Origin of the sequence: Veillonella sp. 3913 (assembly GCF_003992235.1) — a bacterium.
Classification (GTDB): domain Bacteria; phylum Bacillota; class Negativicutes; order Veillonellales; family Veillonellaceae; genus F0422.
In genome coordinates, this window is sequence record NZ_RQVF01000003.1 from 115344 (window position 1) to 173014 (window position 57671).

Below are 57671 nucleotides of genomic sequence, written 5' to 3' on the forward strand. Positions count from 1 at the left end.
TATCCATTAGCCGTAGTATCTGACCATGGATCATAATAGGCACGAACCCGCTCCAGTCGATAGGACACAAAAGCAATTAAGGGATACGCAATAGCTAGTACAACGCCAAATGCTATACCTAAATATTTCCTATGCCCTCTGTAATAACCTACGCAAAAGGTCATGATCACGGGAAAACTGAAAATTAATACAGCTGTGCCCATATCTGGTTGAAACATAGTAATGAAAGCATACACAAAAGGAACTGTAAATACAGCTGGCACTAATAAGTTAGGGTGAAATATCCCCGGTGTGCCTCGCAGGGCCTTCCACAGGGCATTTAGTTTTCCTATGACACGATTCCACCAACTCCAAAGTCCATGTAACCGTGTATTCCCACCCCAATCATAATATTCATACAAGTACATTCTCCCATGCTTTTTCACATGTCTATCAATACTATAGGCCGCCCAAATAATAGCTGCTAGTTTAGCAAATTCAGATGGCTGTAATGTCATTCCATAAGGCAATCCAATCCAACGTCGCGCACCATTAGCGCCATGCCCTAAGAAGGGTAAAAATACAATGAGCAACAAAAAGAGTAAAAACAAAAACATCTTTAGTTGTACCTTTGAGTCTGCCCATTTACGGTAATCAAACAAATAGAATCTCCAGGCTACAAGAATACCAGCCCCTAGAAAGACTAGTTGTTTACCTAATAAGAACCAAAATGGTTTCCAATTATCTCCCCCTTGTAGGGTCGTAGTATAGGTAGCACTGTAACCATTAAAAAATCCTATTAAAATAATCCCAAAAAGAGGCACTAATATACCTTGTCCATCATGCTTAATAATACTACGATAAAAAGATCGAATATTTTGCCATACACTAGATGATGGCTTAGATGAAGTATGACTATTTTCCTGCATCTGTCGTATCACTTCCTTTAGCTGGCTTAATAGCCTCTAAGCGGAAAATTGGCTGCCCTTTGGCACTAAATTTTTCCTCATATTCTGTGCGCACATTAGGCATATCCGTACTATGTAAATCATAACTTACATTTTTTAATGTCCAACCAGAGTTTGTAAACTCCTCCAAAGAGAACATAAACAAGCCTTCATTATCTGTTTTAAAGTGGATTTCTCCATTTTCCTTCAATAATCGTGCATATCGATCTAGGAAGGTGTGATAGGTCAATCGACGTTTCGCATGCTTAGCTTTTGGCCATGGGTCGCAGAAGTTAATATAGAACCGGTCTACCTCTCCTGGTGCTACTACTTCTTCAATCCCCGCAATATCAAATAAGCTCACTTTACCATTCTCAGCTTGTTGTTCAAATAACTTTTGAGCGGCATAGTATAGCACTCCAATTTGCACTTCAAAGCCCACAAAGTTTGCTTCTGGATGGGCTTCACACATACCAGCAATGAACTTGCCTTTTCCCGTCCCTAATTCCATATATAAAGGTTTAGATGGATCTGCAAAACTTTCACGCCATTTTCCCTTGAAAACTTCGTGATTCTCTAGTACAGTATATGTATTATATTCTAGGATTGCTTCATCAATCCATGGTTTTCTACGTAAACGCATACTATCTCCTTTTATAACAATCTTATCCTTACTATTATAGTACATCATCTGTTCTATGTCAGTACTCACTTATAATTTTTTTATTTCCATGAAAGGTTTCCTATGAAAGCATTAGTATTATCCAGTGGCGGGGTAGATTCCACCACCTTACCTGGTCTTGTTATGAAGGCGGCTCTACCCCATGCCATACATGTGGCACATGCCGTGATAGAGAACAAGCTTTCACTGATAATGGTATGGTAGATCCATTATTACAATAGAAATAACACAAAAAAGCTATTCAACCTTTTTGGATTGAATAGCTTTTATCCTTCTTTAGTCACTTCGATTACCTGACTGGAATTAGCATCAATAACAACATGCATAATGTCACCGTTCACATCTAATACCATATGGTATCTAGCCACATATTCTTTTGTTTCAAGTTCCCATCGTATTAGACGAGCACTACTACCTAAAATAGTAATAGCCACTTGCTTTGCCTCATCAGGATTAATTACATTTCCTAAGTCGATAGCTGTAGATTCTTTTAAATTTTCTGGTGCTGTATCTACTTCTGCACTTAGAACTTGGCCAGTGGTTGCATCAATCATCACACTATGACCAGCCTCCGAAGAAACACCTGCTACTTCGTAGCTTTTGCGTCCATCTTGTTCTGCAAAGGTTATCCCTTTAATTTGCGCCGTTGGATATTGTTTTTTATACAGATTAACTGCCCCTTTGGCATCTACCATAATAGGGTCAGGTCCATCATTAGCTTCTACCTTATCTGTTGTGGGCACAACTTTTGTTTCTGGTAAAGCCACCTTTTTTAGCTTAACAGTGTCCGCATCCATCGATGTGGACTCCATAGATATACTATTTTGCTTGGCATTATACCAATACCATGTGCCTACTGCAGCAGATATAATAGCACAAATACTCAGGATACCTATGATTATTTTTCGTCTCATATTACATCCTTTATATACACTAATTAGTCTCTGAATCAGTATACACTATAATTATGAACATAATATGAACCAAATGCTCATACTTTTACAATATATCGTAATACACCATAACTAATTTCATAGAGTAAAATCATAGGTCCCGCAATCATAGTTTGTGATAACATATCTGGGGTCGGAGAAATAGCTGCACCGATAATAAAAGCCAAGAGAATAAACATTTTCCTATATTCCCGTAATCGATCAGATGAAAGAATACCCAGTATACCCAAAGCAATCAAAATAAGCGGCAGTTCAAACGTAATTCCGAAGGGTAAAATAAAGGCAATCACAAAATCGATATATTGCCCTATAGAAAATAATGGTTGTAATTCATCTGTACCAAAGCCAATAAAAAACTGAATAGCCATAGGCAATACTAAGTAATATGAAAATAGTACACCTACCACAAATAAGACCACCGCTGTAGGCACCACCATAAAAGTGACCTTCTTCTCGCCTTTCGACAAGGCCGGTACAATGAAAGCCCAAATCTGATAAAACCATACAGGACTAGATACAATACAACCTGCTACTAAGGAAATCTTCATATATGTAAAAAAGGCTTCTGTTGGTTTTGTATAATATAATTTTCCTGCTGGTGCCACTAAAATTTGCAGAATATCTTCCACATAATAGTACGCCCCCAAGGTACCTATAATAATTGCCACTATAGCGATTACTAAACGTGTGCGAAGTTCACTTAAGTGGTCCACCACAGACATGGAGGACGCCTCTTGCATAAGTTTCGCTTCTGTTTCCGTATAGGTATCCTGTTGCAACAAGGCGTCTTGCTCTACCTGTTGTTGAGCAAGACGCTTTCTTTGTTCTATGACACTATTCAAGGATGGACGTTTGGCACTCATTTCAAAGTTTTTTACTTGAAATTCTTTCATACTACACCTTACGGTTCGACAATTTCTCAAGAACAGTTTCCAAAATATCTTTCCCTTTGAAAGATGGTAGTTGTTGTAAAGCTGTCTCCGCTTGTTTACGATATGTTGCCTCAAGAGCTAAGGCTTGATCGATACCACCTTTAGCCATCACATACTCCATCAATTCCTTTGTATCTTTTCCATTGCGAATGTCTTCAATCATATTCGTTACATGCGTTGTGTTGTCAGGAGTTACGACAGATAATAAAGGATAGGTCAAAATACCTTCTTTCACATCTTTGCCGACGGGCTTACCTGTAGTGACTGTTTGCTCACGATAGTCCATCACATCATCAGTAATTTGGAAAGCCATGCCTAAACCATGACCATAGGTGCGCAATAATGAAATATGCTCCTCTGACCATCCACCAAGAATGCCACCTAATGCTAAGCAACCTTCAATGAAATCTGCTGTTTTCTTTTGTGTTTTTAGTAGGTATCGTTCTGTACCTTGATCTAATCGGTACACATCTTCCATTTGCATAAATTCGCCTTCTACCAAGGCAGAAATAATTTCAGAAAAAATGGTTAAACATGGAATGGACCCGATTTCAGCTACAATACCAAATGCTTTAGCAAACAAATAGTCTCCACTAAGAATCGCCACTTTATTGCCTTTTGTGCAATGAATGGACGTGACTCCTCGGCGTACTTCTGCTTGGTCTAACACATCATCATGAATGAGTGTAGCCAAGTGCAGCATCTCAATAGCCGCCGCCATACGCACTCTATCTTCTTGATTAGAATCTCCACTCAAAGCAATCAACAAACACAATTGCGCCCGTAATCGCTTGCCGCCCCCTGCGGAAAGAGGACGAATGAGTGCATTAAAATCTTCTGCACCAGTTTGTAGAGATTGTTGCAAATATGTTTCTACACGCTCTAAATCTTTAGATACGCGCAGTTTCATTTGTGCATCTGTAAGAATACTCATTCCTCTTCCCCCAATAAGACTGCATTAATACGTGCTAATAAACGATCACGACCTGTATGCTTTAAAGAGCTGTACAAAATTGGTGGATACCCTGTTGGGTATCGCTCTTCAATAGTTTTTAACTGTTTTTGTCGCTCATTCATTTTTAACTTATCCGCTTTTGTTACCACAATTTGCAAAGGTACTCCGTGTGATTGCAACCAATCAAAGGCCTCCTGATCAATGGGCAACTCTGGATGACGCCCATCAATGAGTAAACAAAGTAGCATCATCCGTTCGCTTTGTAAAATGTAATTAGCAATGAAAGAAGACCAAATATTGGTATTGGAGCCTCCTGTTTTAGCATATCCATACCCTGGTAAATCCACTAAGAACCAATCAAAACGACGTTCCATATCATCTGGTAAATCTTCTTTTGATTCTATACTAAAGAAGTTGATCGTTTTCGTTTTACCCGGCGTACCACTGACCAGTGCTAATCCTCTATAATTACATAAAGAGTTAATCAAAGAAGATTTTCCCACATTGGATCGTCCCAAAAAGGCGATTTCAATGGTATCACCTTCTGGGTATTGATCCGCCTTCACCGCAGATGCTATATATTTTGCTGCGATGATACGTGGACCTGTTATCTCTTTTCTTGTATACACTGGTTTTGGATGGCGTTTTACTGCTGGTTTTTTCTTCATAGTAATGCCTTTTCTAATACTTGTTCCATCGTTTTTACAGGAGTAATAAGCAATCCTTCTTTTACGATATCTGGTAAGTCTTGGATATCCTTTTTATTGCCTTCAGGAATAAGCACTTCTTTCACTCCATAGCGAAGTGCAGCTAATAATTTTTCTTTCAAACCACCGATTGGCAACACTCTACCACGTAAAGTAATTTCACCTGTCATGGCAATATCAGATCGTACTTTTTTACCGGTTAACGCAGATACAATAGCCAAGGTCATCGTAATCCCTGCAGATGGGCCATCTTTAGGCGTAGCTCCCTCTGGTAAGTGCACATGAATATCCAGTTCCTTATGGAATTTTTCTGGCAATTTCAATTCTATTTGACGATGACGAATGTAGGACATAGCCGCTTGACCAGATTCTTGCATCACTTTGCCTAAACTACCGGTTAAGTTTAATTTCCCTGTGCCTTGCATAGTTGTCGCTTCACATGGCAATACCACGCCACCTACAGAGGTCCAAGCAAGACCATACACAAGACCTGCTTGAGCTTGTTTTTCACGAGACTCTTCTACAAATTTAGGGGTACCTAAATAATCTTCCAAATTCTTTACCGTTACTTTTGGTGCTTTTTCATCTTCTGTAACCACAGCAAATGCCAATTTACGGCAAATTTTAGCAATTGTTTTTTCTAGGGTACGTACACCAGCTTCACGAGTGTATTCTGAAATCACACGTTTTAACACGGCATCGGATAGTTTCACTCCTTGCTCTTGTAAACCATGTTTTTCAATTTGTTTTGGCACTAAGTAGCGTTTAGCAATTTCTAGTTTTTCTTCCTCTGTATAGCTGCTGAGCTCGATGATTTCCATACGATCCAATAATGGTCTAGGAATATTCCCTGCTACATTAGCAGTAGTAATCCAAAATACATCAGAGAAGTCAAATGGAATTTCAATGTAATGGTCACTGAATGTACTGTTTTGTTCAGGGTCCAACACCTCTAATAAGGCAGAGGATGGATCCCCTTTATAATCAGACGCTAACTTATCAATTTCATCAAGCAAGAATACAGGGTTTCGAGTACCAGCGTTCTTTAGTCCTTGAATCATACGACCAGGCAAGGCGCCTACATAGGTACGACGATGGCCACGAATTTCAGCTTCATCTCGAACACCACCTAAGGAAGCACGGATAAACTTACGATTCATTGCTTTTGCAATGGAACTAGCCAAGGATGTTTTACCCACCCCTGGAGGCCCTACTAAACATAAAATAGAACCGCCTTGTTTACCAGATAACTTGCGCACTGCCAAAAATTCTAGAATCCGTTTCTTGATTTTTTCTAAACCATAATGGTCACCATCAAGCACCTCGCTGGCTTCTTTCAATTCTAAGCGATCATCAGACAGTGTATTCCAAGGGAGCTGCAATAACCAATCAATATAATTACGCAAAATATTGGATTCTGGCATCATTTGTGGCATACGACTATATCGCGTAATCTCTTTGTCGATACGATTATGGATATCCTCTGGCAACTCTAGTTTCGCTAGCTCTTCTCGTAACTCTTCTGCCTCTTGATCAGGATCCATTTTGTCACCTAATTCATCATGGATAATACGAATCTTTTCACGCAAGAAATATTCTTTTTGTGCTTTTTCCATAGATTGACGAACTTGGTTATTGATAGAGTTTTCCATATCATTGATTTGCAGTTCTGTATTTAATACACCAACTACCATATTCAATCTACGGCTAACAGATAACTCTTCTAAAATGCTTTGACGCACCTTTGTTTGGATAGGTACAAGAAATGCTACCTGATCTGCCCATTCACTAGCATCAGCACTGCCTAATACTTGGTCCAATCCTTCATCTGTTGTTGGTTTAATAACCTCTACCCATTGAGCAAACTTAGATTGCAAAATGCGACGATATGCTTCTTCTTCCATAGGGTCTTCATGAATAACCTCTAATGGCGTTACAACGGCTTCGTAAAAAGGTTCAGTACTTAGAATAGTATCAATGTTAACACGTGTCACACCTTCTACTAAAATACGAACTACACCACCTGGCAAACGAAGCATTTGATTTATTTTAACAATTGTCCCTACACGACCTAACTCTTCTAATGTAGGACTTTCGATACTTTCATCTTTTTGAGTAGATACCACTAAATATTGATCTTTATCCATAGCTGCCTTAACAGCTTGTACAGATGTAGTACGACCAATATCTAATTGTGTTACTACTTTGGGAAATACGACCATTCCACGTAAGGGAACCATCGGTAATGTCATAGGTTTAGTTTCCATTGAACCCCCAGTACTATATGATAAAAAGAAACCCATTCCGCCTATGAAATGAGTTTCTTTGCCTTTACTATCTGATTTCTTCAGCGTGGACTCATTTATTGAGTATTGGCTCTTCTTCGCCACGAACCGCTTTATCTGTTACGATGCATTCTTTTACATCTTTCATAGATGGTACTTCATACATCACACGTTTCATAACTTTTTCGATAATGGCCCGTAATCCGCGTGCTCCCGTATTGCGTTCTAAGGCTTCTTTCGCAATCTCACGGAGTGCATCTGATTCAAAGACTAATTTTACATCATCTAAAGACAGCATTTTTTCGTATTGCTTAGTCAATGCATTTTTAGGCTCTGTCAAAATTTTAATTAATGCCTCTTCATCAAGTGGGCTGAGCGTAACCATCACTGGCAATCGTCCGATAAATTCAGGGATTAATCCGAATTTTTGTAAATCTTCTGGTACGACTTCTTTTAAAATAGAGGCTACATCTTGTTCCTCTTTCTTTTGAATGTCTGCACCAAAACCTAATGTTTTTTTCGCAGTTCGTTTCGTGATCACTTTTTCCATGCCATCGAAAGCACCACCGCAAATAAACAAGATATTTGTTGTATCTAAGTGTAACATCTCTTGATTTGGATGTTTCCGTCCCCCTTGTGGTGGCACAGAGGCTACTGTTCCTTCTAGGATTTTCAGTAATGCTTGTTGTACCCCTTCACCAGATACATCACGAGTAATAGACGGATTTTCTGATTTGCGAGCAATTTTATCGATTTCATCAATGTAGATGATACCGCGTTCAGCTAGCTCTATATCATGGTCGGCAGCTTGGATCAATTTGAGTAGAATATTTTCTACATCTTCCCCTACATAGCCTGCCTCTGTCAAACTAGTAGCATCTGCCATGGCAAATGGTACTTGTAACATTTTTGCTAATGTTTGAGCCAATAATGTTTTACCACTACCAGTAGGTCCAATAAATAGTACATTGGACTTTTGTAGTTCCACATCATCGATGACATTATCATGTTGCAAACGTTTGTAATGATTATATACGGCTACAGCCAAGGAAACTTTAGCGTCATCTTGACCAATTACGTATTGATCAAGATGAGCTTTAATCTCTTTTGGAGTCGGGATATCGTTTAAATCAAACGTCTCCGGTAGTTCTTCAATTTTGTCTTCCTCAATAATATGTTGGCATACATCAATGCATTCATTACAAATGAATACATTAGGGCCCGCTATTAATCGTTCGACTTCTGTTTCTGCTCTACCACAAAAATTACAACGTCTTTCTTTATCGTCTTTATTCAAACCCCTGTCTCCTTATTTTTCTGTTGAAGATGGACGAGTTAACACTTCATCAATTAAGCCATATCGTTTTGCATCTTCTGCAGACATGAAATTATCACGATCTGTATCTTGTGCAATCACCTCAATAGGCTGACCTGTATGATGTGCTAACACGCCATTCAATTCTTCTCGCAAACGCAATATCTCACGAGCATGAATTTCAATTTCAGAAGCTTGCCCTTGGACACCGCCCAATGGTTGGTGAATCATAATACGAGAGTGAGGCAATGCATAGCGTTTACCAGGTGCTCCCGCTGTGAGCAACAATGAACCCATACTAGCCGCTGAGCCTACACAGATTGTAGACACATCAGGTTTAATGTACTGCATAGTATCGTAAATCGCCATACCTGCTGTTACCACACCACCTGGGCTATTGATATATAAGTGAATATCTTTATCTGGATCTTCAGATTCTAAGAATAGCAATTGCGCTACGATACTATTTGCTACCGTATCGTCAATGGGGCCACTTAATAGAATAATTCGATCTTTCAATAGACGAGAATAAATATCGTAGGATCGCTCACCACGACCAGTTTGCTCTACTACGATTGGCACATACATAGACATCTAACACCTCTTATACATGTACCTGCATTAGCAATTATTCAGCTTTTTCAGCACCTTTAGCATTCTCTATGATGAAACGAGCTGCTTTTTTACGTGCTACAGAACTTGCTAACATAGATACACGACCTTCTTTTACAATGATATCGTATACTTCTTTAGGGTCAGCACCAAATTGTTGGGACATAGCAAAGATTTCATAGTTCATATCTTCTGGAGTAACTTGAACGTTTTCTGCTTTTGCAATTTCATCTAATACTAAATCAGCGCGAACGTTTTCAGCTGCTGCAGCTTTATTTTCTTCACGTAATGCTTCTATAGTTTTGTTAGAGAATTTTAAGTAGTCTTCCAATTTCAAACCACGGCCTTCAAGATTCATTGCTAATTCTTGAACCATTTGCTCAGCACGGTCTTCAATCATGATTTCAGGAATATCTACTGTTGCATTTTTAACAGCTAGTTCCACTAAACTTGCATTGTATGCGTCAATAGCGCGACGTGCAGCATCATCTTCCATACGTTTGCGAAGATCTGCTTTGAATTCTTCTGCTGTATTGTATGCTGGTTCAGTTTTACCTTGACCTACAGATACGGAACGTACGAATTCATCAGTGATTTCAGGCAATTCTTTACGTTTAATATCATGGATATGACATTCAAATTTTGCTTCTTTACCAGCTAATTCTGCTACGAAATAGTCTTCTGGGAAAGAAACAGTGACAGTCACATCTTCACCAGCTTTGTGACCGATTAATTGATCTTCAAAGCCTGGGATGAAGCTGCCAGATCCGATTTGTAATGGGTAGGATTTACCTTCACCACCATCAAATGCTTCGCCATCGATGAAACCTTTAAAATCAATTGTCGCAAAATCATCCTTTTGTACAGTTGCATCTGCTGGAGCTGCTACCATTTTAGCTTGTTGGCTACGGATATTGTTTAATTGTTCTTCTACTTGCTCGTCAGTAACAGTAGCATCTTGTTTTTCTACTTCTAAGCCTTTGTAGTCGCCTAATGTAACTTCTGGTTGTTTAACTACTGTAGCTTTGAAAATCAAATCTTTACCTTCTTCGAATTGTTCACGATCGATTTCTGGCCCACTAACAGGAATAATTTCATTTTCACGAAGTGCTTCTGTATAAGCACGACCTGCTAATAATTCAAACGCTTCTTCAGCGATAGCTTCTTTACCATAGTTCATTTCCAAAATTTTACGAGGTGCTTTACCTTTACGGAAGCCTGGAATATTAACTTGACCAGCGATGCGTTTTACAGCTTGTGCAAAACCTTTTTTCACATCTTCCGCTGGAATTTCGATTGTAATAGATACCTTGTGCTGATCAACAGCAGTTACAGTTGCTTTCATGAAACTATTTCCTCCTTAGGGTATAGTACACCCAAATTATAAGTTTTAATATTGCATTCTTAATATTATCATAAAGTTGTCAATAGTGCAATTATTTCCCTATTTACCTTGTTCTTCAGCAATAAGTTTCATAATATCATGACGGCTTACCATACCAACTAGATGATATGCATCATCAACAACTGGTAAGTTTTTTAAATGCTTTTCTACCATAGCTCCTACAGTCACTTCTACTTCTGCATCTGCATAAGCAGTAATCACTTCTGTAGTCATGATTTCTTCAACATGAGTAGCCATTAATTTTTTAAATTGTCCATCGTATTCACCGATGCCACCATAATAAATATTAGCACCTAAGATATTGATATAATGTGGCGCATGAGGACGAACTTTTTTATACAACAAATCCCCTTCCGACACAATACCGATTAATTTATTCTCTTCATCTACGACAGCAATGGCTGTTAAATTGTGTTTTACCATCAATTTAGCTACATTTGTAATTTGTTCATCTTTACCAACAGTAATTGGATATTTGTTCATAATCTCTTGTAATGTCATGGTTACATCCTCCTATTTCATATATACATATGCAGCAAAGATAGCAATCACTATCGCTGTTACAACCAAAATGGCAGTCAAACTTTTACGGTTACCACCATCGCCCCCTTCTTGAGTTCCGATGTGGTTTCCTTCCTCATCATAAGCATGACGATATTGCCCTTCTAAATCCGCGTAATCTGTTACATCTTCTATTTTCGCTTGTTGACGTAATTCTTGCAATCGCTTTCTACGTTCTTCTACATCATTTGTTACAGAATGCACCTGTACTTTCATCACATCTTCTCGTAACCCTTCGAGACGAGGTACCATTAATTGTAATCGTTCCACTAACAATTTATTGATATCTACACAAGTACTCAATGCTGTCTGATGTAGGAATAAAATGTGCACTGTCTCCTCTTCAGATACAGTGTGCTTGCTCTCTAGCATGGCTTTTACCACATCTGTTTCCTTTGCAAGCATATCCACCACTGTAGAAATATAATAATCTACACGGTCAAAAATTTTATTCAATTCTACATTCTGCTCTAATAATTCTTGTTTACGATGCAATAAATAGGCAGGATTACCACCAGAAGTTTCCATTTGATGAATCATATTAGCCATATCTATATAGGTATCTAAAACGGTACAAATCGTAGCTGTTACATTTTTATACTCACGTATATTATCGCTAACCATACCATGATGTTCGTCTAATGTCTCAGATTGCCCTATTTCTTTTAATTCGACAAAGAACGCCTCATATCCTTGTACCAAATTTTGGATTTCACCTTCAATGGCAAGAATATCTTCCTTCCCTTCGGTTAATTCTGTTTTATAATGCCCAATAAATTCAGGATCCTCCAAGGGTAATTCCTGTATATCCGCTGACACATAAGTAATTCCTTTTTCAATTGCACTTGCCATGCATATCTCCTTTCCTACCAATGATATGGTTCATTTCGATTAATCTTACAAGCTCTATATAATTGTTCTACTAGCACAAGTCGCACCATTTGATGGGTGAAAGTCATGGGACTAATGGATAATTTCCACTGTGCCCGCTGTCGTAATTCTTCCGATACACCAAAGGCTCCTCCAATGAAAAAGATCATCTCACTATGCCCTTGTACTTCTAGTTCACTAATCCGCTTTGCCAACTCCTCTGAGCTCATTTGTTTACCGTACACATCTAGCAACACAACAAAGGCTTGGGGATTGCAATATTTCAATAACCGTTGCCCTTCATCATAGAGTGCTTTTTGCTTATCTGATGGGCTAGGTTTATCTCCTAATTTACTTTCCGGCAGTTCTGTAATCGTTACACCCCCATAGGGTTGCAATCGTTTAACAAATTCCGCTACTCCTTCTCGCAAATAAGGCTCTTTTAACTTTCCTATACAATAGATAGAAAATTTCATACTATCATATCTCCTAAGACGTTTACTATATTTCAAACTAAGGCGTTTTATGTATGATTAGATATACCAATCGAAGTATACTCTTTGGGATCCCCATGATATGCAGTAAATCCCATTTGCCCTTGTGTTTTGCACCACTTTAACAAACGCTCTGATAATTGTTCTACTAAGTGGAGAGAATTATTCTGCTCTGAACGATGGGCAAAAATAACTTCCATATTCTTAGGTCGTCTCAAGGCTGATAATACTTTCATAGCCGTCATATTACATAGATGACCTGCCTGACTCTTCACTCGTCGTTTTAAATCTGGTGAGTATGGTCCATATAACAACATATGCTCATCATAGTTGGCTTCCAATACCAACAAATCTGTATCATGTAGATGCTCTAGCATCTCCTTTGATACCATGCCTGTATCCGTTAATAAAGCTGCTTTTGTCTGCCCTTTATAACAAGTGATACCAATGGGATCTACCGCATCATGACTCGTAGAAAATGGTTGCAACACCATATCTCCTATGGTTACTTCTTTCGTTCCTAACGTTTGAAAGCACTCCGCAGATACGCCAAATTTATCCATAAGACGCCGTGCTGTATTAGGTCTTGTGATAATAGGTAAACCCATTTGCTTAATCATTTGTGGTACCCCTGCAATATGGTCAGAATGTTCATGGGTAATAACAATCCCTTCTACCATATGTTTGGGTATCTCTAAATCCTGCAAAGCATTAGTAATCCTTCGGCAACTAATACCTGCATCAACAATCACTGCACTGTGAGAACTGCGAATAATGGTGCAATTCCCTTTACTACCGCTAGCCACGACATGAACTTCTAACTCTTTCTCTTTTGTTGTCATTGTTCCTAGCTTCTTTCTAATACATCTATGAAAGCTTTCATATTCTCTGTTAAATCTGGTCCTCGTCGGAACATATCGCCCCCTACAAGGAACATCGTATCTGTACCGTAAATGCTCACCAACTCTGGCAAACGTGCCTCGGTCACGCCACCACCTGGAGATGGACAAGACGATTTAATCGACGCCAATGGTCCACGATTACTATCACAAATTTGACGACACAAGTCTGGTTTAAATGTAAATCGTCCACCATAAGACACGAAAATATTCATATCCCCGCCGAAAATACGTGGCAATAAGCCCATCCAAATCGTAGCGGCAATTCCTGATGTACCGGGTAATGTGAATCCACCCATCATAGCAGGATGCACGATGAGCGGCAAGTTCAAAGAATCATCGGTAGCCAATCGATGTAGCCAGCCAAATCCGATTAAGGAAGGGGCTACCATCAGAGCTGTAGCACCCGCTTCTTTCGCATAATGGGCCCGCTCTAGCACATCTGTACCATCCCCAGATACATTGGCTGCATAGAGGGTGTGATGACCACTTTTAGCATTCGCCTCCTGTACTGCATGGGCACATCGTGACACACGATCTTTGAAGGGAGAAAACGATTGATTCGTCAATCCATGGTCATCCTTAATCACATCGGCACCGCCCATAGTATAGGCATGACACATGCGAGCCAACTCTTCATTGGGTGTCCCCATAGGTTTAATTACGGCTTGAATCATGGGGCGAGTTGGGGTCTGGCATAATTCTCGAATGCCAGCTAAGCCGAACTTAGGCCCTGTAAACACATCTAGCAAACTAGGACTAAACTCAATATCCACTACCCAAATGTGTGGTTGTAGGGAAGAGTTGCCAAAGACTACATTTAAAAACTGTGTCACTTCCAATCCTGATGTCTCCACCGGGTAGGCAATCTTTGCCAAAAAACAATCTTCTTTTTCTTCCAAGGAAAGCAATTGTCCCACCATTTGACGACGTGGGTCGCTTTCCCCTAATAATTCATAAGGAAATTCAATGGTTTGCTCCACCTGTATGGACCAAGCCACTTGCTTCGCCTCTTCATAGGTTGGAACATGCAATGCATAGGTAACGGAAAATGTTTCCATCGGTAACTCCTTTCCCATCATTACAATATACTCTATTTTTATCTTTTTATAATCAATCTAAAAGTCTGTTACTATACTACCACGGCAACAGTGTTTGAGAATCCGTTATCTGATTTCTCTATCTTTATAGTATGACATAAGTTCTTATGAAATGCTATGTCATACCTACAATTATACACTATATGCAATAAAAAAGAACCTCTAATCCACTAGGTTCTTTTCTAAGAATGTGGTACACTGTTACTATTATTTATTCTATCATTCTACTAGGTGTTGTGATCGCCTGTATACACTCTTAAGAGCAACTATCCATATCAGTCGGCACAACATCCTGACATTTGACATAGAGATACATGCATCATGTATCAGAAAGGACAATCTATGAACTGGAACAATTATCTTTCAACTATGACACAAACATTGCCCCCTTCTGGGATTCGTAAATTTTGGGAAAAAGCCATGGCTATGGACGATGTGATTTCTCTTTGCGTTGGGGAACCCGATTACATACCTCCTCAACCTGTGCTAGATGCACTGGTAGCCAGTGTGGAACGCGGGGAAACAAACTACTCTCCCAATGCAGGTATCTTGCCACTACGCGAGGCTATCAGCAATTGGTATGACCGCCGTTACCACGTACACTACGGTACAGATGAAATGATGCTCACCATCGGTGCTAGTGAAGCCATCGACTTATCTTTGCGGGCGTTACTAAACGAAGGGGATGAAGTACTTATCCCAAATCCATCCTACGTAGCTCACCAAGCAGAAGTTCACATATGTGGTGGTAAAGCTGTACCTGTACCGACGCATTTAGAAGATGGCTTCAAACTTCGTGTAGAAGAATTAGAAAAGCTTGTGACAGAAAAAACAAAAGCTATTTTGATGTGTTATCCAAGCAATCCTACAGGAGCCATCATGGACTACGAAGATCTATTGCCTATTGCGGAGTTCGCTAAAGCCCATGACCTGATCGTCATCTCTGACGAAATTTACTCGGAACTCACCTACCACAAGGACCATATATCTATGGCATCCTTACCGGGCATGAAAGAGCGCACTATCATCTTAAACGGTTTCTCCAAGTCCTATGCCATGACAGGTCTTCGCATCGGCTTCCTTTGTGCACCTTCTGAGTTCATTACAGCTTGCATTAAATTGCACCAGTACAGCATCGTTGCACCTGCTACACCAGTGCAACACGCTGCCATCGTAGCTCTAAACGAATGCGATGACTCCGTTATCGCTATGCGTCAAGATTACCTAGAACGCCGTGACATGATCGTAAAAGGATTCCAAGATATGGGCTTACCGATTGCCGTTCCAGAAGGAGCTTTCTATGTGTTCCCTGACATCTCTCAAACTGGTCTGTCCGACGAAGATTTCTGTGAACAATTGCTAGAGCAACAGCATGTAGCCGTTGTACCAGGATCTGCCTTCGGTACCTGCGGTACTAACCGCATCCGTTGTTCCTATGCATCTTCCAAAGAAACCATCCAAGAGGCGTTACGAAGAATACAAATTTTCTTAACAACATTACAGAAGTAACCACAAAAGGGTTGTACCAAAACTACTACAGTAGTTCGGTACAACCCTTTTTCTATCTCTTCGATATGTAATTAAGCACGTTCACAAGAGGCCGTCGTGATATACACAGAATTATTTTCCACTTCTAGGAATCCCCCTGGAAGGATAAACTCTTCACGCTTGCCCTCATGGTCAATGCGAATCGCCCCTGGCGCCAAAGCGCTCACTAAAGGCATATGATGCGGTTGAATACCAAACTCTCCATCGAGAGCTTTTCCTACCACCATCGTTGCGTCTCCAGAAAACACTGTTTCATCAGGAGTAATAATTGTTACATGCATGGTACTCATAGATTATTCTCCTTTCCCTAACATGTCCCTTCCTTTGGCAACAGCTTCATCGATAGTTCCCACCATGTAGAAAGCACTTTCCGGTAAGTCATCATGTTTACCTTCTAGGATTTCACGGAAACCACGCAATGTTTCTTTCAATGGCACATATTTACCAGGACTGCCTGTAAATACTTCAGCTACGAAGAATGGTTGACTCAAGAAACGTTGAATTTTACGAGCACGAGCTACGGTCAATTTATCCGCTTCAGACAATTCTTCCATACCTAAGATAGCAATGATATCTTGTAAATCTTTGTATTTTTGAAGTACTTCTTGTACGCCACGAGCTACGGAGTAATGTTCTTCCCCTAATACTAATGGATCCAAGATACGGCTAGTGGAATCCAATGGATCCACAGCTGGGTAAATACCAAGTTCTGCAATGGAACGAGACAATACTGTAGTAGCATCCAAGTGAGCAAATGTCGCTGCTGGCGCTGGGTCAGTCAAGTCATCGGCAGGTACATAGACGGCTTGTACAGACGTAATGGAACCTTCTTTTGTCGATGTAATACGTTCTTGTAAGGCCCCTACGTCATTGGCCAATGTTGGTTGGTAACCAACGGCAGATGGCATACGACCTAGCAAGGCAGATACTTCGGAACCAGCTTGGATGAAACGGAAAATGTTATCTACGAATAACAACACGTCTTGTTGTTGCACATCACGGAAATATTCCGCCATCGTCAAACCTGTTAAAGCTACACGCATACGAGCTCCAGGAGGCTCATTCATCTGTCCATAAACAAGCGCTGTTTTAGACAATACGCCAGACTCTTTCATTTCATTCCAAAGGTCATTCCCTTCACGGGTACGTTCACCAACGCCTGCGAATACGGAGTAACCACCATGTTCTGTAGCGATGTTATGAATCAATTCCATGATTAGAACTGTTTTACCTACACCGGCACCGCCAAATAGACCGATTTTACCACCTTTAACATATGGCGCAATTAAGTCTACGACTTTAATACCAGTTTCTAAAATATTAGTTTCTGGTGCTAATTCATCAAATTTTGGAGCGGCCCGGTGAATCGGCCAATGTTCATTCACTTTCACTTCTGCTGGATCGTGGTCTACTGTTTCGCCTAATACGTTGAAAATACGACCTAGTACACCATCACCAACAGGAACGGAAATAGCGGCACCTGTGTCCACTGCTTCCATGCCACGAGTCAATCCATCGGTGGAGCTCATGGCTACACAACGAACTGTGTCATCACCTAAATGTTGCATAACTTCTACAACAATCTTAGATGTTTCTTGTTCGCCGCCTTTTGTAATAGTAATTGCATTGTAAATAGCAGGCAATTCACCTTTTGGGAAGACTACGTCTACCACAGGTCCGATAACCTGAACTACTTTACCTATATTTGTACTCATATACGAGATACTCCTTTATCTATTATTGCAATGCGTTTGCACCGCCTACGATTTCAGAAATTTCGTTAGTAATACCTGCTTGGCGCAACTTATTGTATTCTAAGTGCAAGGTACCAATCAATTCGCCTGCATTATCTGTAGCGGATGTCATGGCCGTCATACGGGCACCTAATTCACTAGCCGCCCCATGTAGCAATGCATTATATACAGTGCTTTCCACATAGGCTGGCAACAATTGTTCCAATACAGAGCCTTGATCTGGATAGAATAAACTTTCACCAGTTGCTTCTGTATCCGTTTCTAATGAAAGAGGTAATAAGCGCTCATGAGTCACTTCTTGCAATAAGGAGTTCACAAACTTGGTGTATACCAATACCACTTCATCTACCTCACCAGATAAAAACATTGTTTTCACTTGTTCCACAATATCTTGAGCATGATGAAAGCCTGGTTTATCAGAAAATCCTTGCAAATCAGACACTACAGAATAGCCATGACCAGTGAAATATTCCGTTGGCTTGCGACCCACTGTGAATAGACTATAGTCCTCAGCTGGCTTATCTTGCAATAAAGCTTGCACGTATTTAATGATATTACTAGTATAGGCACCGGCCAAACCTTTATCAGCACCTATCACCACATAGGCTACCTTCTTCACAGGACGAACTGTAAGTAGTGGTAAATCCGCACCTCCATCTAGAGAGGACATGCTTTGATGCAGCATGTGGCGGAGACGTTCTGTATAAGGTTCAGTACCTTTCGCTTTTTGTTGTGCACGACGTAGACGAGCAGATGCTACCATTTTCATAGCTTTTGTAATTTGCTGCGTATTAGTGACACTTTTTATACGCTTGCGTAAGTCTTGTGCACTACTCATAGATTACGCCTCCTCTGGTAATAATTCGTGAGTAGCACCAAAGACATCAATACATTCTAAAATCGCAGTTTGCAATGTTTTTTCTGTATCTTCTTCTAATTTCTTAGTATCTCTAATTGATGCTAATATATTGGCATAATTTCCATGTACATATTGTAATAACGCATCTTGGAAAGCTGGTACATCATGCACAGCTAATCGTTTGAAATAGCCATTAATGCCCGCATATAAACATACCACTTGTTCTTCTACTTTTAATGGAGAATATTGTGGTTGTTTTAACATTTCTGTTAAGCGTTCCCCACGATCCAATTGTGCTTTTGTAGACGCATCTAAATCGGAACCAAACTGTGCAAAGGCTGCTAATTCACGATACTGTGCCAATTCCAAGCGCAATTTACCAGCTACTTGTTTCATCGCTTTAATTTGTGCACTACCACCTACACGAGATACAGATAAACCTACATCAACTGCTGGACGAACGCCAGAGTAGAACATATCTGTACCCAAGAAAATTTGTCCATCTGTAATGGAGATTACGTTCGTTGGAATGTAGGCAGATACGTCACCTGCTTGTGTTTCGATAATTGGTAAAGCCGTAATAGAACCGCCACCCAATTCATCAGATACTTTAGCAGAACGTTCCAATAAACGAGAATGTAAGTAGAACACGTCACCAGGGTACGCTTCACGTCCTGGAGGACGACGTAATAACAAACTCATCGCACGGTATGCAGCAGCTTGTTTTGTTAAATCATCATATACGCAAAGTACATGTTTACCTTGGTACATGAAATGTTCGCCCATAGCAACCCCAGAATATGGTGCTAAGTACTGCATAGGAGCCCCTTCAGATGCACCTGCAGATACGACGATAGTATATTCCATAGCTCCTGCTTCTTCTAATTTTTGAACCACACGAGCTACAGTAGATTCTTTTTGACCAATCGCTACATAGATACAAATCACATCTTGTCCTTTTTGGTTCAAGATTGTATCGATAGCAATGGCTGTTTTACCGGTACCACGGTCACCAATGATCAACTCCCGTTGACCACGGCCGATTGGCACCATCGCATCAATGGCTTTCAAACCAGTTTGCATTGGCTCAAATACAGATTTACGATCTGCAATACCAGGTGCTGGATATTCTACAGGACGATGTGTTTCTGCCACGATTTCGCCTTTACCATCGATAGGTTGACCAAGAGCATTCACAACACGACCAATTAAGCCATCTCCTACAGGTACTTGCATGATGCGGCCTGTACGGCGCACTTCATCACCTTCTTTAATCAAGAAGTCATTACCTAGGAGAACGGCGCCTACATTATCTTGTTCTAAGTTGAGTACCATGCCATATACGCCATGAGGTAACTCTAACAATTCGCCAGCCATGGCTTTTTCAAGACCGTAGATATGCGCAATACCGTCCCCTACTTCTAGAACAGTTCCTACGTCATCTACGTTTAATTCAACATTATAGTCCTGAATCTGCTGTTTAATAATGGCAGTAATTTCTTCAGGCGTCATTTTCATAATTAACCATTCACCCCAATCTTATTGGTACTTGCATTAAGCAATGATTTTTTCAATTCTTCCAATCGTCTAGCCATACTTCCATCAATCCGAGTGTCTCCCACTTGAATGACCATACCACCTAAGATGGATGGATCCACATGTTCTTCGATGACACATTCTTTGCCAGTGATATCTTGCAGTTTTTTCAATACTTTTTCACGCATTGTTTCTGAAAGTGGTTCAATAACCGTCACTTTCGCTTCCAAAATACCACGGCTTTCACGGGATCGTTTTACGTAAGCACGAGCTGTTTCCATGATGTATGGACTACGACGGCGGTCCACCATAACATAGAGAAAATTCATAATCAAAGGGTGCACTTCGCCACCAAAAATTTGTTCTAAAATCTTCTTTTTTCCAGCTACTTCTAACATAGGATTGATTAAAATTTGGCGTAATTCCTCATGGGTGGAAAATAAATCTTGCACATAGGAAAGATCTGTATCAAATTGCGGTAACAAACCTGATTCCTGTCCTAATTCAAATATAGCGGAGCTATATGTTTCTGCAATTCTTTCTACACTCATCGTATCACGACCTTATAGTTGTACTATCTAGTTTTGCAATGGTATCCTCTACAAGAGCCACATTATCAGCACTGGAAAAATCTTTTCCGATTAATTTGCCAGCTACCTGTACAGATAAATTCACTACTTCTACACGAATTTGTTGCATTGCTTTTTCCCGTTCCCGTTCAATTTCTTGACGGGCAATTTCTTTTTCTTTCACTAGTTGAGCTCGTAACTCTTTGATTTGTGCTTGTGATTCAGCTTCTGCTTGTTGTTTTGCAGTCTCGATAATGCCTTGTGCTTCTTTACGAGCTTCTTGCAATTGCGCTGTATATTCAGCTTTCAACGCAGCCGCTTCTTCTCTAGCTTGTTCTGCACTGGTAAGATCACTCTCAATGCGACGTTTCCGTTCTTCCATGGTTTGCAATAACGGTTTATACGCATACTTTGCTAAAATCAACACTAGCACGATAAAGTTTAAAATCTGAAGTACGAGTGTGCCGTTTAAATCTACCAACGGTCATACCTCCTCTTAGCTAATGTCTATTATTTAAGTAAGTCTACCAATGGGTTTGCGAACACTAATACAATCGCGATAACTGCTGCGATAATAGGCACCGCTTCGATCAAGCCTACAGAAATTAACATATTTGTGAACAATTTACCAGATTGTTCTGGTTGACGAGTCATACCTTCTAAAGCTTTACCAGATACAAGACCGTCACCAATACCTGCGCCAATCGCAGCTAAACCAATTGCTAAACCAGCGCCAATGGCAGAACCAACCAATACATACGCTTTTGCTAATAATAATTCCATTATGATTTCCTCCTAAACTATTAATGTCCATCTCCAATTGTCATCCCCAAATAGGATGTAACGAGCATGGCAAAAATAAACGCTTGAATAATACCGATTGCTAGACTAAAAGCTAACCATACGATAGGAAGTACATAGGGTACCAAGGCATATAATAATTCTAAAAGAATTTCCCCCGCTAGTATGTTACCAAACAAACGGAAGGCTAATGTGACAGGTTTCGCTATTTCTTCCATTAAATTGATGATGATAAATAATTTAAATGGCTGTACAAAGTGCTTAAAATAGCCAATTCCTTTTACTTTCAAACCCACAATCCATACAAGAATTGAGCTTGAAATGGCTAGTCCCAAAGTCGTGTTAATATCATTTGTTGGCGATGCCAAGATATGCGGACTCGGAATCAACCCTAACTCATTACTTACCAAAATAAATAGAAAATACGTAAATAGTATGGAGCTTAAAAACTTCCATTGATTGCCTAAGTTTGTTTTAAACTGACCAGTCAATCCTTCTAACACGCTTTCCATCACATTTTGAATCCCTTGTGGTACCATGGCGCGTGAGCGCGTAGCTAATAGTGTGACTACAATAATAATCGCCATCACTAGCCACGTCATATACAACGTATCCATATTAAAAGAGATTCCCATCCATTGAACAACATGATGATGCCCTGCATGCAACTCCATATTCCCACCCCCTTTCACATAGATGATTACCTAATACGTTGGCGTACATACATACTATACTCAATATACTGCATGGGAACAAACACACAAATGCCACCTAAAACACCTTTCATGGAAATCGAAGGTATTTGCGTACTTATGCCCACCAACAATACAATTAAGCTAAATCGACTCATAACACCAATCCAAACTCGTCGTTTTACATCTTCTAAGGTGGCATCTTTCATCTTATAGGTTTGTAATGCTAAATACAGGAAATAGATAACATAGGTCATCATCCCCCACAGCCAACCAGTAATATGACTAGACCAATCTAGGAACCATAACACAACTACACCTAGTATAGCCACTGAAAGTATCCATCGGCAATGACTTTTGATATAGGTGATATATTCTTTCATATAATCTCCTTACATACACTGACGTATGACACCATATAGGCCTAGAAAACCGCCAATTAATCCACCTAGAAGCACACCCCATGGGTGCGTTCCTACATAGTGATCAATAGCATAACCAATCCCCATACAGATACCGATAGAACAAAGTATAGTAAACCCTGTGGTAGATGCTCTGGAGATAGCCATCCATAGTTCTGATTTTTCTTTCCCCATAGATACACCTCCCATACCTCTAACATGGTAGATTATACCACCGATACGAACCGTTTTAACAATATATAAATTTTATATCTATCAAAACTTTCTATGCGATTTGATTCAAAACCGTGTACATTCCTCACTTACACTATCAATGAAAGTAGGTATCAACTCAATTATAACTAGAACGCATGCATCGATGATTATTTCCCAAAGGATGATGGTTTTTCTTGATGTTCAAAAAACTCATGACGTAACGCCTGAACAATTCGTTCAGAGGCTAACCCATCTCCATAAGGATTTACTGCGTTTGACATAGCATGATATGCCTCTACATTCGTAATTAACTCTTTTGCTGTGGCGTATACAGCTGCTTTATTAGTACCTACCAATTTTACCGTACCTGCTTGGACCGCTTCAGGGCGCTCCGTAGTATCACGAAGTACCAATACGGGCTTACCTAAGGATGGTGCTTCCTCTTGAATACCACCAGAGTCTGTCATAATAAGATAGGTCCGATCCATTAAGTTTGCAAATGGTTCATATTCTAATGGCTCAATCAAATGTACACGTGGCATATCACCTAGTACCTCTTGTACAATACTGCGTACCTTTGGATTTCGGTGCATAGGGAATATAACTTCAACCTCTTCATGTTCTCCAATAATATCACGAATTGCCTCATACACATTGCGCATTGGATCGCCTAAATTCTCACGACGATGAGTGGTCACCAAAATAACCTTTTGGTTCACGTAATCAATCTTGTTCAGCAACTCTTCAGTAAATGTGTAGTCTTCCTTTACTGTAGTTTGCAGCGCATCGATAACCGTATTCCCTGTTACATACAAGTGATCTGGATTTATATTTTCTTTCAATAAATTCGCTTCCGATGTAGTGGTGGGTGCAAAATGGTACGTCCCAATGGCCCCCGTCAACTTGCGATTCATCTCCTCAGGGAAGGGAGAGTAAATATTACCCGTCCGAAGACCTGCCTCCACATGCCCAACAGGAATCCCTTCATAAAATGCCGCTAGCGCCCCCACAAAAGTAGTGGTCGTATCGCCATGAACAAGCACCACATCAGGTTTTGCTTCTTTCAATACCTCTTGCAGTCCCATTAAGGCACGGCAAGTTACATCATACAAGGTCTGCCCTTGACTCATAATATTTAAATCATAATTAGGTGTTATGGAAAACAAATGCAACACCTGATCTAACATTTCTCTATGCTGTGCCGTTACCGTAACGATGGACTCCATATCAGGCGCTGCTTCCAAAGCCTTAACAACTGGTGCCATCTTTATTGCCTCAGGACGTGTCCCAAATATGGTCATGACTTTTAACATAGTACCTCCCACATATTTCGTTTACTTCCTTTACCATGAAAGCCGTCATATACAAACTTTCCTAAATCACTTTATTAAGCTTTTTCAATTATCTCTATTGTATCATGTACAAGCCTTCCATACTAGTAGAAACTGTAAAGAAGTACATCAAAATAAAAGGTCACAACCCTCCCCTCACAGAGTGAGCAAACACTAGACAAAACGCCATAAGCGTAAGCAACATGGCGTAATATACTTAATTCTACAAACACTAGAAAGCGTGGCATGTTCCTGAACAAACATTATGAAATACCGTTTGTGAAGGAATGTGCCACGCTTTCCCTTTGCCTAAAAAAAACGCCATGAAGCATGAGCTCCTGGCGTTTTGCATAGCTATTTACGAACGTCGTTGTCTTTGGATATAATCCCAATTTTTGTTGCTGTCCACACGCATGCACAAAGTATAACAAGCACTAGCAAGACTCCTATGACAAAGTTTGCTTTTGCCGCCACGATAGACACACAGCCTAAAAGTGCGGTGATGGCATACATGAGCAACACAGCTTGTTTTTGTGTGAGCCCCATCGCCAGTAGACGATGATGCAAATGTCCTTTATCTGGTTGGAATACAGGGCGTCCATTAATACGTCGACGTACAATGGCAAATAAAGTATCTAAAATTGGTAATCCTAACACAATCACAGGTACCACCAATGCCACAGTCGCTGCCGTTTTTACACTACCCATGACAGAGATAGCTGCCATGGTATAACCCAATAGCATACTGCCTGTATCACCCATAAATATTTTGGCAGGATTAAAGTTGTAGCGCAAGAATCCGCAAGCCGCCCCAGCTAATGCCAAAGTAATGCAAGCCAATTCGATTTGCCCCATTTGCAACGTCACGATACAAATCGTAATACACGCAATGAGAGAAATCCCTGCTGCCAATCCATCTAATCCATCAATGAGATTCACAATATTCGTAAATCCTACAATCCAAAATACCGTCAACGGTATAGTAAAATATTCTAAATACAATAGATGGTCACCAATGCTAATAAAATGCACCGCATTGCCAAATAGTGGCAACATAAGAGCCGCCAAAATTTGTCCCATTAATTTTGTTTTTGGACCAATTTGCTTAATATCGTCCCAAATCCCTACTGCTACTAGGATAATTGAACCCACAATTAATCCTTTGACAGAAGACACATCTTTCACACTATATAGCAAAGATACCATATAGCCAATATAGATGGCCAATCCACCTAATCGTGGAATTGACACTTGATGCACCTTACGTGCATCTGGTTTATCAATAGCACCTACCTTAACAGCAAATTGTTTCACCAAAGGCGTGCAAATATACGTTACTACGAGAGCAATGACAAAGGCCCATAAATATACTGTCATTCCACCACCTCCATACGTGGTATTTCATGATTATAACAAATGATTGTCAATAGTCTGTTATTCGAATACTTAGTTCATTGTATATAGACCATATTTATTAATTATATCAGTTAAACACAGGACATACAAGAACAGACTCAGTAAGTACATGGACTCCCTTCTCTTCATGGACATGTTAAAGACGGTTACCAACTAAACAGATTTTGTTACTAACCCTTCAATAATGTATTTACCATCTTCCATCAGCTGCGCCAGCCCTTCTTCGCCTAAATAGGACTCTGCATACATTTTATATAAGTTTTCTGTACCTGATGGTCGTGCTACAAACCAACCTGTATCTGTCACAATTTTAACACCATCGATAGGTTGTTCTTCAAACAAAGAGGTCGTACGAATATCTAGAATCGGACTGCCTCCTAATTTTGTCATAGTCACATCACTAGGTTTCATACCTTTTAAAGCACTTTTTATTTCCGCTGTGCAAGGCATATCCACACGTTGGAACACCGGTGTTCCCCATTGTTCCGTAATATCTACATAGTGTTGTGCCGGAGTTTTCCCTGTAGTGGCTACCATTTCCACCGCTAAAAGTCCTAAAATGATGCCATCTTTATCAGTAGTCCATACGGTTCCATCCTGTTGCAAGAAGGACGCTCCTGCACTCTCCTCTGCCCCTAGGCCAATGCGTCCATCAAATAATAATGGAGCAAAATATTTAAAACCTACTGGCACTTCATAGACTGGATGATTGGAATCTTTGCAATAGGCATCCATCAAACTTGTCACAACAGCTGTTTTACCAACACCTTTTCCTTCCCAAGGGCGAGTTTCATTCAAATACTTAGCAACTACTACTAAATATTGATTGGGTGCTAACAAACCTTCTTCTGTGACGATGCCATGACGATCATAGTCTGGGTCATTGCCAATAGCTAGTTCATGATCACCTAAATTTTTTGCTACCTCTGCCATAGCATATGGGGAAGAACAGTCCATACGAATAGCACCATCATGGTCATAGGACATGAAGCTAAATGTTGGATCATAGTCACTATTAATGATAGTAAAGTTTAGGTTATACTCCTCAGCAATGGCATGCCAATAGGCCCCTCCACTGCCTCCTAACGCATTAATTAACACCTTTGGATTGGCTTCTTGGATTGCTTTCATATTGATAATCTGAGGCAATTCTTTTACATAGGCCATTTTAAAATCATATGGTTCTAAATATTGTCCCGCTTCGTCTATAGAAATCGCAGCAGGTGCTACTGCTTTCTCTTCTTCATGATGACAGCAACCACAATGAGCACTTTCATGAGCCCCCACTAGATGATGAAAGGAAAATCGTTGAATGCTATCAAATCCTTTTTGCAAATATTCGTTAGCTAATGCTTCAATTCGTTTGGTTACAGCTGTATCTGCAGGGCCCCCATGAGGTGGATTGTATTTAATACCACCATGTTCTGGCGGATTATGAGAAGGCGTAATAATAATACCATCTGCTACATTCTCCGCCGTTGTATCTGCATTGTGTCGCAAAATAGCCCGAGACACACTTGGAGTAGGCACAAATTCACGATGTGCATCCACACGTGTTTTCACACGATTTCCCAACAAGACTTCAATGGCTACTTGCAAAGCTGGTTGTGATAAGGCATGTGTATCTTGTCCAATATAGCAAGGTCCTGTAGCACCAAATTCTTGACGCACATCACAAATTGCTTGTACAATGGCTGCCACATGGAGTTCATTAAAGGTCCCTTTGGATGCAATCCCTCGATGTCCAGACGTACCAAAGCTTACTCGTTCTTCTAAAGTCTCATGATTAGGAACAATGCGAAAAAAGTCTTTCACAACTGTATCTACATGAATCAAATCTTCTTTTTTTACAGGTTGTCCTGCCAATGGATGTACCATATTAGTGTTCCTCCTTATGCTCTTGGGAAGGGATTTCATTTCTTGCCATTTGCACTTCATGAATCATTTGCTCTGCTTCAGCCGCTTTCACTGGATCACAGGTTTGCAATACCCGTTCTACAGCACCATTCGTAGACCTTGCCGAGAAACCTGTGCCGATAACCTCTGCTGCATCCGTAATCACCATAAATGCTGTTGGATCTTCCGCTTCTACGGCAGCTTTCAAGCGAGCCACTTGCAACAAACTTACTACTACCATAATAACCTGTTTAGGCTGATGTGTATAGGCGCCTTCTCCATTCAAAATCGTAGCACCACGACCAATTTTATCAATGATTAAATTACAAATCGTCACTGGTTTATAGGAAATGATAAACATCGCCTTCCGTTGGTTAAAACCAGTAATTACCTTATTGGTTACCATCGCCGCTAAATAGGTACTAATCAAAGTGGTAGCCGCTGCCTCTATATTGATAACAATAGCACCAACGATAAGAATCATCATATTAATACCAAATAAGATACTGCCTATTTGTAATCCAAAACGATTCCGAATAATCATAGCAATAGGATCCATACCACCCGTATTACCGCCACCACGGTATACGATACCAAGACCCAATCCAGAGAATAGACCCCCTAAGATACCTCCAATAATTGGATTCTTTGTTAATTCCAAGGCTTCTAATGGAGACAATAGGTTAATCAAAATAGACATGATGATAGTGCCTAATATGGTAATCCCTAGGTGCCAACGTCCTAACCATCTCCATGCCGCGTACAGCACTGGTATATTCAAAAGAAAGTTAATAGAACCTAAACTTAATATACCTTGTGTCACATAATAAATAATCAAGCTTAAACCACTAATGCCACCACTTAAAAGTTTATGTGGTACAATAAATCCCTGTACCCCTACTGCAAACACCGTCGATCCAATAATAATATGTATTATGGCTTTCACCGTACTTAAATATTTTGGTTTACTTAACATAATTTCACCTGTTCTATCACTACTTCCATCATCTGACCATAAGCAAAAAGCTGCCACATTAAGAGTCAATCATAATGTAACAGCTTTTTAGTACTCATTAAACCGCTTATGGTATAATACAATATACTATTCTGCTAGGGCAATCACTTCTACTTCTACTAAGAAGTTAGCTGGTAATGTTTTGACTGCCACACAACTACGAGCTGGTTTAGATGTAAAATACTCAGCATAAATAGCATTAAATTTGGCAAAGTCACCCATATCTGCTAAAAAGCATGTTGTTTTTACAACTTTAGAAAAATCAGTGCCTGCTTCTTTTAAGATAGCTTCGATGTTTTTCATCGCTTGCAATGTTTGTGCTTCCACGCCACCTTCTACTAAAGCGCCTTGTGCTGGATCAATACCGCCTTGACCAGAGATAAACACAAAACCATTTGCTTTGTAAGCTTGAGAATATGGTCCTAATGCTGCTGGTGCTTGCTCTGTATACACTTGTTTCATAGTTGTCCCCTTTCATTACCATAAGACATTTATAATATATCACTAGTATAGCATGTAATGGTATCGAAGTGTAGCTATTTTTCATACTTCTATTGTACTTTATTTGCATACCTCTATAAGGAGTACCTATATGTCTATTATTTATACTACTTATGAAAGCCCTTTGGGCACTCTTACACTATATGCCACAGCCTCCGCCTTAATAGGGCTCACATTTCCAACTCAATCTGTAAATTTCCAAGAACCAGTGGTCATAGACAAGACTATTTCTTCCCCCATTTTGCAACAAACTATCCAATGGCTAGATCAATACTTCGTCGGACAAGTCCCAACGATGATGATTCCCTTAGCTCCTCAAGGCACAACGTTCCAACAAAAAGTATGGTCTCAATTACAGCATATTCCCTACGGCACATCCCTTACCTATGGAGAGCTAAGCCAACGTGTATTTAACTCCCCTATTCCTAAAGGAGCCCAAGCCATAGGATCTGCCGTTGGTGCTAACCCTATTTCTCTCATCATCCCTTGTCATCGTGTGTTAGGCAAAGGAAATGCCCTCACTGGTTACACAGGAGGGCTATCCATTAAGCGAGCCTTACTATCCATCGAAAATATATCTTTCGTGGACAAGTAAAATTACTTTATATGCTGTAACATTTGCAAGAAGTACGGCTTAAAGAATGTTCCTTCCACTTCGGTAGTACCCATGACAATCGTTGTTAAATACTCTGGTGTTCCCACTAGGGCTAAACGCAGATATCCAGGATATTGAATCCCTGTTATATCATAGGTCATATTTCCCGCTGTTGTCATCGTACCATATTTAGTATCTGTTAAGGTATGTAATGGTTCTACATTCCGTAATCGTATCTTTGCTGGACGTTTATTCTGAGAATAATCAATATCTCTGTCTTCTGCAATATGAATATTAAAATGGTTTAATAAGTCGTTTGCATCACGAGTAATTCTATCCATTTCTGCTGATGAAAGCCCCTCTTTTCCGTATGATAGCGATGATTGCGCATTCATTAACAACTCTTTAGGTAGTGGAAATACAAGAACCCAAGCTGTATTTAAACCATATTGATCAGCCCCTTGTAATTCATAAACATCCATATAATGTCCTAGCTTAAGTCCCTCTTTCATGTTCTTCAGTCCCGTATAGTCCTTTACCACACCAACTGTAGTGCTCACTTTACCTAGGTTGGCATACACATACCCTTTTCCTACCTCTGCTAACTTTGAAGAAGACAATTGCTTAACGGTAATCTTTGATCCTACGGTTTGACGCAAATCAGTCAATGGATTCTGTTCTAGCATCGCATCGAACTCTGCTATGATTTCGTCACCAGTTTGACGTTTTTTCTCGGCATCTAAGATAGTACTCGAAGGAACTCCTACTTCCTCATCTGACATTAGGTCACTAGTACCTGCTATCTCATCGGAGATCGACGCACTACTACCTGCTATACCATATGGCATTGATGCACTACTACCTACCACCTCATAGGTAGTATCATGTACTTGTGCTGACACTTGTCCATAGCCCATCATAAGGCTGGTCACTATGACAGCCAGTCCCATTTGCTTCCATAATTTCATCTACTTATTCTCCCTTCACACCTAACAGACTCTTGATAACAGGTTGCCAATAGGATCTCGATGTATCAGCCGTCGTTATTAGAGTGATAGATACCCCATCTTGACCATACCGTCCTATAAAACTAATATACGCAGGTAACACAAATCCATCCACATCCAATTGCACTCTACCATGCGTATACAATCCTGTATCGCCTTGTAGGCGTACAGGTTTCATCATCTCTCCATCAAGAAATCTTACGTTCACAAGGGGTAATACGGCTCTCAGAATCTCAGTGCTACTGAACTCTGGATTAGTGCTCGTAACGAAGGGAGCTAAGGCTGCGCCATTCTTTTCTATACGTTTTCCTCCCATAACATTTACATTGTAGAGATCTATGTTTTGTATTTCTTTCACCGTTTTATTATATAATGTTTCTCCCACAGATTGTGGTACAATAGTATTTCCTTTATATTTAATTTTCCATACTTCGGCCGCTTCCGCACCTGTCATGTGAAAGTGTACTAGTTCTGCCGTGTGTAACCCTCGTTCATCACGACCTTGTAACTGATACCGTTGCCCCCGTTGCACCACATCTTTGACAATTTTATCTAGCACCTTAGCCTCTGTTTCATCTATATGCCAATGATTAGAACCTACCTTACGAACCGTATCTTCTTTTTTTAAACCACCATCAATGAGATCATCATGGTTAACTATCGAAACATAACTAGGTAACTCTACACTACCTTGCCCATCCAATGTAATCGATGCTGCATATCCTGAAATCATCGTCCCTGCTAATGCCACACTAGCCATCACACATTTCCAATTCATAATAACTCCTTCCTAACTAGGGTCCCCTACTTTTTCCAATAATAATTTAGATTTCAACTGATGCAATTCTTCGCTAATGTTGACTTTCACCTCCGGGGCTCTACGAAGTCGTAAAAATTCTGGCCATAGTAATTGAATTTGCTCTTCTCCGTAGGCTTTCACCTGCGCCAAGGAAGGTACATTGTACACCAATTCTCCATCTACGAAGATAGGTACTAATAGTTCTTGTACTCTGAAAGCATTTGCCTTTAACACAGTTTGTTTCCATGGATACAATGGATTTTTAAACACATAATCCTGTGTGGTGTCCACTGTTTCGTGGTCTAAGCAAATTAAATCACCAATGAGCTTATGATTTCGTACATTGATGAGGCGCAATACCTTTTTCTTACCAGGATTTGTTACCTTTTCAATATTATCTGAAAATTTCATAGCTGGCATAAAGGTGTCCCCTTCCCATTGACCGGCTAGTTTATACACCCCACCTAAGGCTGGTGTTTCATCGGCAGTAATCAGTTTTGTACCTACACCCCACGCTGTGATCTCTGCTCCTTGCTGTTTCAAGTCTGCAATTTTATATTCATCTAGATCATTGGTGGCAAAAATTAATGCCTCTTTAAATCCTGCCTCATCTAGCATCTTACGAGCCTCGATGGATAAATACGCTAAATCGCCACTATCCAAGCGAATGCCATAGATGGATGGCATCGTGCCTCCTCGACGTTCACGAATCTCTTGGAACACTTGGATGGCCGCAGGCACACCTTTATGTAGTGTATTATAGGTGTCCACTAAAAACACCAAATTATTTTCGTATTGGTCTGCATACGCACGGAATGCATCAATTTCAGTAGGAAAACTCATGACCCAACTGTGTGCCATAGTCCCTACAGGTCGCATGCCATACAAAGCAGCACTGTACACATCACTAGTGCTATCAAAGCCTCCTATGAAAGCTGCTCTAGCCCCTTGTACAGCTGCGCTCACCCCTTGGGCTCTTCGCATACCAAACTCTGCTACTCCATCCTTGCCAATGACAGATCGGATACGACGTGCTTTGGTCGCAATCAAGGACTCATGATTTAAAAACATAGATAATGCTGTTTCCAATAAAATGGCCTCATCCTTGGCAGATTCTACTCGAAGTAACACTTCCCCCGGGAATACCACAGATCCTTCTGGCGCCGCATAGATGGTGCCAGTAAAGCGGAATGTTGTTAAATAATCCAAAAATTCCTCTGTAAACACACCCGTTTGTCGTAAATAGATAATATCATCCTCAGAGAAACGCAAGCCTTTCACATACTCGATAACTTGTTCCAATCCAGCGACCACAGTATAGGCGCCTTGAAATGGATTGGTCCGGTAAAAGCGATCGAACACACAACGAGTACGATGTTTGTTTTGCGTAAATAAACCTTGCATCATGGTAAATTGATACATATCTGTTAATAGAGCATGTGTAATCATAAATAACTCCTATTCTTATAGGTCTACCCTATAGCATACTAAGCACTTTTCTATGACAATTTAAATACTATGCCTATCGTCTACTTCTCTCTATTATACTCTACTATTACATTTCATGTATAATTGTTTTTCCCCTTATTGTTTGTCATAATCTCCTATTTAGGTTAGAATGATACCATATATTATATAACTTCTAATGATGAAAGGATGACTATGAATCTGTCACAATTTTTTGCATTAATTCGCCCTCGTACCTTAACGGCTGCTTTCAGTCCCGTTGTCTTAGGGGCCGCAATGGGGGCTACGCAGTTTGAAACCGTACAACCTATTTGGCTATCCTTGGTGTATACCGTAGGCATTCTAATATGTGTGTTAAGCGCGCAAATCGCAGCCAATATTTGGAATGAATATTTCGATTTTAAATCTGGCCTTGACCTCACACAAGCGGCTGGAAATAGTGGCTCTATCGTCCGCGATGGAATCTCTCCAGCGATTATCAAACGTTGGGGATATATGACGACTATACTTCCACTCATCTTAGGCATTGCCCTCGCTAAGGCCGTCACATGGTGGTATATTCCTGTAGGCACGCTTTGCATACTGACTAGCATCTTATACTCTGGTGGACCTAAACCCATTTCTCGTACCCCTTTTGGTGAACTCGCCTCTGGTCTTGCCATGGGTTTTGCCATCGTAGGTATTACCCTCTTTGCTTGGACTCACACCTTGCACTGGACCTATCTAATTCCTGCCGTACCATCCACCATCTTAATCGGTGCTATTATGATGACTAACAATTTACGTGACTTTACGAACGATGCGAACCACGGTCGTCGTACCTTAGTCATTCTTCTTGGCCGTGAAAGAGGCCTCCAACTGTTACAAGGGCTCTTCCTCATTAGCTCTCTATGGATACTAATATGGACTATCTGCGGAGTTATCCCATGGCCTTCCTTAGTAGCTTTACTTTCCTTACTGCCTGCTATGAAAGTCATCCATATCTTCAACACCTATGCAGATCCAATACGATTAAACGAAGCTATGAAGTTTACTTCTATATCTTGTACACTGTATCACTTCTTGTGGGCTATAGGACTCCTATGTAATACAATCATATAAAACTAGCATTCTTTATGAGGGGAGTCTTTATTACTTTCACAGTAGTAGCCATCTAATTCATAGCCAATAACTATAACACCTTAGATATATAACATATTTTACTTATAACAAAACTCTTGTTATACTAAGCAAGTAGAAATTCACTATGTAAGTACACAAAGAAAAGGAGATAAAATATGAAGAAATTATTTAGTTTAGCCGCTACGGCTGTATTAGGCGCTGCCTTATTGTTAGGTGGCTGTGGTTCCACTGGCACTAGCTCTACTGGTTCCGATGCAGGTAAAACATTGAAAATTGGTGCTTCCCCAGTACCTCACGCTGAAATCCTAGAGCAAGTAAAACCAATCCTTGCTAAAGAAGGCATTAAATTAGAAATCATCGAGTTCAGCGACTATGTACAACCAAATGTATCCTTGAATGACAAAGAAATTGATGCAAACTTCTTCGCTCACATTCCTTACCAAGAAAACTTCAACAAAGAAAAAGGTACTCACATTGCAACAGCAGGTGCCGTACACATCGAGCCAATGGGCATTTACTCTAAAAAAGTAAAAGATTTGAAAGAAGTACAAGATGGCGCTCAAGTAGCTATCCCATCTGATGCGACAAATGGTGGTCGTGCATTACTATTGCTTTCCAAAGCTGGTTTAATCACTTTGAACGATCCTAACAGCATTTCTGCTACAGTACAAGATATCAAAGATAACCCTAAAAACTTAAAATTCGTTGAATTAGAGGCGGCTCAATTACCTCGTACATTAGATGATTCCACAATTTCTGTAATCAACACAAACTTTGCATTAGGTGCTAACTTGAACCCAACAAAAGATGCATTGTTCTTAGAATCTAAAGATTCCCCATATGTAAACATCGTATCCGTTCGTGAAGGCGATGAAAAACGTGAAGATATTCAAAAATTGATCAAAGCTTTACAAAGCCCTGAAATCAAAAAATTCATCGAAGATAAATACAAAGGTGCTATTCTTCCAGCATTCTAATGGAATCGCTTAGAATAGACTCCTCCAAATAAAAAACACTAACAACTATCATACATACTTAACTATACAACAACAGAGGCAAGTTGATTCGCTCAACTTGCCTCTGTTGTTTTTGCCTATACTCCTGTCCTTCTATACAATGTCACAAACTATCATACTCATTTCTAGTATACAAAAAAGGGTCCCGAAGGACCCCTTTTATTATTTACGAACCATAGCTCGTAATTCTTGCATTTCTTGTTGCAATGTCACAATATCTTGACGTAAGTTATCATTTTCCGCTGTCAGAACTGTAAGTTCACGACCATAGGCTTCTTTCATAGCTACCATTTCATCATGCAATACTAGCACAGAAGAAATTGGGCCATTACGATAACGTTCTGGTATAGCTTTTTTCTCTGGACTATTACCAAATTTGAAAGTTGCACCACCATTAACCATAGTACCACCACGTACCATAGATACACCAGCATGGAACATAGTAGATTCTTTAGTATAATGAGCCACACCTAATGCTACGGCATTCATATTTTTATAATGTCCTACGCCAGCCATAATTTGTGTTGGTTCTAATGGATCATATTGAATTGGTTTTAATGCAGATAATGCAGCGCCTAGGGCATCGCCTCTACGGCTTTCCTTGCGTAATTCTTGTAAATCACTACCAAGTTCACCAATTTGGCGCTCTAATTTTTCATAGTTATGATTATCTCCTTTAGAACCGCCTTCTAAAGATTTACGGAAATCATCTTCTGTTTTATTTTCATTGCCTTTAATTTCTTTCCAATATTCATAAGCAGATTTGCCTTTAGCACCATCTTTACCGGCTTTCCCAGCATCGCCTTTGTCGCCTTTAGGACCTACTACGCCAGTTTCACCTTTATCGCCTTTAGGTCCTACTGCACCTGTTGCGCCGGCTTCACCTTTTTCACCTTTAGGACCTACTGCACCATCTTTACCTTTTTCACCTGTAATGGCCTTGATAAAGTCGTCTTTTGTCTTGCTTTCGTTACCTGGTAATCCTTTCCACACTTCGAAAGCAGACTTACCTTCAGCTCCATCTTTACCAGCTGTGCCAACATCACCTTTGTCGCCTTTAGGTCCTGCTACACCAGCTGCTCCGGCGTCACCTTTTTCGCCTTTCTCACCTTGTGGGCCTGCTGCACCAGTGTCACCTTTTGCACCTGTAATGGCCTTGATAAAGTCATCTTCTGTCTTGCTTCCGTTACCTGGCATATCTTTCCACACTTCGAAAGCAGATTTACCTTTAGGCCCTACTGCACCTGTTGCTCCGGTTTCACCTTTAGGACCTACGGCACCTGTATCACCCTTATCACCTTTAGGACCCTGAACACCTTGTGGGCCTTGTGGACCTACTCCACCAGTACCACCACCAGCACCACCTGGCCCCTGTGGTCCTTGTGGGCCTTGAGGACCTTGTGGGCCTACTGCACCGACTTCACCTTGCGGACCAGTAATAGCTTTGATAAAGTCATCTTTCGTTTTATCTTCGTTGCCTGGCATTTCTTTCCACACTTCAAAAGCAGACTTTCCGTCAGCCCCAGTATCACCTTTGGCTCCAGTTTCGCCTTTTTCACCTTGAATACCTTGGTCACCTTTAGCACCTGGATCGCCTTTATCACCTTTGTCACCTTTAAAGTCTGGGTCACCTTTTAGTTGATCTTTATCTAAGCTAAAAGTATATGTTTTACCATATTCTCCACCGTCATTCGTAGTAATCGAGATACCTTTACCTGGTTTTAATACTTCTTTCAAGGAATCTACAGTCAATACAGGACTTGTAGTAGAGGAAGAACCATCTTTACCGCCTGTAGTCAAAGTTAATTGACCTTTATCGTTTCCACCCAAGGTAATATTCATTGTAGGATGAGCAAAGTTAACCCCTGTAAACGTTGGCGTGTTAAGCATACCAATGCGCAAAATAGAGTCTGTTGGGTCTTTATAAGTAATTAGATTATCAGAGCTATATAATGTTGGTGCCGCATACTCGCTTTTACCATCTGGAGCTTTTGCACCAGCTTGTGGAGCAACTCCATACACAGTATTTGCCTTACCTTGGATCTTAATTTCTTTATCACCTGGTGTGTACACACGTGTATCAGGTGTTGTAGTAGCTACAGTTCCATCTGCATTGAATGGCACATCATTACCTGCCAAAATAGTATTACGTTTTTCTAAGGCTTTTAATTGCGCTACATTGACAGCATCAGTATCTTCTCCACCGGCTGCTACATTAATGATCTGGCGAGTGACACGATAACCTAGGCGACTATTACCTACAGATACTGCTGAACGATTTGCCTTCCACGTTGTGGCTACCATATCTTTTGCTTGTCCATATAGAACCTTCGCTTTATCTAATCGTTCTTTTACCACATGCCGATTCTCTACTGGAGCATTAGCATATTCATTTTCTAATTCTGTTACTCTTGCTTTCGCAGATATCACATCAGGATTTTTTTCAACCTCTGTATTCTCTGCCTCTTCATTAACAAAGTGAGGTCCATGTAAAGAAGGGTCATAGCCTTGGTTAGATGGAGAGTCCGTTCCCCGATTAGCATATGTTTCTGATCCTAATGCCACACCAGTTCTTACATCTGTATAGGCTCTTTCCCCAATACTGATACCCGCGGTTGCTGTGATTCCCGTTTCTTTATCTCCCACTTTTGTACCAGCACCAATAGCAATGGTAGAAGTTCCATTAGCCATACTCATTGCACCTAAAGCAATGGCCGATGTATCCCTCGCTTCTGCACTATACCCTACAGCTATACTTTGTTTGTAAATAGTTGTTGAAGAATCGCCTATTGCTACACTTTCCATGGTACTAGTAGATCCTCGACCAACGGCTACACTATTTTTGCCTGTCGTCTTAGAAGATCCCCCAACAGCAACAGAGTCTTCTAAGGCAGTAGCACCATACCCTACAGCAGTACTATAATTTTTATCAGTAGAAGCGCCATATCCTATATTAACACTAAATGCACCTGTTGTTCGAATACTGTAACCAATAGCTACTGTATTTTTTGAATTCTCACCAATTTGTACATTACGTCCAATGGCAATGGCATTCTCACTCTTAGATTGTGCCCTTGGACCAATGGCAATAGCCCCCTCTTTGGTAGCTCCATTATTTTTCTCATTGCTATCTACCCCAAGGTCTCGACTTTTTATAGAAATGTAACGTGGCTTTTCACGTTCTACACGATTGCGCAATACTTTTAATTGCCCTACTGTGGCAGCATCTGTATCTTCATAGCCTGCTGCTACATTGGTAATCTGACGAGTATGTTGTACACCAGCTTTAGTACCACCTACAGATACAGCCCCATCTGTAGCATTCCAAGCGCTACTAATGGACGCATTACCAGCTTCATTCGCTTTTTTTATAGCATCTGCATAGGCCTTTTCTGCATCTACCAAATCTTGATCTGCTTTTGCCTTTTGGGCATTTGCCGCTGCTATTGCAGCATCTGCATCACTCTCTTTTTTTTCTTTTTTACTCTCAGCTCGTTCAATTTCTTCTTCAGCTATTAAAACTTTATAATTCGCTTGACGAATATTTTCATATAAAGCTTCTAGGGCTGGATTATCTGCTCCTGCTTCGCCCACTTTATAATGTGTGTTACTCATTGGATTATATCCAATGTAAGCATCACTTTTACCAACACGATCTGCAATAGAACCACTACCTAATGCTACACCACTTGCTGCACTAGTAGTTGCCTCATATCCTATGGCTAATCCATCCACTGCATTCACATTAGAACTAGCACCTACAGCAATGGCATTCGCACCATCGACCTGACCACCAGTTACAGTATACTCTGTACTAGCTGCATAGCCTGCTATATGGCCTCCCAAGATTAATACACTTGCTGCATATACTGCGGCATTATTTTTTCTCATACTACACCCCTTATAGTTTGATAAAATCCTTAATTCATGCTAACAAATCGCTATGAATTAAGTTGAAACATTTCTTATTAATATTGATTATATACCACTTTTGTATACTATTCAAATCGAATTTTTTAAACATTATCGATGAATTTTGACATATAAAAAGCCTCTGACTTTTACAAGTATGCAAAAGCCAGAGACTAATACCTTACTGCTCTAAATTATTTACGAGCCATAGATTTACGTACGTCGAAAGCAACTGCTACGACAATGATCAAACCTTTAATAATCAACTGCCAGTATGGTCCCATTCCAACGAATGTTAAACCATAGTTAATAACTGTAAAGATCAACACACCAGCGATGATACCAGGTACAGTACCGATACCACCAGTGATGGATACACCACCTACAACAGATGCTGCGATAGCATCTAACTCGTACATATTGCCATAGTTGTTAGTAGCACCACCAGTACGAGCTGCTTCCAAGATACCACCTACGCCATACAAAGCACCAGCAATAACGTAGATAATCACTAGTGTTACTGCTACGTTGATACCAGATACTACAGCTGCTTGTGGATTACCACCAATAGCAAACATGTTTTTACCAAGAATTGTTTTGTTATATACCACATACATGATTAAAGAAATCACGGCAGCGATAATAACAATGTATGGAATCGTCATAAATCCTAGGTCTAAAGAACCTGTACCAATTTGCGTAAACTCTGGACGCAAACCACCGATTGGTTGGGAGTTATTTGGTTCCATATCAAAATACAAGGAACAAATACCGTAAGTAATAACCATAGTACCTAGTGTGGAAATAAATGGTACGATTTTTAAATACGCTACGATTACACCAGAAACTAAACCGATGATAGCACCCACCACGATAGCAATCACGATTGGTAGAATCAAAGGCAATTCTGGTAAATGTTCAAAGAACGGACGTGGATAATCTGGCAACTGAGTTAAGGATGCCGATACCACTGCCGTCAAACCAACCACACGACCTGCAGATAAGTCACACCCTGCAGTGATCAAGATCATAGCAGAACCTAATGCAATAATAATACGTGGGGAAGACTGAATTAAAATATCACGAAAACTTGTGACGGATAAAAAGTTCGGGCTATACATAGAAATAGCCGCTACTAGTACTACTAGTACCAAATAGATAATATTCTGGGAAAGAAACTTTCCTAATTTACCTTGGCTCATACGATACCTCCTAGACTAAACCAGCTGTCGCTAGTTCCATTATTTTTTCTTCTGTCGCTTCATGTGCATCCAAGATGCCACTCATATATCCATTACTCATAACCATAATGCGATCACTCATACCCAATAACTCAGGCATTTCTGAGGAAATCATAATGATACTTTTACCAGCACTAGCTAGTTCGTTAATAATGGAATAAATTTCATATTTCGCTCCTACATCGATGCCCCGTGTCGGTTCATCCAAGAGTAGGATTTCTGGATTCGTATTTAACCAACGGGCAATGAGTACCTTTTGTTGGTTACCACCAGAAAGACTTTGAATTTTCGTTTCTGTAGATGGTGTTTTCACTCGCAAGGAAGTCACACCTTCTTTTGTATCGTCTAGTCGTTTTTCATCATTCAATAGTTTGAACTTATTTTCATATTTCGGTAGCGCTGCCATCGTTGTATTATCTACAATGGTGAGCATTGGGAAAATCCCTGTAGTACGGCGTTCTTCTGTAAGCAATGCCATACCCAGTTTTTTCGCATCTCGAGGGTGACGAATACGCACTTCTTTGTCGTGTAAATAAATCTTTCCAGATTCAATGCCACGAAGACCAAATAAGGCTTCGATAACCTCTGTTCGTTGCGCTCCTACTAGACCACCTACACCAAGAACTTCACCTTTACGAAGAGAGAAGCTTACATCTTTAAAAGAATGTGGATGAATAGATGTTAATTTTTCTACACGTAATACTTCTTCACTTGGAGTATTTGTTTTTTCAGGGAATAACTGAGTCATTTCACGACCTACCATTCGTTGAATGATAAGATCTGTCGTTAATTCATCAGCATGCCAAGTACCTATATATTGACCATCACGCATGATCGTTACTTCATCAGATATGCGTAGGATTTCTTCCATTTTATGAGAAATATATATAATTGCAACTCCTTTTTTACGTAAGGAGTTAATGATTTTGAAAAGATGTTCTACTTCATCACTCGTTAGGGAAGAGGTAGGTTCATCCATAACAATAATTCTAGATTGGTGGGAAACTGCTTTTGCAATCTCAATATTTTGTAGCTTAGAAACAGATAAATCACCAGCTAATTGTTCTGGATCGATATCTACATCGATTTCATTAAACAAGGCTAGTGTGTCTTCTTTCATTTTTTTATGGTCTACAAATGTAAAAGGACCAATTTTTTTGGTTGGGAATCGACCTAACCATAGATTTTCCATAACATTACGCTGTAATACAGGGTATAACTCTTGGTGGATCATGGAAATTCCCATTCCAAGAGCTTTTCGGGAATCTGTCATTTCTACTACTTCGCCGTCAATGACCACGTCCCCTTGATCAGGCTTATAAATACCGAACAGGCATTTCATAAGAGTAGACTTTCCCGCGCCATTCTCTCCCATTAGAGCATGTACGGTGCCTGGTCGGACTTTGAAAGTGACATTATCCAAGGCCTTTACGCCAGGAAATTCCTTCGTAATTTGGCGCATTTCTAATATGTACTCGCCCATACATTTTCCTCCTACTAATCAGATAATAAAGGGGGCAAAATGCCCCCTTACTGCATTTTCTTATTTGTCACCTAAAATCTTATCCGCATTTTCTTTTGTTACGATTTCGTAAGGTACCCAAATATATTTACCATCAACAATATCAAAACCTGTATTGTCTTTATTTGGTGTTTCGCCTTTAGCTAACACATAGGAAAGATTAAATACAGCTTGACCTTGTTTTTTAGCATTGTTTAATACTGTACCCAATAATGTGCCATCTTTCAACGCTTGTACTGCTGGAGTTGTAGCGTCAACGCCTACTACTGGAATGTATTTGCCATTTGTGAAGTAGCCTGCTGCTTTCAACGCTTCAATAGCACCTAATGCCATGTCGTCATTGTTACAGATAACAGCATCAATTTTATCGCCGTAACGGCTCAAGAACGCTGCCATTTTTTCTTGACCTTTAACGCGGTCCCACATACCTGTATCGCTAGCCAATTCTTCTACTTTCATGCCTTCTGCTTTAAGAGCTTTAACGGAGTGTTCTGTACGAAGTACTGCGTCTTGGTGACCTGGTTCACCAGTAATCATAACATAGTGGATAACACCATCATTGCTATGGTATGCTTCAGGGTGTTTTTTGAAGTAATCTGCTAAGATTTTACCTTGCATTTCACCGCTTTGTTCAGCTTTCGCACCTACATAGTATACTTTATCCCATTTAGCCATATCTTCTTTCAATGGTTCACGGTTTAAGAATACCAATGGAATGTTAGCTGCTTTCGCTTTATCAATGATAACGCCTGCTGCTGTGCGGTCTACCACGTTAACGCCGATTGCTTTGTACTTCTTATTGATGAATAAGTCAATCTTTTCGTTTTGTGTTGGTTGAGAGTTTTGGCTATCTACGATATCCACTTTAGCTTTGTCTTTAGCAGCTTTATCAATTTCTGCACGAACGCCACTCATGAAAGTGTCATCAAATTTGTAAATAGCAACCCCAATTTGAGGTTTGTCACCACTTGCTCCTTGATCGCTTCCGCAACCACCTAACACAAGTGCACCTACTGCTGCAGATGCAAGCATCGCTGCTTTCCAAGATCGTTTCATAATAATATCCTCCTTTTAGATATCCTATATACCTATAAGACTAGTGATCTAGTCGTGGTACCTACCGTAACCAAGCTTCTTCAGCTCGTTTCGCACTGACAATATCAATCATACCTAACAATGTATAATAAGAGCCATTGCCGGAATATTCTAGATTAATCGTATGTGCTTTGTATGAATTGCGTTCTAATACACCTCGTAAAATAGGATCCATTACTCCTACCGCATTACCCATAGCACTGCTCAAAATAATCCGCTCTGGATTAAATAAGTTCGCTATATTGGCCAAAGCAATTCCTAAATAATGACCTACTCGTGAAAGGGCCTCTAAACACACTTCATCACCTTCTACTGCGGCCTCATAAATAGGCTCTACACGAAATGCTTTGCTCACAACCAATGGATTATCTTGTACCGACGTATATCGGCCTTTTTCCATTTGTTCCACTACATAGGAATGAATCGATGTTTCCGATGCGATATCTTCCAAGCGCACTTCATTGCCCTCTTCATCTAATCGAATCACACCATATCCAATTTCCCCAGCACTATCGTTAAAACCGCGGTAGAGTTCACCATGATAAATCAAGGATATACCGAGTCCATAACTAAATTTAAGGACAATGAGATTATCCATTTCTTTACCACTGCCATAGTAATATTCACCCGTTGATAAACAACGAACATCATTTTCTACATATACCGGCACATGGAATCGCTCTTCTAAGATATACTTGAAAGGAATATTATTCCATTTTCCATTAGGAGAGTAAATAGAAATCCCTTTTCCTGAGTCTACAGGTCCACGCAAAACGAGGCCTATACTTTTAATTTTATAGTCTTCTTTAAAGATATCCTGTATGCCACGATACATATGTTGCATGATTTCATCAGCACTACAACCAATAATAGATGTTTCTAATTGCTGTAAAATTTGACGTCCTACTGTAGCCACATAAAAAACAATCGTATGTGTTCTTATATGAACAATCAAATAGGTTTCAATATCATGATTAAAGTCTAACAACATTGATGGGCGTCCCAATGCAGACCGCTCTTGACGATCTTCATAGACCAATCCTTTCCGAATTAAATTCGTACAAATATTAGTCACTGTGGGAGGCGTTATTTTGGTCTGTCTTGCAATCAAGGCCTTTGATACGGGGCCATGACGCCTGATGTAATTCAAAATAATTTCATCATTGCTTATTTGTGGCTTTATCATGATTCTATCTCCTTTACAGTGAATACACCCCATCACCAATTTCAGCAATATATAGACTAGGGGTAACACCTATTTGTTTCTCGTACTCTTCTGGAATAGCTCTCATAAAAGCCTCAATATGCTCATCTTTTACAAGGGCAATGGCACAACCACCGAAACCTGCACCTGTCATACGAGATGCAATACAGCCTTCTTGAGATCGTGCTAAATCAACAATCGTATCCAATTCTTTACCTGTCACTTCAAAGTCAACTTGTAAAGATCTATGAGATTCATTCAAGCAATGTGCAATCCCTGTTAAATCAGCGGCTTCCAAAGCTTTCATGAAATCTAATACACGTAAATTTTCAGTGATGACGTGACGAGCTCTACGCATCAACACATCATCAGAAATAGATTCTAAATCATCCAATGTAGCCAATGCCAAGCCAGAGATATCTTTATGCTTGCGGATAATTTCAAGAGCTGCATCGCACTCACCTTTGCGCTCATTAAATTTGGAGTCCACAAGACCTCTTTGTTTATTTGTATTCATGATGACAAGAGTATGTCCATGCCAGTTCAAAGGAACTAGTTTTCGTTCCATATGCGTGCAATCTAACAAGACACCATGGCCTTCTTTACCGTGTGCAATAGCATACATATCCATAATGCCTACTTTTACACCTACGAAATGGTATTCTACATGCATGGCCATTTTTGCCAGTTCCGTGCGATCAATTGGAGTTAGACCCAACTCTGAAAGCAACATATAACCAGTTAAATCTAGCATACATGCAGAAGAGGATAAACCTGCACCAGCTGGCAAATTACCATTAAAATAAATGTCCATACCTGGTACCTTGTGACCCTTATCTTTTAAGAATTGAATCACACCTAATGGATAATTAGCCCAATCGTGTTCAATATTATATTGGAAAGGTTCATTTACATCAACCACTACTGTCTTTTCCATATTATCAGAGTGTAAACGTACCTTGCTATCTTCACGTAAACGGATGGCTCCATAAATACCTACTTTAAGTGCCGCAGGGAATACATGACCACCATTATAGTCTTGATGCTCACCAATAACATTCACGCGACCTGGAGCAAAATAACAATGCACCTCTCCTGAACCTTCGCCAAAGAAGGACAGAAAACGCTGTTGTAATTTTTCTTTATTCATTTGCTTGTTCAACCTCACTATATAGTTTGCGCAATTCCGGTGCTGTTTCTTCTACGGCACTTGTATTCGCTGCTGCCCATGCTCCCATTTCAGAGGATGCATAGTATTTAATTTTATTGGCTTCTCTGAAAGGAGGATAGAATTGAATATTAAAGTGATAATATTCTTCATGTCCTGCATATTCAGGGCTATTTACAGGATTTTGATGATATACCATCATGTATGGGAATGGCATATTAAATAAACGATCGAAAGCTTCCGTTAATGTTTTTAACATATGCGCCAAATCTTTCGTTTCTTTTTCAGTACAATCTGTGATGTAGTTCATGTGACGTTTTGGCACAACAAATACACCATATGGATAATCTGTAAAGAACGGAATATAGGCTAAGAAAGAGTCATTTTCTCCCACAATGCGAGCATCTTTTTCTTTCTCAACTTGATTCATTTTACAGAATAAGCATTCACCATGTTCATGATGATGATCTTTCGCACTATCCAGTTCCACTTGTAGCTTCTGTGGTACAAAGGAATAGCCATATAATTGACCATGTGGATGTGGCATTGTCACACCTACAGCTTCCCCTTTATTTTCAAAAGGATAGATATATTTAATTTTTTCATCTTTTGCTAATTCACTATGACGCTCTTTAATAAGGTTTAGTAATTTAACAATATGATCTTCCGATAATTCGTAAAATTTAGCAGTATGCTCCGGAGAATATAAGATAACTTCACATTTCCCATAGTTTTCTTGACTTTTGTAAAAGTCATTACCATCTTCATAAGGAGCCTCTGGCGTTTGCGTTAAGGCTGGAAAGTCATTATCATATTTCAACACATCATAATCTGCAGGGACTTTTTTATTAATACCTGGGCAGAATGGGCACCAATCCTTTGGCATCGTTGGGCGTGCTTTACGGTTTGAAGCGACCATTGTCCAAGTCCGCAATAAAGGATTCCATCGTAATTCCGACATGGAATACCTCCAATCTATAGTTATATGCTTCAAAAAAATGAAAGATAATTTTTATACATACCTATTCTTTCATATTTTAACATTTTTTTCAATACTTAATTAAATAATAAGTTATATGATTTACTCATAGTCTGATGAGCAGCATGATTTTTATCACAATTTTTCTCTTATTAGATACAAAACCGGCGCCACATCCCCCTTCTCTCACTGCATTCTGAATGTTCGTTCAGGGGAATATGGCACCGGTTTCTTATTACTACGGCGTCGATTTATATAAAATTATAGTACTCCATAGATTATGAGTAAATCATAGGAGGGCTTATTCGGAGGGGGAATGGGATAATGTAGTATATTTACTATTATCTTTTCTTCCAAAGATGATTAGTAGTTAACTCCCCTCTATTTTTCTTATATCATAGGCATGTATCGTTTCGATATCTGTAGGACTCCTATCCATATCATACAAAATATTTTTTAAATATGTTTCTTACTTTTATATATACAAATACAATTTACTAGTAGTATGACTAAATGTAATAACTATGTGGAGTACTCTTGCCCATGTATAGGTCTATTAAACACAGGTATCTATTAATAGCTACATAAAATCCATCTTACCTATAAAAGCCCTAGTAGATATTATCGCTCACTAGAAGAAGGTATCTTGTGTGCCGCTTTGTTTGACTTCCATTTGGGCCCGTCGTTCATCGGTGATAAAGGAGTCTGTTTTCATGTTAATGACATGCAACAAGCCTCGCATAGAATCTACACCTTTTTCTTTCGCTGCTGCAATGGCTACTTTAGCACATACTTCAGAGTCGTCCAAGGCATTGTGATGATTAAATGTAATTCCTAAAAATCCACCCAATGTATTTAATTTATGATTCACCAAATCAGGCCATACTTTTCGTGTTATGCGGACGGTGCAAGTATATTCTAAATCAGGCCATTCAATATTGTAGTGGTCCAAGGTGGCACGTAACACGTCGATGTCGAACTTCGCATTGTGTGCTACTAACAGTTTACCTTTTAAATGGTTATTATAAATCGCCGGCCACAACTGATCAAAGGTAGGCTTATTCAACACTTCTTCCGGTTGGATACCATGGATACCAATGAACTCTTGGTTGAACTGCATCACTGGGGGCTTGATTAAACTATAGCCACGTTTTGTGATCCGTCCATCTTCCACAGTCACCACAGCTAAGGAAATAGCACTATTCTTACTTTCATTAGCCGTTTCAAAGTCTAAGGCCACAAAATTTAACATATATCCTCCTCACGCAAGATTTTGAAATCTGCGATTACATCAAGAAAAAGCAGATGCATCATAGCATCTGCTTTTATTATATAGTATTTTTAATGAAAGTAAAATCGATTATTGAATCGCTTTCTCAAACACTGCTTTGATTAAAGATTTTGTTTGTTCGTAACTTTCACCAGGTTGTGCCTCATATTGTTTGTCCAAATCAAACCACAAATTTGGATAGTATTCGTATGGATGTGTTTTGAACAATTCTACAGCATCTTGATCTTCTACCCAGTTAATTTTGATTTCTTTGAAAGCAGGGTTTTCTGCTTGCAATTCTTCGATAGCGCGGAATGCGTTAGCGCAATATGGACAATGATGTAAATGGAAACCTAAAATTTCTTTCATAGTATACTCCTTTCATCGAATCGATATATTATATCGAATTTATTCAATTATAAGATTAGTATACCACAAGAAAATTCATGTTACAACTATAAGCCAGCGTGGTATGTCAAAATTGCAGTCCAAGATGTATGAATCCAACTAGACACATCAACCGTTGTATGTAGTGCAACGGCTAAAAACATGGCTCCTGTAATTACGGTGGCAGCAGTACTGCTCATAATCGCATCAATTCGTTCTAACATAAGAACACATCCTCTCTAATCTCTTACTTTATACGGCTGAAAGTCATCACTATACCCAGTCTTTGTAGTAGATGCTCTCAGTTAAAATCTAAACTATCTTTCATAATAACAAAGATATGAAACACTTTGTCACTTATGATATACTATTAGTATAGTGGAATTAAAAGATTTGATAAGAATCACTTTTTCTATTTTGTTATTTACGAAACATATATAGAAAAGTATCCTATATTGAACAAGTATCTCATTTTGTTTGATTCATATATGTAAGGAGGAATTATGGATAAACGACAAATGAAAACTAGAAAAGCTATTTTCGACGCCTTTGTTAGGCTTTTAGAACATAAAAATTATAATGCTATCATCGTGCAAGACATTATCGATGAAGCCCTCATTGGCCGTAGCACATTTTACGCACACTTTGAAACAAAAGAAGATCTATTAGAAGCGCTCTGTCACGAATTATTCTCTCATATTATCGACACCGCATCAGACTTCTCCCATGCTCATGGCTTATATAAAAACAGCCACATCAAGGAAGCTATCTTCCTCCATATCTTGCAGCATTTAGAGGACAACGATAATAATATTTTGGGTCTTCTTTCCTGTGAAAGTAACGAACTCTTCCTACGTCATTTCAAGAGCAGTCTGAAAGAACTTATCCAAAGTCATTTCTTAAACAATCAAACTTGTCCACACAACAATATCCCTCATGATTTTATCTCTAATCACATTGCAGGATCTTTTGTAGAAATGGTTCTTTGGTGGCTGGAAACTGGTCGAGAGTATTCCATTGAAGACATGTCACGATACTTTTATCATATTACAGAACCATTGATTTTGGAACATCAACATTAATACCATAAACAAACGCAACAAGGCGCTACCTTAAGCAAATTCGCTCATCGGTAACGCCTTTTTGTAGTAATATCAACTGTATATGTTTTTAATTGTCATTAAGATATTCTTTATGGCATATTGTTGTGCCGACTAGAATGTAAAACATCCATCTACTATCGATTACGCTATTTTGTAAAACAACAATTTTCATTAGAAACATATTAGACCGCCAAGGAAAACCGTTTTTTTGCCAATGGCAGGAACAGCACTAAAATGATAGATTCTAATAGGTACGTGAGCACATAGGTCATCCATATGCCGTCATTACCGAATGGAGGGATAAGCAATTCTTGCATGCCTACAAAGAAGACCACTGCAATGAACATCATATTCCGGATAGATGCAGTCTGACCGATGCCATTGTACATACCATATAATAATAATCCTACTGCCGCACAGATAGGATAGAGCAATAGATAATGGGAATATTCCAAGGCCATCGTGTAAATCTCTGGTACTGAGGTCATAACCATAATGACATCATTACGGAATAATCCCAGCACGATTTCTACAATAACCACATATACCGCTAAGCATTGCAGGGAAATCTTCAACGTATCTTTCCAAAGCACCAAGTCACGTTTTCCAAATGCTTTTCCAGTAAATACGCTGACTCCGTTCGCCTGTCCATCTGTGAAGTATGCCATGATAAAGATAATCTCCAAAATCACCGCATTCGTCGCTAATACATCACTGCCCATAGCACTGCCTGCTTTGGCAAACAAATTGTTGATGGTCAACAAACAAAATGTACGAAGCATAAGGTCTGTGTTTACTTTCATGATAGATAGGAATGGTTTCACCCGTTTTAAGGTATTCCATATATGGGACGTTAGGTCTAACCGTTCACGAACTAAGTACATAGCACCTAGGCCTACTAAGAACGCATAGATTTGGGAAATCAAAGATGCCCAAGCCACCCCCTTTACTCCAAAGTCAAAGCCAAATACGAAAAGGAAGGACAAACCAATATTCAACACATTCATGGAGATTTGCATAATCATAGTGGCGCGAATCATCATCTGTCCCATAAGCCAGCCTAACGTAACATAATTGACCAATACGAAAGGAGTTCCCCAGATTAAAATATCTGTATATTCCGACATCAAAGCGATTACCTCTGGGTCGGGATGCATAAAACTTGCATAGTAATCAAATATCCAAGGATATCCCACGATAAAAGCGGCACTGATAAGTAAAGCAATGATGAGAGGCCGAAAAAAACTTAAGGATGCACTTTCCTTCGATTGTTCTCCCAAAGCCTGTGCAGAAAAAACTGTTGTGGCCACCCGCAAAAATCCAAAGAGCCAATACATATTATTAAATAAGATAACTCCTAATGCTACTGCAGCGATGTACATAGCATTATCCATATGCCCCATAATAGCCGTATTCACGGCCCCTAATAAAGGTTGTGTCACCGTAGAAATCATAAATGGAACTGTCACTTTTAAATACTCTTTGTAGGTCAATCGTTCTTCCATCTTACCCTCACAAAAAAAGAGGAACACCTAGGTGTTCCTCTTGAAACATTTTCATACACCATTTGATACGTTTATTATATCAAAGTATGTTCATATAACACAAATATATCTTATTCATACAATTTATGTTATATTACAAAACAATCTATTCATCTAATGAAAAATAATGTTAGCCATAGATTAGCGCTCTAAATTATAAACCGCACTTAATAATTGTTTTGTATACGGATGCTGCGCCTCTGCTAAGGCATCTCCATTCAGGCGTTCTACCACTTCCCCTTTATACATGACCACAACTTTGTGGCAGAATAAATGGACTAATGCCAAATCATGGCAAATAAATAGGTAGGTAATGCCTTTTTCTTTTTGTAACCGTACCAATAGCTCGATGATTGTATCTTGTACAGATACATCTAGAGCACTCGTGGCTTCATCGCAAACGATAATTTCTGGTTCTAATGCTAAGGCTCTAGCAATAGCCACACGTTGCCGTTGCCCGCCACTCATATTATTCGGATATCGGTCTGCAAAATCTTCTGGTAAATCTACCATTTTTAACAATTCTCTAGCTTTCGCATCTACATCTGCTTTGCTAATAAGATCAAAGTTACGCAATGGTTCACAAATGATGTCACGCACTTTCATCTTCGGATTGAAAGCGGCTGTTGGATCTTGGAATACCATTTGAATATGACGATAATTTTGGCGTTTTTCTTCACCTGTTAATTTCGTAATATCTTTACCTCGGAAAATAACAGAGCCAGATGTAGGCGCATGCATATTCATAATAGTCTTCACCAAGGTAGACTTACCGCACCCAGACTCACCTACAATGGCTAAGGTTTCTCCCCGTTCTACATCGATGGAGATTCCATTACAAGCACGCAAAGTAGAACCGTCAGCTAAAGGGAATTCTTTCACAATATCTTGAATTTGCATAATAATATCAGACATAGCGTTTCCCTCCGATTTCTGGCACTGCATTGAGTAATTGTTTCGTATACTCCGCTTGTGGATTACGAATCACTTCCTCAGCTGTTCCATATTCCACCACAGCCCCTTGCTTCATAACCACAATTTTATCAGACATATGAGCCGCCACACCGATATTATGAGTTACAATAATCATCGATGTTTTATTCTCACGATTAATACGTAATAATTCTTCTACAATTTGTGCTTGCGTCGTTACATCTAGGGCCGATGTCGGTTCATCACCTAGCAATAGTTTAGGAGAGAATGTAATTGCCATGGCAATACCTACCCGTTGACGCATACCGCCACTGAGTTCAAAGGGATAAGACTTCATAATTGCTTCAGGATGTGGCAAATTGGTGAGCGCCAACATTTCGATAGCTTTTGCCTCTGCCTCTTGTTTAGACATAGTGCTATGTAATTGAATGAACTCTACAAATTGCTTCCCGATTGTTTGAATTGGATTCATCATATTGCCACTATCTTGGAAAATCATAGCAATATGATTGCCTCGCAAATCCAACCAATCCTTTGTGGAAAACCCTAATAAGTCTTGTCCATCAAAGGTGATGCTTCCTTCAGACACACGACCTGTATTTGGCAATACACCTAACAGTGCACGGATGACCGTAGTCTTACCACTGCCGGACTCCCCTACAATGGAAACAATCTCCCCTTCTGCTAGGTCTAGGTTAACTCCTGCAATCGTAGGATTCGGATTATTTCCATAGGTAACTGCTAAATTTTTAATACTAAGTAACATATATATCCCTTCTGTATATTTCTTACCAATGCTACTGAAAGCGACTGCTACATACAACAAGGGGAGGCAAACCTGCCTCCCAATTGTTGCGGACATCTGCAAAGGATTATTTTGCTGGTTTAATATCTTTAGTCAACCAGTAGTAGTCTGTTGGATACATCACTACATTTGTTAACCATTTGTTATTAACAAGATTTGTTTTAGGGTAACCTAAGAACAATGCTGCACCATCATTCAATAAGATTTGTTGTGCTTCGATAATTAAGCTTTGACGTTTAGATTTATCGAATTCAACAGCTAATTGATCCATGATTGCATCGAATTTAGGATTGCTGTAACCAGAACCATTTTGTGGGTTATCACCATTCAAGTTAGTTTTCCAGTACCATTTCAAGAAGATTTCTGGGTCACCAGTGTTCGCTGTTACGATGTTGGAGATCAATAAGTCATAATCGCCATCAATACCCATTTTATCCATTAAGTTATAGTCAACAGTTTCGATGTTTACTTTAATACCGATTTTTTTCATGTCAGATTGAACAGCTTCTGCATAGATTGGAAGCTCTTGACGGCTGTTGTATACTACGAAGCGCACTTCTAAGTTTTTACCGTCTTTATCTACGTAACCGTCTCCATCAGTATCTTTCCAGCCAGCTTCTGCCAACAATTGTTTGGAACGATCAGGATTGTATGCATTAGGGTCTTTCAAACTATCAAAACCATAATCCAAGCTTGGTGGAATTGGTGCTTTACCAGGAATGAAAGTACCTTTTAACAATACTTCGTTGTAGGATTTACGATCCGTACCGCTGATGAAGGCAGCACGAACTTTTTCGTCACCTAATACACCTTTTTGGTTAATACGAGCTAATACAGTACGCAAAGAAGCGATTTCATCTACTTTGAATTTGCTGTCATTACGCAATGTTTCAAGGTCACCAGCGCCGATATTAACTGCTAAGTCTACGTCACCATTTTGTAATGCCAACGCACGAGTTGTAGGATCATCGATAGATGGAATTTCTACTGTTTTGAATGGAACTTCGCCATCCCAGTAATTTTCATTTGCTTCTACAACTGCTTTTTCTTTAGTAAAAGATTTCACTTTGTACGGGCCAGTACCGATAGGACCTTCTTTTGCAAAGTCACGACCAGCTTTTTCAGCAGACACATCTACGATAATGAATAATGGGTCAGCCAAGAAACCAGGCACATTTGGATACGGTTTATCTGTGGTGATGATCAAATTCTGACCTTCTGCTTTGATATCTGTGTATTTGAAGAATGTAGCAGCACGTTTATTTTTCTCGAAAGCACGCTCAATGGATTCTTTTACCGCTTCAGCAGTTACTTTATTGCCATTGGAGAATTTCGCTTTGTCGCTAATTTTGAAAGTCCAAGTCAATTTATCATTAGATACAGACCAGCTTTCCGCCAACCAAGGTTGCGCATTCATTTTTTCGTCGAATTTAGCTAATGTTTCGCCAATACCGTAACGCATAACTACCCAACCGAAGTAATTTTGTGTTGGCTCCAATGTATCTGCGAAGTTTGTAACACCAAATTTTACTACACTTTTGTCAGCTGGTGCCGCATTGTCGCTACCGCAACCTGCAATCACACCTAATGCCGCTACTGCCATAACACCAAATGTAGCATTACGAAGCCATTTTTTCCAACTTTGTTTCATGTTAAGTCCCTTTCTACAAAACTTACAACTAACACATTAATGTGAATCTGTACTACGTGGGTCTAAGATATCCCGTAGCGAATCGCCCCATAAATTGAAGATGGTAACCACAATGAAAATGGCCATCCCTGGATATAACATCAATTCTGGTGACGATAAAATATATTGACGGTTCTCATTGAGCATTAAGCCCCATTCTGGCGTCGGAGGCTGTGCCCCAAATCCCAAGAATGAAAGTCCCGCAATTTCCATCATCATAGACCCGATATCCATTGCCCCTGTAATGATAACCAAAGGCAATACATTCGGTAAAATGTGGCGCCATAAAATGGTCAATTGTTTCGTACCATTCACTCTAGCTGCCGCAATAAAGTCATTATGACGAAGTTTGATTACCGCAGATCGAATCAATCGTGCGTATTTCGCCCAGCTCACCACAACAAGAGCTAAGATCGCATTGATAGCACTACCACCCAAGATACCGGCAATGGCAATGGCCAATACCACCCCTGGGAAGGATAACATAATGTCCGTAAAGCGCATCAATACAAGTTCTACTTTACCTCCAAAGAAACCAGACAAAATCCCTACTACTGTACCAACAGTGGCTGTTAAGATAACAAGGATGATAGTCATGGACAAGGAAGTTTGTGTACCGTAAATGATACGGGAGAACGTGTCACGCCCCAATTTATCAGTGCCCATCAGATGATCTGCAGAGGGCTTTAAGAAAGCTTTTGACATATCTGCATGAAAGGCATCATGTGGTGTGATATAGGGAGCAAATATAGCAATTCCAACTACAATAGCCACTAAGAGGGAGTAGAAAGAAAAGCGCTTGTGTTGCAAAATAAATTCTTTCATCTTATCCCCTCGCTTTCAATCGTGGATCCAAAATAGAGTAGGACAGGTCTACCAAGAAGTTGATAGCTGTATAGATAAGGGCCACCCACAATACAAAGCCCTCAATGAGTGGATAATCGCGCATGGCAATGGCATAGACCGCCATTTTCCCCATCCCTGGCCAAGAAAATACGATTTCAATCACTGCAGCCCCTGCCAAGAGCCAACCAATACCTATACCCATAACCGTAATCAATGGTAATAAAGCATTTGGTAAGACATGTTTCCATAAAATTTGAGATTCACTCATGCCACGGGCTCTAGCACCCATCACATAGTCTTGATGCAATTCTTCGATAATCACAGTCCGCACTTGGCGCGTAAATTTTGCAGCCATGACGAAAGCTAATGTGATAGCTGGTAAAATCAAAGATTTAAAACTGATCACCGATGTAGCAATTGGCACCCAGTGCAATTTCAATCCGAAGATGTACAGCAGAATCATACCCAACCAGAAACTTGGCATCGATACATTCACAAAAGAAAAGAATCGAATGATAAAGTCTGGCAGTTTATTCGCTTTTACCGCCGAATAAATCCCCATGGGTATAGAAATAAGAACATTTAGCGTAAAGGCAGACACTGCTAATAAGGCTGTTCCGCCCAAGCCTTCTAATAATTTGTCGGTCACTGGTTTTTTCCCTGAATAGGAGGTTCCTAAATCACCTTGTACAGCGCCTGCTACCCAGCGCACATACTGTTCCATGAATGGACGATCTAAGCCCATTTCTTTTCGTGTAGCATCAATCATTTCCTGTGACACAATGGTGTCCCCTGCCTCCAACACCATCAAAGCTGGATCCCCAGGAGCAATGTATGTCAAGCAAAATGTCAGAAATGTAACCCCTATTAAGGTGACTAGCAATTGTGACACCTTACTTAGTATAGTTTTCAATCATCCACATCCTTCCCTTAAAATTAGTGAGCATACATTGATGTAATTAATACATACCAAAAAAAGAAAAGCCACCCTTTGGGTGGATCTACATTAAGTTAGCAAGGGCTATAGTTTAGACAATCTTGCTCCATCTTGCCCATAACCCTATACAACTTTTAGCAATATCTCCCCCAAAATATTCTTCCCTTATTTAAGGTATTCATAGTCAATATCTACGCCCAACTATATTATAGATATTACATAAATATGTTAATTTCTTTTATCAAAAAAGTCAAATGACTAATGTGAATATTGCAAGACATGGAATGCATGCTTGTTTGAAAGTGTACATTTCTAGGTATTTATCTGTGATTTATATCATTTTAAATCATTGCGTTTACACAAATTGAAAAATATCTATATAGTAATTTTATTCATTTTGTATAATATTCATGACTTTTAAAGATAGATATAAGAAACTTTCATAATTAACCTGAATCGTGACATAAGAAAACACACCCCAGGGAGCCCCCTTAGGTGTGTTCCATTTTACTATGCAATTAAAAGAAATCATTTTTCCAAAGCCAATAGCCTGCCAGGGCTGCAAAGCTTATACCAATACCAATCACATACTCAAAGCCATATTCCATATCAGCAAATGGCACCGGTACATTGATACCCCACAAGCTAAAGATGGCCGTTGGTACAGCTAACATAATTGTCATGGCTGCCAATAATTTCATAACTAAGTTTAAATTGTTAGAAATAATGGATGTAAAGGCATTCATCATATTCATCAAAATATTAGAATACATTTCAACCATTTCCACAGCCTGCTTGTTCTCAATGATCACATCTTCTAATAGATCTTCATCTTCTTCATAGATTTTCAACAAATATCGCACATCATCATGACGACGAATACGTAAAATCCGTTCCATTACCGTACCATTACCACGCAGTGCAGAGGTAAAATAGGTCATGGATTTTTGTAATTCCAATAATTGGAACAAATCTTTATTCCGTGTCGTATGTCGTAATGTTTTTTCAATGTCATCCGTACGGCGGTCGATTTGTTGTAAGTATCGCAAATATAGTACCGCTGTGCGATACATGATTTGGAACAGAAATCTTGTCTTTTTAAAAGTATAGAAGGTTGGCATTTGATTGCTCAAGAACGGATATAGCACCTCTGCTTCTTCTAAACAGATGGTAATAAAGAAATCTTCTGTCACAAAGACACCTAGTGGAACTGCATCATATACATCAGAACCACGCAGTACTGGAATGTTAATAACGACGAAAATGTATTCATCTTCAATTTCTACGTGAGACCGTTCTTCCGTATCCAAAGCTGCTTTCAGTACGTCCGTTGGAATCTGTGTCATCATATTGACGATAGCCAACTCATCGGGGTCTGGGTTCACCAAATTTATCCATGAACCTTTTGTAGCATCTTGTACAGTGGAATCTGTAAATAATTCCCCCTCTACGTGTTTGTGTACCGTTAACATGTGACACCTCCTTAACGTCTTAATAACCCTACCCTTTATCTTAATCAATCGAGGCCGATTCGTCAATTTTTTTATGATTTCTTGTGAAAGTTACTAACAACCTTTCACTATTTCCACTCAATCAATGTATAGGAGTAAATACGATACCCATGTACAACAAAAAAGACCTGGCCTAATACCAAGTCCTTTTTGCTGTATAGTTGTTATGTAGTGATATATGCCTTGTATGACTACAAGTAGGGAAGATATCACAATACCTCCTGCTACATAGTTGGGCGTACATGCTAGCAGGAGGCGTTATGTTATTTGCTGTAGAATATACGGAT

Annotated in this window: 56 protein-coding genes and 1 pseudogene (2 of these 57 cut by a window edge); 6 read left to right on the plus strand and 51 right to left on the minus strand. The window is 39.7% G+C overall.

What is annotated here, in order from left to right; all coding sequences use genetic code 11:
- Positions 1-908: the 5' portion of an FtsW/RodA/SpoVE family cell cycle protein gene (locus EO113_RS05430; RefSeq protein ID WP_127135742.1), read on the minus strand. 496 nt of this gene lie to the left of the window's left edge; the window shows 908 of its 1404 coding nt (coding positions 1-908); its start codon is at positions 906-908; its stop codon lies beyond the left edge, outside the window.
- Entirely contained in the window at positions 895-1569 is a 675-nt protein-coding gene (trmB, locus tag EO113_RS05435; protein ID WP_009353360.1) for a tRNA (guanosine(46)-N7)-methyltransferase TrmB, read from the minus strand. The genes EO113_RS05430 and trmB overlap by 14 nt, the downstream gene beginning before the upstream one ends.
- Before the next feature lie 140 nt (positions 1570-1709).
- Between trmB and EO113_RS05440 the strand changes: the two are divergent.
- Positions 1710-1829 (plus strand): annotated as a pseudogene (locus EO113_RS05440) (7-cyano-7-deazaguanine synthase); the annotation flags it as partial.
- Between the two features lie 45 nt (positions 1830-1874).
- Here the strand turns inward: EO113_RS05440 and EO113_RS05445 are convergent.
- From EO113_RS05445 to EO113_RS05505, 13 genes are all read right to left on the minus strand, one after another.
- On the minus strand, positions 1875-2522 hold the full coding sequence (locus tag EO113_RS05445) for a PepSY domain-containing protein (RefSeq protein WP_127010965.1): 648 nt from the start codon (positions 2520-2522) through the stop codon (positions 1875-1877).
- Between the two features lie 77 nt (positions 2523-2599).
- Complete coding sequence (gene tatC, locus EO113_RS05450; protein ID WP_127135743.1) at positions 2600-3454, minus strand: twin-arginine translocase subunit TatC; 855 nt, start codon at positions 3452-3454, stop codon at positions 2600-2602.
- Position 3455: 1 nt separating this feature from the next.
- On the minus strand, positions 3456-4427 hold the full coding sequence (locus tag EO113_RS05455; protein WP_127135744.1) for a polyprenyl synthetase family protein: 972 nt from the start codon (positions 4425-4427) through the stop codon (positions 3456-3458).
- Positions 4424-5116 (minus strand): ribosome biogenesis GTP-binding protein YihA/YsxC, encoded by a 693-nt coding sequence (gene yihA, locus EO113_RS05460; protein ID WP_009353280.1) that lies wholly within the window; start codon positions 5114-5116, stop codon positions 4424-4426. Before yihA ends, EO113_RS05455 begins: the two co-directional genes overlap by 4 nt.
- Positions 5113-7422 (minus strand): endopeptidase La, encoded by a 2310-nt coding sequence (lon, locus tag EO113_RS05465; RefSeq protein ID WP_127135745.1) that lies wholly within the window; start codon positions 7420-7422, stop codon positions 5113-5115. Before lon ends, yihA begins: the two co-directional genes overlap by 4 nt.
- 91 nt (positions 7423-7513) lie before the next feature.
- Positions 7514-8737: an ATP-dependent Clp protease ATP-binding subunit ClpX gene (gene clpX / locus EO113_RS05470; RefSeq protein WP_009353388.1), complete on the minus strand. Its 1224-nt coding sequence runs from the start codon at positions 8735-8737 to the stop codon at positions 7514-7516.
- 12 nt (positions 8738-8749) lie between these two features.
- Positions 8750-9343, minus strand: a complete 594-nt coding sequence (gene clpP, locus EO113_RS05475; RefSeq protein ID WP_197413483.1) for an ATP-dependent Clp endopeptidase proteolytic subunit ClpP — start codon at positions 9341-9343, stop codon at positions 8750-8752.
- Positions 9344-9383: 40 nt separating this feature from the next.
- The gene (gene tig, locus EO113_RS05480; protein WP_127135746.1) at positions 9384-10712 is read right to left on the minus strand and encodes a trigger factor; all 1329 of its coding nucleotides are present in this window, start codon (positions 10710-10712) and stop codon (positions 9384-9386) included.
- A gap of 99 nt (positions 10713-10811) precedes the next feature.
- Positions 10812-11273 carry a CBS domain-containing protein gene (locus EO113_RS05485; RefSeq protein WP_009353341.1) on the minus strand — a complete coding sequence of 154 codons (462 nt, stop codon included), beginning with the start codon at positions 11271-11273 and terminating at the stop codon, positions 10812-10814.
- A 12-nt stretch (positions 11274-11285) separates the two neighbouring features.
- On the minus strand, positions 11286-12185 hold the full coding sequence (locus EO113_RS05490) for a hypothetical protein (protein WP_127135747.1): 900 nt from the start codon (positions 12183-12185) through the stop codon (positions 11286-11288).
- A 14-nt stretch (positions 12186-12199) separates the two neighbouring features.
- Positions 12200-12679 carry a 23S rRNA (pseudouridine(1915)-N(3))-methyltransferase RlmH gene (rlmH, locus tag EO113_RS05495; protein WP_009353345.1) on the minus strand — a complete coding sequence of 160 codons (480 nt, stop codon included), beginning with the start codon at positions 12677-12679 and terminating at the stop codon, positions 12200-12202.
- A 47-nt stretch (positions 12680-12726) separates the two neighbouring features.
- Positions 12727-13539: an MBL fold metallo-hydrolase gene (locus EO113_RS05500; protein WP_127135748.1), complete on the minus strand. Its 813-nt coding sequence runs from the start codon at positions 13537-13539 to the stop codon at positions 12727-12729.
- A 5-nt stretch (positions 13540-13544) separates the two neighbouring features.
- Positions 13545-14657, minus strand: coding sequence for a RuBisCO large subunit C-terminal-like domain-containing protein (locus EO113_RS05505; RefSeq protein ID WP_127061515.1), 1113 nt, complete (start codon positions 14655-14657; stop codon positions 13545-13547).
- A 360-nt stretch (positions 14658-15017) separates the two neighbouring features.
- Here EO113_RS05505 and EO113_RS05510 point away from each other — a divergent pair, with 360 nt between their 5' ends.
- Positions 15018-16205: a pyridoxal phosphate-dependent aminotransferase gene (locus tag EO113_RS05510; protein WP_370466878.1), complete on the plus strand. Its 1188-nt coding sequence runs from the start codon at positions 15018-15020 to the stop codon at positions 16203-16205.
- A gap of 71 nt (positions 16206-16276) precedes the next feature.
- Here the strand turns inward: EO113_RS05510 and atpC are convergent, their stop codons facing one another.
- From atpC to EO113_RS05585, 15 genes are all read right to left on the minus strand, one after another.
- On the minus strand, positions 16277-16534 hold the full coding sequence (atpC, locus tag EO113_RS05515; protein WP_127135749.1) for an ATP synthase F1 subunit epsilon: 258 nt from the start codon (positions 16532-16534) through the stop codon (positions 16277-16279).
- 3 nt (positions 16535-16537) lie between these two features.
- The gene (gene atpD, locus EO113_RS05520) at positions 16538-17959 is read right to left on the minus strand and encodes a F0F1 ATP synthase subunit beta (RefSeq protein WP_127068356.1); all 1422 of its coding nucleotides are present in this window, start codon (positions 17957-17959) and stop codon (positions 16538-16540) included.
- Positions 17960-17981: 22 nt separating this feature from the next.
- Positions 17982-18836: an ATP synthase F1 subunit gamma gene (atpG, locus tag EO113_RS05525; protein ID WP_127135750.1), complete on the minus strand. Its 855-nt coding sequence runs from the start codon at positions 18834-18836 to the stop codon at positions 17982-17984.
- A 3-nt stretch (positions 18837-18839) separates the two neighbouring features.
- Positions 18840-20375, minus strand: a complete 1536-nt coding sequence (gene atpA / locus EO113_RS05530; RefSeq protein WP_127135751.1) for a F0F1 ATP synthase subunit alpha — start codon at positions 20373-20375, stop codon at positions 18840-18842.
- 2 nt (positions 20376-20377) lie between these two features.
- Positions 20378-20944: a F0F1 ATP synthase subunit delta gene (locus EO113_RS05535; protein ID WP_127135752.1), complete on the minus strand. Its 567-nt coding sequence runs from the start codon at positions 20942-20944 to the stop codon at positions 20378-20380.
- 4 nt (positions 20945-20948) lie between these two features.
- Positions 20949-21443 (minus strand): F0F1 ATP synthase subunit B, encoded by a 495-nt coding sequence (atpF, locus tag EO113_RS05540; protein WP_127135753.1) that lies wholly within the window; start codon positions 21441-21443, stop codon positions 20949-20951.
- 29 nt (positions 21444-21472) lie between these two features.
- Positions 21473-21745, minus strand: a complete 273-nt coding sequence (atpE, locus tag EO113_RS05545) for a F0F1 ATP synthase subunit C (RefSeq protein ID WP_009353316.1) — start codon at positions 21743-21745, stop codon at positions 21473-21475.
- A 20-nt stretch (positions 21746-21765) separates the two neighbouring features.
- Positions 21766-22437: a F0F1 ATP synthase subunit A gene (atpB, locus tag EO113_RS05550; RefSeq protein WP_127068361.1), complete on the minus strand. Its 672-nt coding sequence runs from the start codon at positions 22435-22437 to the stop codon at positions 21766-21768.
- Positions 22438-22463: 26 nt separating this feature from the next.
- Positions 22464-22838 carry an ATP synthase subunit I gene (locus EO113_RS05555; RefSeq protein ID WP_127135754.1) on the minus strand — a complete coding sequence of 125 codons (375 nt, stop codon included), beginning with the start codon at positions 22836-22838 and terminating at the stop codon, positions 22464-22466.
- Between the two features lie 9 nt (positions 22839-22847).
- The gene (locus EO113_RS05560; protein WP_164723840.1) at positions 22848-23051 is read right to left on the minus strand and encodes an AtpZ/AtpI family protein; all 204 of its coding nucleotides are present in this window, start codon (positions 23049-23051) and stop codon (positions 22848-22850) included.
- 188 nt (positions 23052-23239) lie between these two features.
- Positions 23240-24385 carry a non-hydrolyzing UDP-N-acetylglucosamine 2-epimerase gene (gene wecB / locus EO113_RS05565; RefSeq protein ID WP_127135755.1) on the minus strand — a complete coding sequence of 382 codons (1146 nt, stop codon included), beginning with the start codon at positions 24383-24385 and terminating at the stop codon, positions 23240-23242.
- Between the two features lie 372 nt (positions 24386-24757).
- A complete protein-coding gene (locus EO113_RS05570) occupies positions 24758-25780 on the minus strand; it encodes a glycosyltransferase family 4 protein (RefSeq protein ID WP_127135756.1) in 1023 nt (340 codons plus the stop codon).
- 192 nt (positions 25781-25972) lie between these two features.
- On the minus strand, positions 25973-27697 hold the full coding sequence (locus EO113_RS05575; protein ID WP_164726339.1) for a phosphoglucomutase: 1725 nt from the start codon (positions 27695-27697) through the stop codon (positions 25973-25975).
- Between the two features lies 1 nt (position 27698).
- Complete coding sequence (locus tag EO113_RS05580; protein ID WP_009353335.1) at positions 27699-28691, minus strand: YitT family protein; 993 nt, start codon at positions 28689-28691, stop codon at positions 27699-27701.
- A 126-nt stretch (positions 28692-28817) separates the two neighbouring features.
- Positions 28818-29192, minus strand: a complete 375-nt coding sequence (locus EO113_RS05585; protein ID WP_009353332.1) for a RidA family protein — start codon at positions 29190-29192, stop codon at positions 28818-28820.
- A gap of 130 nt (positions 29193-29322) precedes the next feature.
- On the opposite strand from EO113_RS05585, the gene EO113_RS05590 reads away from it, so the two are divergent.
- Positions 29323-29826: a methylated-DNA--[protein]-cysteine S-methyltransferase gene (locus EO113_RS05590; protein WP_127135757.1), complete on the plus strand. Its 504-nt coding sequence runs from the start codon at positions 29323-29325 to the stop codon at positions 29824-29826.
- 2 nt (positions 29827-29828) lie between these two features.
- Here EO113_RS05590 and EO113_RS05595 read toward each other — a convergent pair whose 3' ends face one another.
- Genes EO113_RS05595 through EO113_RS05605 form a run of 3 tightly spaced genes read right to left on the minus strand, consistent with a single transcriptional unit; the run spans position 29829 to position 33081 of the window.
- Positions 29829-30794, minus strand: a complete 966-nt coding sequence (locus EO113_RS05595) for a hypothetical protein (protein WP_009353383.1) — start codon at positions 30792-30794, stop codon at positions 29829-29831.
- 4 nt (positions 30795-30798) lie between these two features.
- Entirely contained in the window at positions 30799-31611 is an 813-nt protein-coding gene (locus EO113_RS05600) for a hypothetical protein (RefSeq protein ID WP_009353302.1), read from the minus strand.
- A gap of 12 nt (positions 31612-31623) precedes the next feature.
- Positions 31624-33081, minus strand: coding sequence for a nicotinate phosphoribosyltransferase (locus EO113_RS05605; protein WP_127135758.1), 1458 nt, complete (start codon positions 33079-33081; stop codon positions 31624-31626).
- Positions 33082-33294: 213 nt separating this feature from the next.
- Between EO113_RS05605 and menA the strand changes: the two genes are divergently transcribed.
- Entirely contained in the window at positions 33295-34200 is a 906-nt protein-coding gene (gene menA, locus EO113_RS05610) for a 1,4-dihydroxy-2-naphthoate octaprenyltransferase (RefSeq protein ID WP_009353274.1), read from the plus strand.
- 176 nt (positions 34201-34376) lie between these two features.
- Positions 34377-35198, plus strand: a complete 822-nt coding sequence (locus EO113_RS05615) for a MetQ/NlpA family ABC transporter substrate-binding protein (protein WP_009353368.1) — start codon at positions 34377-34379, stop codon at positions 35196-35198.
- Positions 35199-35399: 201 nt separating this feature from the next.
- Here EO113_RS05615 and EO113_RS05620 read toward each other — a convergent pair whose 3' ends face one another.
- The 10 genes from EO113_RS05620 to EO113_RS08170 form a co-directional block, all read right to left on the minus strand.
- Positions 35400-39128 carry a YadA-like family protein gene (locus tag EO113_RS05620; protein WP_127135759.1) on the minus strand — a complete coding sequence of 1243 codons (3729 nt, stop codon included), beginning with the start codon at positions 39126-39128 and terminating at the stop codon, positions 35400-35402.
- Between the two features lie 215 nt (positions 39129-39343).
- Positions 39344-40351, minus strand: a complete 1008-nt coding sequence (gene mglC, locus EO113_RS05625; protein ID WP_009353422.1) for a galactose/methyl galactoside ABC transporter permease MglC — start codon at positions 40349-40351, stop codon at positions 39344-39346.
- 10 nt (positions 40352-40361) lie between these two features.
- A complete protein-coding gene (locus EO113_RS05630; protein ID WP_062401480.1) occupies positions 40362-41873 on the minus strand; it encodes a sugar ABC transporter ATP-binding protein in 1512 nt (503 codons plus the stop codon).
- A gap of 60 nt (positions 41874-41933) precedes the next feature.
- Positions 41934-42968, minus strand: a complete 1035-nt coding sequence (locus EO113_RS05635; RefSeq protein WP_009353273.1) for a galactose ABC transporter substrate-binding protein — start codon at positions 42966-42968, stop codon at positions 41934-41936.
- 61 nt (positions 42969-43029) lie between these two features.
- A complete protein-coding gene (locus EO113_RS05640) occupies positions 43030-44193 on the minus strand; it encodes an ROK family transcriptional regulator (RefSeq protein ID WP_126940499.1) in 1164 nt (387 codons plus the stop codon).
- A 13-nt stretch (positions 44194-44206) separates the two neighbouring features.
- Entirely contained in the window at positions 44207-45361 is a 1155-nt protein-coding gene (locus EO113_RS05645) for a galactokinase (RefSeq protein ID WP_127061543.1), read from the minus strand.
- Complete coding sequence (galT, locus tag EO113_RS05650) at positions 45354-46340, minus strand: galactose-1-phosphate uridylyltransferase (RefSeq protein WP_009353392.1); 987 nt, start codon at positions 46338-46340, stop codon at positions 45354-45356. The genes EO113_RS05645 and galT overlap by 8 nt, the downstream gene beginning before the upstream one ends.
- A gap of 649 nt (positions 46341-46989) precedes the next feature.
- Positions 46990-47610: a 3'-5' exonuclease gene (locus EO113_RS05655; protein WP_009353263.1), complete on the minus strand. Its 621-nt coding sequence runs from the start codon at positions 47608-47610 to the stop codon at positions 46990-46992.
- Positions 47611-47718: 108 nt separating this feature from the next.
- Positions 47719-47997 carry a hypothetical protein gene (locus EO113_RS05660; RefSeq protein WP_009353288.1) on the minus strand — a complete coding sequence of 93 codons (279 nt, stop codon included), beginning with the start codon at positions 47995-47997 and terminating at the stop codon, positions 47719-47721.
- Positions 47998-48083: 86 nt separating this feature from the next.
- Positions 48084-48239: a hypothetical protein gene (locus tag EO113_RS08170; RefSeq protein WP_009353348.1), complete on the minus strand. Its 156-nt coding sequence runs from the start codon at positions 48237-48239 to the stop codon at positions 48084-48086.
- Positions 48240-48518: 279 nt separating this feature from the next.
- On the opposite strand from EO113_RS08170, the gene EO113_RS05665 reads away from it, so the two are divergent.
- Positions 48519-49097: a TetR/AcrR family transcriptional regulator gene (locus tag EO113_RS05665; RefSeq protein ID WP_009353294.1), complete on the plus strand. Its 579-nt coding sequence runs from the start codon at positions 48519-48521 to the stop codon at positions 49095-49097.
- Between the two features lie 203 nt (positions 49098-49300).
- On the opposite strand, the gene EO113_RS05670 is transcribed toward EO113_RS05665, so the two are convergent.
- From EO113_RS05670 to EO113_RS05705, 8 genes are all read right to left on the minus strand, one after another.
- Positions 49301-50623, minus strand: coding sequence for an MATE family efflux transporter (locus EO113_RS05670; protein WP_127135760.1), 1323 nt, complete (start codon positions 50621-50623; stop codon positions 49301-49303).
- Positions 50624-50803: 180 nt separating this feature from the next.
- The gene (locus tag EO113_RS05675; protein ID WP_009353464.1) at positions 50804-51577 is read right to left on the minus strand and encodes an ABC transporter ATP-binding protein; all 774 of its coding nucleotides are present in this window, start codon (positions 51575-51577) and stop codon (positions 50804-50806) included.
- A complete protein-coding gene (locus tag EO113_RS05680; protein ID WP_009353461.1) occupies positions 51570-52361 on the minus strand; it encodes an ABC transporter ATP-binding protein in 792 nt (263 codons plus the stop codon). The genes EO113_RS05675 and EO113_RS05680 overlap by 8 nt, the downstream gene beginning before the upstream one ends.
- A 106-nt stretch (positions 52362-52467) precedes the next feature.
- Positions 52468-54051, minus strand: coding sequence for an ABC transporter substrate-binding protein (locus tag EO113_RS05685; RefSeq protein ID WP_009353491.1), 1584 nt, complete (start codon positions 54049-54051; stop codon positions 52468-52470).
- 36 nt (positions 54052-54087) lie between these two features.
- Positions 54088-54915 carry a nickel transporter permease gene (nikC, locus tag EO113_RS05690; protein ID WP_009353473.1) on the minus strand — a complete coding sequence of 276 codons (828 nt, stop codon included), beginning with the start codon at positions 54913-54915 and terminating at the stop codon, positions 54088-54090.
- A 1-nt stretch (position 54916) separates the two neighbouring features.
- Positions 54917-55849 carry a nickel ABC transporter permease gene (nikB, locus tag EO113_RS05695; protein WP_009353476.1) on the minus strand — a complete coding sequence of 311 codons (933 nt, stop codon included), beginning with the start codon at positions 55847-55849 and terminating at the stop codon, positions 54917-54919.
- A gap of 542 nt (positions 55850-56391) precedes the next feature.
- Positions 56392-57345 carry a magnesium transporter CorA family protein gene (locus EO113_RS05700; protein WP_009353462.1) on the minus strand — a complete coding sequence of 318 codons (954 nt, stop codon included), beginning with the start codon at positions 57343-57345 and terminating at the stop codon, positions 56392-56394.
- Positions 57346-57647: 302 nt separating this feature from the next.
- Positions 57648-57671 carry the final stretch of a heavy metal translocating P-type ATPase gene (locus EO113_RS05705; RefSeq protein ID WP_009353490.1) on the minus strand. Its footprint extends 2070 nt past the window's final position, so the window shows 24 of its 2094 coding nt (coding positions 2071-2094); the start codon falls outside the window, past its right edge; the stop codon is at positions 57648-57650.

Excerpts from the sequence above, each read along its gene's own strand:
- trmB (WP_009353360.1), bottom strand. The coding sequence starts at position 1,569 with ATGCGTTTACGTAGAAAACCATGGATTGATGAAGCAATCCTAGAATAT.
- EO113_RS05445 (WP_127010965.1), bottom strand. The coding sequence starts at position 2,522 with ATGAGACGAAAAATAATCATAGGTATCCTGAGTATTTGTGCTATTATA.
- tatC (WP_127135743.1), bottom strand. The coding sequence starts at position 3,454 with ATGAAAGAATTTCAAGTAAAAAACTTTGAAATGAGTGCCAAACGTCCA.
- EO113_RS05455 (WP_127135744.1), bottom strand. The coding sequence starts at position 4,427 with ATGAGTATTCTTACAGATGCACAAATGAAACTGCGCGTATCTAAAGAT.
- yihA (WP_009353280.1), bottom strand. The coding sequence starts at position 5,116 with ATGAAGAAAAAACCAGCAGTAAAACGCCATCCAAAACCAGTGTATACA.
- lon (WP_127135745.1), bottom strand. The coding sequence starts at position 7,422 with ATGGAAACTAAACCTATGACATTACCGATGGTTCCCTTACGTGGAATG.
- clpP (WP_197413483.1), bottom strand. The coding sequence starts at position 9,343 with ATGTATGTGCCAATCGTAGTAGAGCAAACTGGTCGTGGTGAGCGATCC.
- tig (WP_127135746.1), bottom strand. The coding sequence starts at position 10,712 with ATGAAAGCAACTGTAACTGCTGTTGATCAGCACAAGGTATCTATTACA.
- EO113_RS05485 (WP_009353341.1), bottom strand. The coding sequence starts at position 11,273 with ATGACATTACAAGAGATTATGAACAAATATCCAATTACTGTTGGTAAA.
- EO113_RS05490 (WP_127135747.1), bottom strand. The coding sequence starts at position 12,185 with ATGGCAAGTGCAATTGAAAAAGGAATTACTTATGTGTCAGCGGATATA.
- rlmH (WP_009353345.1), bottom strand. The coding sequence starts at position 12,679 with ATGAAATTTTCTATCTATTGTATAGGAAAGTTAAAAGAGCCTTATTTG.
- EO113_RS05500 (WP_127135748.1), bottom strand. The coding sequence starts at position 13,539 with ATGACAACAAAAGAGAAAGAGTTAGAAGTTCATGTCGTGGCTAGCGGT.
- EO113_RS05505 (WP_127061515.1), bottom strand. The coding sequence starts at position 14,657 with ATGGAAACATTTTCCGTTACCTATGCATTGCATGTTCCAACCTATGAA.
- EO113_RS05510 (WP_370466878.1), top strand. The coding sequence starts at position 15,018 with ATGTATCAGAAAGGACAATCTATGAACTGGAACAATTATCTTTCAACT.
- atpC (WP_127135749.1), bottom strand. The coding sequence starts at position 16,534 with ATGAGTACCATGCATGTAACAATTATTACTCCTGATGAAACAGTGTTT.
- atpD (WP_127068356.1), bottom strand. The coding sequence starts at position 17,959 with ATGAGTACAAATATAGGTAAAGTAGTTCAGGTTATCGGACCTGTGGTA.
- atpG (WP_127135750.1), bottom strand. The coding sequence starts at position 18,836 with ATGAGTAGTGCACAAGACTTACGCAAGCGTATAAAAAGTGTCACTAAT.
- atpA (WP_127135751.1), bottom strand. The coding sequence starts at position 20,375 with ATGAAAATGACGCCTGAAGAAATTACTGCCATTATTAAACAGCAGATT.
- EO113_RS05535 (WP_127135752.1), bottom strand. The coding sequence starts at position 20,944 with ATGAGTGTAGAAAGAATTGCAGAAACATATAGCTCCGCTATATTTGAA.
- atpE (WP_009353316.1), bottom strand. The coding sequence starts at position 21,745 with ATGGAATTATTATTAGCAAAAGCGTATGTATTGGTTGGTTCTGCCATT.
- atpB (WP_127068361.1), bottom strand. The coding sequence starts at position 22,437 with ATGGAGTTGCATGCAGGGCATCATCATGTTGTTCAATGGATGGGAATC.
- EO113_RS05555 (WP_127135754.1), bottom strand. The coding sequence starts at position 22,838 with ATGAAAGAATATATCACCTATATCAAAAGTCATTGCCGATGGATACTT.
- EO113_RS05560 (WP_164723840.1), bottom strand. The coding sequence starts at position 23,051 with ATGGGGAAAGAAAAATCAGAACTATGGATGGCTATCTCCAGAGCATCT.
- wecB (WP_127135755.1), bottom strand. The coding sequence starts at position 24,385 with ATGTTAAAAGTCATGACCATATTTGGGACACGTCCTGAGGCAATAAAG.
- EO113_RS05570 (WP_127135756.1), bottom strand. The coding sequence starts at position 25,780 with ATGACAGTATATTTATGGGCCTTTGTCATTGCTCTCGTAGTAACGTAT.
- EO113_RS05575 (WP_164726339.1), bottom strand. The coding sequence starts at position 27,697 with ATGGTACATCCATTGGCAGGACAACCTGTAAAAAAAGAAGATTTGATT.
- EO113_RS05580 (WP_009353335.1), bottom strand. The coding sequence starts at position 28,691 with ATGTTAAGTAAACCAAAATATTTAAGTACGGTGAAAGCCATAATACAT.
- EO113_RS05585 (WP_009353332.1), bottom strand. The coding sequence starts at position 29,192 with ATGAAACAAGTGTATACAGAGCAAGCACCAGCAGCATTAGGACCATAT.
- EO113_RS05590 (WP_127135757.1), top strand. The coding sequence starts at position 29,323 with ATGTCTATTATTTATACTACTTATGAAAGCCCTTTGGGCACTCTTACA.
- EO113_RS05595 (WP_009353383.1), bottom strand. The coding sequence starts at position 30,794 with ATGAAATTATGGAAGCAAATGGGACTGGCTGTCATAGTGACCAGCCTT.
- EO113_RS05600 (WP_009353302.1), bottom strand. The coding sequence starts at position 31,611 with ATGAATTGGAAATGTGTGATGGCTAGTGTGGCATTAGCAGGGACGATG.
- EO113_RS05605 (WP_127135758.1), bottom strand. The coding sequence starts at position 33,081 with ATGATTACACATGCTCTATTAACAGATATGTATCAATTTACCATGATG.
- menA (WP_009353274.1), top strand. The coding sequence starts at position 33,295 with ATGAATCTGTCACAATTTTTTGCATTAATTCGCCCTCGTACCTTAACG.
- EO113_RS05615 (WP_009353368.1), top strand. The coding sequence starts at position 34,377 with ATGAAGAAATTATTTAGTTTAGCCGCTACGGCTGTATTAGGCGCTGCC.
- EO113_RS05620 (WP_127135759.1), bottom strand. The coding sequence starts at position 39,128 with ATGAGAAAAAATAATGCCGCAGTATATGCAGCAAGTGTATTAATCTTG.
- mglC (WP_009353422.1), bottom strand. The coding sequence starts at position 40,351 with ATGAGCCAAGGTAAATTAGGAAAGTTTCTTTCCCAGAATATTATCTAT.
- EO113_RS05630 (WP_062401480.1), bottom strand. The coding sequence starts at position 41,873 with ATGGGCGAGTACATATTAGAAATGCGCCAAATTACGAAGGAATTTCCT.
- EO113_RS05635 (WP_009353273.1), bottom strand. The coding sequence starts at position 42,968 with ATGAAACGATCTTGGAAAGCAGCGATGCTTGCATCTGCAGCAGTAGGT.
- EO113_RS05640 (WP_126940499.1), bottom strand. The coding sequence starts at position 44,193 with ATGATAAAGCCACAAATAAGCAATGATGAAATTATTTTGAATTACATC.
- EO113_RS05645 (WP_127061543.1), bottom strand. The coding sequence starts at position 45,361 with ATGAATAAAGAAAAATTACAACAGCGTTTTCTGTCCTTCTTTGGCGAA.
- galT (WP_009353392.1), bottom strand. The coding sequence starts at position 46,340 with ATGTCGGAATTACGATGGAATCCTTTATTGCGGACTTGGACAATGGTC.
- EO113_RS05655 (WP_009353263.1), bottom strand. The coding sequence starts at position 47,610 with ATGTTAAATTTTGTGGCCTTAGACTTTGAAACGGCTAATGAAAGTAAG.
- EO113_RS05660 (WP_009353288.1), bottom strand. The coding sequence starts at position 47,997 with ATGAAAGAAATTTTAGGTTTCCATTTACATCATTGTCCATATTGCGCT.
- EO113_RS08170 (WP_009353348.1), bottom strand. The coding sequence starts at position 48,239 with ATGTTAGAACGAATTGATGCGATTATGAGCAGTACTGCTGCCACCGTA.
- EO113_RS05665 (WP_009353294.1), top strand. The coding sequence starts at position 48,519 with ATGGATAAACGACAAATGAAAACTAGAAAAGCTATTTTCGACGCCTTT.
- EO113_RS05670 (WP_127135760.1), bottom strand. The coding sequence starts at position 50,623 with ATGGAAGAACGATTGACCTACAAAGAGTATTTAAAAGTGACAGTTCCA.
- EO113_RS05675 (WP_009353464.1), bottom strand. The coding sequence starts at position 51,577 with ATGTCTGATATTATTATGCAAATTCAAGATATTGTGAAAGAATTCCCT.
- EO113_RS05680 (WP_009353461.1), bottom strand. The coding sequence starts at position 52,361 with ATGTTACTTAGTATTAAAAATTTAGCAGTTACCTATGGAAATAATCCG.
- EO113_RS05685 (WP_009353491.1), bottom strand. The coding sequence starts at position 54,051 with ATGAAACAAAGTTGGAAAAAATGGCTTCGTAATGCTACATTTGGTGTT.
- nikC (WP_009353473.1), bottom strand. The coding sequence starts at position 54,915 with ATGAAAGAATTTATTTTGCAACACAAGCGCTTTTCTTTCTACTCCCTC.
- EO113_RS05700 (WP_009353462.1), bottom strand. The coding sequence starts at position 57,345 with ATGTTAACGGTACACAAACACGTAGAGGGGGAATTATTTACAGATTCC.